The following is a 55,031-nucleotide window of genomic DNA, read 5'->3' on the forward strand; positions in this document are numbered from 1 at the left end:
ATGATGTTGTCGGCCAAAAAGTCACTGGAAAAATCGACTGGGACAGAAGAATAACCCTTGCGCGCCACCACACAGGAACACACCTGGTGATTGCAGCGGCAAGAAAAGTTCTCGGCCAGCACATCTGGCAGGCAGGTTCACAGAACGGACTTACAAGGGCACGTATTGACTTATCACATTACAAGCGTATCACACAGGAAGAGCTCAACGAAATTGAAAAGCTGGCCAACGAATACGTGATGGCAAACATCGATTTGGACATCCAGTTCCACACAAGGGACGAGGCACAGGAATTATACGGTTTCGTGCTCTACCAGGGAGGTATTGTACCTGGAAAAATGATCCGTGTCGTTAAGGTACCGGGAGTCGACGTACAGGCATGTGCAGGTACACATGTCTTAAGGACAGGTGTCGTCGGACCTATCAAGATCAACAAGACCGAAAGGGTCCAGGACGGTGTCGAGAGGATTGACTTTTCAGCAGGTCTTGCTGCAATCGATTCAATGCAGCACGACGGCGAGCTCCTTCGTGAAAGTTCAGGAATCTTCAAGGTCGAAAACGACCAGCTTCCGAAAACCTGTGACAGGTTCTTCAGCGAGTGGAAGGCTCAGAAAAATGAGATTGACCGTCTGAAATCCGAAATCGCCAGCTTGAAAATGAACTCACTTGCCGATGAATATGATGAAATCAATGGTCTCAAAGTGGTTCACCAATTGATTGAAGCTGACTTCAAGGAGCTTCAGAAGATGGCAACCGACTTTACCGACAACGGAAAGGCCGATGTCGTGGTCATGGGGAACGGCGACGGCAAGATTGTCGGTGCGGCTTCACAGGCTGCTATCGACAGCGGAATAAAAATAAATGAGATAATAAAAACTGCAGCAGGCGTTTTAGGCGGTGGCGGCGGTGGCCGTTTGACCCTTGCGCAGGGTGCAGGTAAGAATGCAGACAAGATGGATGAAGCCATCCAGACTGCAGTCGACTTAATCAAAGGATAATCATTATCCTTTTTCTATTTTTTATATTTTCTGATAAATATTATTGTTATGACAGCGGTAGCTATGACTGAAATCACGTTTGCAGTCACTGAAGGCAGGCCCAGCCCTTCCGGAGCCTGTAAAATATATCCGAATGTAATCAGGGTACACACAATAGCCGGAAGCAGCGTGACGATGTAGTGCCTTTTGTTTTGAATCAGGTATACTGTTGCCGCAAAGAGAACCGCTGTGGCAATTATCAGCTGCGCCCATGCGAAATATCTCCATATGAGGCTGAAGTCAACGAATGTCACTAAAAATGATACAATGAACAGCGGCAATGCCAGCTTGACCCTTGAAAGGAGCTTTTCCTGATTGATCTTGAGCTCGTCAGCCAATGTTATCCTTGAACTTCTAAGCGCTGTGTCTCCTGTTGTGACCGGACAGACAACGACTCCGATGATGGTCAGAATCAGACCGACAGGTCCGAGAAGCGCGGTAGCCATTTGGTTCACGCCGACGGAAGGTGTCGCTCCGTAGATTACCGCAAGCTGAGGCTGGCCGTGGAAGAACGCCATTGCGATTGCCGCCCAGATGAGTGCGGTTATTCCTTCAAGAACCATTGCTCCGAAAAACACAGGCCTTGCGTCCTTTTCTGTGGTCATGCATCTTGCAACGATAGGTGACTGTGATGCGTGGAATCCTGAAATCGCTCCGCATGCTATTGTTACAAACAGATATGGGAAGATTGATTTATCGCTGAAGTAGAGCCCTTGTGTTGTGAATTCAGGAATTGTGTATGCAGGGTTCATTAAAAGCGCACCTATCATCAGTATTGCCATGAGAAGGAACAGTGCACCAAATATTGGGTAGACCCTTCCGATGATTTTGTCGACCGGGAAGAGTGTGGCTATTAGGAAGTAAATGAATATCGCCACAAGCCAGATGAATGTAGGGACGCCTGTGAGGTTTGCAAGCAGATCGGCGGAACCTGTTGCGAATGTGGCCGCAACGAGAATACCTGTAATCACGATGATGAATGCAACCATCTTCTGGACTGTTGTTCCCAGATACTTTGAGATGATTTCAGGCATTGTTAACCCGTCGCCCCTGAGGGACAGGAATCCTGAAAAAAAGTCATGGACCGCTCCGATGAAGATTGTACCCAACACAATCCATAAAAATGCCGCAGGACCGAAGAGGGCTCCCTGTATGGCGCCGAAGATTGGCCCCAAACCTGCAATGTTCAGGAAATGAACCAGATAGAGTTTCCATCTCGGCATCGGGATGTAGTCCACTCCGTCCTCAAGCCTGTGGACTGGTGTCTCGACGCTTTCGTCGACACCGGATATCCTCTCGATGGCCTTTCCGTAGATGAAGTATGATGCGATAAGTGCACAAGCGCAAATCAGAAAACTATACATGTGAATAAATTTTATCTTTAAAACTATTTAAATTATTAAATCAAATGTATATCTGTAATTGGGATTTAAAGAATTGAGGTATCAAAATTAATTGGGATGTTTAAATGAATCATGACGTAATTATTGCAAGATACGGAGAAATAGGACTCAAGAGTCCAAAGATAAGGTCACGCTTTGAAAGGAAACTGGTAAAAAACATTAAGGCCACATTCGAATGTGAAGTCGAAAGGAACCAGGGAAGGATTTACATCTTCCCGGAGGATTTCGATGAGGGAATCGAGAAGCTGAACAGGGTGTTCGGCGTCGTCTCATACTCCCCGGCCACATCAACAAGCTCAAGCTATGAAGACATCGACGAGGTCCTCGCACGCTACACCAGGGACCTGATTGGCGAAGGCGTGCTTGACGAGAACACAAAGTTCGCAATCAAGTGCCGCCGCGTCGGAACACATGACTTCACCTCACAGGAGATGGCCGCCCACTGCGGAGGCGTCGTAAGGGATGTCATTCCCGCCCCGGTCGACCTGTCAAATCCGGACCTGACAATCTTCGTTGAAATCAGGGAAGACAAGGCCTTCTTTTTCCATGAGAAAATCAGGGGTCCGGGAGGACTGCCGTTGGGAACACAGGGAAAGGTTGTCGTTCTTCTGTCAAGCGGAATAGACTCTCCAGTAGCGGCATATCTCATGATGAAGAGGGGATGCGAAGTCATTGCTCTTCACTGCAACAACGATCCGTTTTCAGGACCTAAGGTGACTGAAAACTTCAACCTGCTTGTGGACCAGCTCAACATCTACGCCTCAGGATCTCCAATAAGGAGGAGGGTCATGGACTACGGCGAGTACCTGCAGGCGGCCAAGGAAAGGGCTCCTGAAAAGATGACCTGCGTTCTGTGCAAATCAGGAATGTACCGCATAGCCGAAAAGCTTGCGCAGAAGCTTGGAGCGGACGCAATCGTCGACGGAAGCAGCGTCGGGCAGGTGGCGTCACAGACCATGTCAAACATTCTCGCCACTAGATACGGCGTGGACATGCCTATCCTGTCCCCATTAATCGGGCTCGACAAGGAGGAGATCACTGCCATCGCAAAGGAAATAGGAACATTCGAAATATCCAAAATCGATGACGGAGGATGCAGTGCGGTTCCGAGATATCCTGAAACACGTGCCGATTTGGAGCGCGTAAAAGAGGCATGCGAAGCCATGAACCAGGATGCCGAAATCGAAAAGGCGTTCGAAAAAATCAGAAAGCTTGATTAAGTTTTCTCTTAACTTTTTTTTTAAGTTTAAATATGATGAACAATTTAAATTATTGTATAGTCCCGTAGGGTAGCGGCAATCCTTTTGGGCCCTGGACCCAAAGACAGCGGTTCGACCCCGCTCGGGACTACTCTATTATCTTATTTTTTAAAGGAAATTAATTGTCCTGCTGAAAATTGAAATGAAAAATTAACTTCCTAGCCGGCTCATGATAACAATAATTAAATACTATCCAAATCAAAAATAATAAATGTCTAGTAAATAACAATTTACTAATCGAGGTATTTAAAATGAAAACTACAGTTAGTGTAATTAAAGCTGATATTGGAAGTGTGTCCGGACACTGTGTCGCACACCCAGAATTAATGGATATTTGTGACGAAGTTTTAAACGAAGCTTTAGAAACAGGTATCATAAAAGATTACTATATCTCTCGTTGTGGTGACGACATTGACTTAATCATGACCCACGACAAAGGAGAAGAAAACGAAGAAGTGCACAAAACTGCATATACCGCATTCATGAAAGCTACCGAAAGGGCACGTGAATTGAAATTATACGGTGCAGGTCAAGACTTGTTATCCGATACTTTCTCCGGAAACATCAAAGGTATGGGTCCTGGTGTTGCAGAAATCGAATTTGAAGAAAGGCCATCCGATCCTGTTCTCATCTTCTGCTGTGACAAAACCGAACCTGGTGCATTCAACTTGCCAGTATTCAGAATCTTTGCAGACCCATTCAACACTGCAGGATTAGTTATCGACCCATCATTACACGATGGATTCAAATTTGAAGTATTCGACGTAATCGAACACAGAAAAGTTATCTTAAACTGTCCTGAAGAAATGTACGACTTGCTCGCATTAATCGGTTCCACCGGAAGATACGTAATCAAAAGAGTATGGAAGAAAAACGGTGAAATCGCAGCTGCAATAAGTACCGAAAGATTAAACTTAATGGCTGGAGAATACGTCGGTAAAGACGACCCAGTATGTATCGTAAGAGCACAATCTGGTTTCCCTGCTAACGGTGAATGTGTCGATCCATTTGCATTCCCACACATGGTAAGCGGATGGATGAGAGGATCACACAACGGTCCAATGATGCCAGTTTCAGAAGCTGAAGCAAACCCAATCAGATTCGACGGACCACCTAGAGTAGTAGGATTAGGTTTCCAAGTAGCTAACGGTGAATTAATCGGTCCTGTAGACTTATTCGATGACCCTGCATTCGACCCAACCCGTGAACAGGCTGCTAAAATCGCAACTTACATCAGAAGACACGGTCCATTCGAACCTCACAGATTGCCGTCTGAAGAAATGGAATACACTTCACTTCCTGGTGTAATGGAAAAATTAGAATCCAGATTCGAAGACATGGATTAAACAAGAGATTTCTTATCTCTTCTTTTTTTTATTTTATATATCTTTCCAGATATTCGTCAATTTCTTTTTTCATTTTCACATTAAGGCATACATCAAAACCGTGTATGTTGGCTTAATGATGATTATCTGTTCTTTTTTTAGTTCTGTTATTGCTTTTTTAATCTTTTTACAAGGGGTTGTTGGATTTCGTTTGCAAACAAATGAGATAGGGGTATGCCGGGAATTATAATATCTTTTTTTGTGTAATGTGTAGATTATCCTGAGTTTTGTTTCGAACATCTCTTCATTTTTCGCCATAATATATTATAAGTATTACTATCATATATATTTTTATTACTAATTGTACATATAATTTACAAATAATAAAATTTATAAACTATAAAATGTACATATATTGTGTAGGTGAAACATAATGTTCGAAGAATTATTTGGAAACTGCCCACAATCAAAAGTATTGGATTTCTTCTTTAGCGCTCCGGTGGATGAATATACCAAACAGCAAATCGCCGTCGGTTCAGGGATTTCAAGGGTTACGCTGGACAAATTCATCAGCAAGTTCATTGAAAATGAAATAATTCTGTATCAAAATTCAAGATATATTTTAAATACAAAATCCGAGTTTATCAGAAAATTGCACATAGCGCAAGAGGAATTCATCAAGTTTCACTTCAATAAACAATTGGAAGAAGGAATTGAGGAATCTGAAGATGTGTCTGATGAAGAACTTCAAGAGTTTCTTGACACAATTCCGGACGAGTTGGATTTTGATGGATTAGAAAGGGAAATAGGATTCAAGGAGAAAATTCTTGTCAACAAAAGGGAATATGAAAACTTAAAAGACTATTTTTTATCATTTTCAAATAAGGAGATGGGCCCTGCCGATTTTTCAGCTACGGATAATAAAAAATGGTACATGATGGAGATGATGGAATGACTGATAAAAACGTAGATATCAAATCAAAAATCAACATTGGTGATAATTCCAAAGTTGTTTATGCCTCCTCCTTTGGGGTTGGAGGAAATAACGAAGAGCTCAGACTGCTTGTAATAAACAATAAGCTAGTAAACAATGGAGATGAAGTGGAATTAATCAATGAATCTGATCTGCAGATTGTTATGAATTACAGCACTGCCGTAAAATTGAACAAGCTTCTGAATAAATACATTAGCCTGAATAAATAATTCTGCAATTACAGTTTGTGTGCGGTTATTAGTGTGAAACTGCTGGAATTAATCGTAATTATGCATCCGTCAGCTTCAACGTAATAGTTCTTGCCTTCTTTTCTAACTGAGGAGCTGTCCTGCTTAAGCTTTGAAATGCAATAGCTGACTGGTTCCTCATCGATTCCCAAATTTCTCACAATTCTTTCAGCGCCCATTTCGGTCGTATGGATCTTTTCAACGTTTTCCAAAAGAGTTTTCCTGTGCATCTTGACACCTGTTTTTCGCATCTTGACCAAGTCTACAATTAGTTATTTATATGCCGCAAACCTATTAAAGTATATGTCATTTTTAAAATTCATTCTTAAAAACCCATTCAGGAGAAAGAACAGTGCGATACTGGCCATTGTAGGGATTGCAATAGGCATTGTAGTCATTGTCGCTCTTGGTGGAATTACCGAAGGCTTGATAAATAGCTTTGAGGATACCATACATGCGGGAGGTGCCGATTTTTCAATTTCAGGCAAGGAAACAGGGGACTCTGCATACGGGACAAATACGATTGACGCATCATGGACGGACAGGATTGCCAATGTAAGCGGAGTGGACCAGGCATATCCAATTTATGTTGTGCTGACATCGGTCGGAGACGATTATCTCAATACCCTGATAGGAATCGACCCCAACGGAGCAAGCCTGGCGGACATATCAATGAAGGAAGGAAGAATATTCCGGGACGATGCCGACGAGGTCATACTCGGGGAAATCTATGCCGAAGAGTACAACTACACTGTAGGGGATGCAATCGAGGTCGACCATGAGGAATTCGAGGTTGTCGGAATCTATCAGACAGGCGACCAGAACATGGCCGGAGGAGTCTTCACATCAATTTCCAAAGTGGGGGAGCTGATGGACGATGAGGATTCCATTTCAAATATTTATGTCAAGGTGGACAAGGGCGCCGACGCCCAGGAAGTGGCGGACAGAATCGACGCCAAATACGGCGACAACATCACAACAGTCACATCAGTCATGGAACTGGACCAGATGGCAAGCATGCTGGACATGCTTCAGGCATCCACATGGGCAATTTCCCTTCTGGCCATTGTAGTCGGAGGATTGGGAATCATCAACACCATGCTCATGTCAGTGTTTGAAAGGACACGCGAAATCGGAGTGCTTAAGGCAGTCGGATGGTCAAACGCCAGAATCCTTCTGATGATTGTCGGAGAGTCATTGGTCATTACCATCGTATCAGCAATCATCGGTTCGGTCATCGGCGTTGCCGGATGCATGGCTCTTGCATCCAATATAGGATTTGACCCTCTCTTCACTCCGAAGATATTCATTCAGGCATTTGTCATAGCGATCATAGTGGGTATTGTAGGAGGAATATATCCTGCAATCAAGGCGATAAGGCTGCCTCCGACAGAGGCATTGAGGTATGAGTGAGGTGATTTGATGATTGTTGAGATAAAAGACCTATACAAAAGCTATGAGAATGGAAAAATCAAGGCGTTGAACGGGATAAACCTCACTATTGAAGAGGGGGAATTCGTGTCAATCATCGGACCGTCAGGTTCCGGAAAGTCAACACTTTTAAACATGCTCGGCGCATTGGACGTGCCGGATTCAGGTTCAATAACAGTTGCAGGTGAGGATTTGGCCTCAAGCAAAAGGCTCAATGAATTCAGGGCCACAAGTATCGGATTCGTTTTCCAGCTGCACAATCTCATTCCAAACATTTCCGTGCGTGAAAACATTGAAATTCCGATGTACACTCAGGGAATGTCTTCCGGTGAGATGAAAGCCAAGGCATTGAAGCTTCTGGATGATGTGGGACTCAGGGACAAGGCTGACATCATGCCCAATAAGCTGTCCGGCGGTGAGCGCCAGAGGGTTGCAATCGCACGCGCCCTTGCAAACGACCCGTCAATAATATTGGCTGATGAGCCGACAGGATCACTGGATTCGAAGACAAGTACCAGAATACTTCGCCAGCTAATCGATTTGCACGAACATAAAAATGTAACATTGATAATTGTTACTCATGATATGGATGTGGCCAAACTCGCAGACAGAACTATTGAAGTTTTGGACGGTGAAATCATATCTGCAGGTGACGAGTCATTGATAAATAGTAAAATTGATCTCTGATTTCAATTTTACTTCTATTTTTTTTTTAGAATATGTTATGTTTCCAATAGCATTTGAATTATTGTTTACTTATTATCTATTTTAAAACGGTTTTTGTAATTTATGATTGTATTGTTATTTTGAAATTTGATATGTAGTAATTTTATTTTTTTCAGATAACTTTATATTATCTGAAAATATAATATTAATTAAATAAAATTAAAGAGGTCTGAATATTATGGATAATATAATTGCAACAACAACATTGTATAAAAATTATCAGTTAGCTATCCCTAAAGCTATACGTAATAAACTCACAGATTTAACTATAGAAGACACAATCATTGATTGGTCTATTAATGAAAATAATGAAATCGTAATCAAACCAAGAAAAAAAGTAAGTCTGGATGATGTATTGGGCATTATTGAAGATGATGATCCAAGAGATGCCGTTGAACTAAAAAGGAGTTTATACAAATGAAAAAAATTTTATTGGACTCATCATTCATCATTGCAATATTTAGAAAAAATGACCCTCTACATCAAAGAGCAATAGAAAACAAAGAAGTTCTAGATAATGATTGTTACATATCAAATGGAATTATATCTGAAGTAATGACAATACTTGGTCAAAAAACAAAGGATATTTCATTAGTTAGGCTGGCATATAACTATATGAAAGATAATTTCACAATCATCAACGAATCAGATATTAACATGTACAATGATAATGTATTTGCAATCTTTGAAAAATACAATAAAAACAAATTCAAATTAGGATTTATAGACTGTTCAGAAGTTGTAATATATGAATATTATAACTTAGATTATGTTGCAAGCTTTGATGGTGAATTCAAACTATTTGATGAAATTAACTTACTTGACTTAAAATAAGAAAAAATTTAATTTTTTGTTCAAAAATTTTATAATGTTCTCTTTTTAAAACATTAATTAATTGAGTATGAATCTTTCGATGATTTTTCTCTAAAGTTAGGATGGAGAGATTATGAAAAAAACAAAAGTAATATGCAGCATAGGTCCGGCATCCGACTCTGTTGATGTTATGGCCGAAATGGTCAACGGAGGAATGGACTGTGCACGTATCAATCTCAGCCATGCAACAAGGGAAGACATTTTTAAAACAATCGATGTCGTTCGTGAAGTTAGAAGAATCTGCAACAAGCCTGTAGCCATTCTCTATGATACCAAGGGACCGGAATTCAGAACACTGGAATTCAAGGATGGTGGAGTAACCCTTGATGAGGGAGAAAGCATCCGCATGAGCAAGACCTGCACTGTAGGCAATGAAAAGGAATTCGGAGTCAACCACAGCGAAGCAATTAACTTCATTAATGTGGGGGACAGGGTTCTATTGGACAATGCATTATATGAACTTGAAGTCATCGCGAAAAGTGATGATGCCGTTGAGCTGAAGGCATTGGGCAGGGTCAAGATCCAGGACCACAAGACAGTCAATGTTCCGGGGGTTGACTTGAAACTGGATTTCATTAGTGATGCGGATAAAAGCGACATTGCATTTGCAGCACGTCATTCATGCGATTATCTTGCATTGTCATTTGTCAATACAAAAGAGGATGTCCTTGCAGCCCGCAAAATCATTGAAGATGCAGAGGGTGATGCATGCATCATTTCAAAGATAGAAAGCCGCATGGGCATTGAAAACATCGATGAAATAATTGAAGTGTCCGATGGAATCATGGTTGCCCGTGGGGATTTGGGGGTTGAAGTTCCACTTGAAGAGCTGCCGATGCTTCAAAAGGACATCATCAGAAAATGCCGTGAAAAGGGCAAGTTTGCAATTGTTGCAACAGAAATGCTGGCTTCAATGTATGAAAATCCAAGACCGTCAAGGGCGGAGGTTTCAGATGTTGCAAATGCCGTGCTTGACGGAACCGACTGCGTGATGCTTTCCGGTGAAACCACCGTCGGCAAATATCCGGTAGCCGCTACTGAAATCATGAGCAGAATCTGCAAATATGTCGAATCGACAATAGACTATACAAAGCATGTCGCATACAAGGGGACAATTGAAAACAGCGACACTATCGCCAAACTTGTTGTCGATGCGGTTGAATACTCTGATATCAAACTGATTGTCACACCAACCATGACAGGTTTTACCGCAAGTAAAATCAGCAATCTAAGGCCTAATTCCATAATTCTGGCATGCTGTCCGTCCAGCCACATTGCAGAAAAGGTAGTCCTGAACTTCGGTGTCAAGCCCGTGATAACTGAAATATTCAAAGACACAGATGAGATGGTTGAAAGCGCAAGGAAAATAGCCAAGAAGGAATTCAATCTCGATGAGGGGGATTTGATATTAATCACGGGAGGATTTCCGTTGGGCGAATCAAGAACAACCAATTATTTGAGGATTCTGGAAGTGTAATGCAACGTTTACTTCAGGGGCCGTTCCTGTGGATGTAATGGTTTGGATTGTAAGTTCAAAATCTCATCATGCGGTGTAAATTTCATATTTTTCAACGTATCTTTGAAGAAATAAGATACGTTAAAAACCTTATTTTTCTTTAAAAATTATTTTCTCTTTGCAATATTGCTTTTACTTTGAAAAATTTACTTTATTTGCAACAAAAACTTTTTAAAAGTTGTAATATAAACTAATATTTGATAATATTTTATCAAATTTAAAATGAGGTGTATTATGACTGAAGAAATTCAACTACCACGACCTAATAGAGGTCGTGGATTGTGAGTTTATTCTCGCAATCCACTGGTTGAATAGCCTAAGATATTAAATTATCTACGTTATCGGAAAATATTTTATAGGTACCTATGGATGTTTAAGCCTAGTCTGTAGCTCTACGGTGGGTGATTAAACAGGTTCTGAGATGGTAGGAACAGTGTTGCCCATATATAAACTTTCGAATAACATTGGCGAAGGCTTCGAATTTAACCTAGGAATAGGGGGTAAACTAAATTACATTAGTTTATGTACTAAACAAAGATAAGAAACCGTTAATGCCTTGTAAACCTGCAAAGGCAAGAAAATTGCTAAAGAGTAAAAAAGCAAAAGTGATAAGTAGAAAACCTTTTACAATTCAGTTGTTATACTGGTCCACTGGTTATAAACAGGATATTAGTTTAGGTGTTGATGCTGGAAGCAAATTTGTGGGGTTATCTGCAACAACAGCCAACAGAGAATTATACGCTTCAACAGTTGAACTTAGAAACGATGTGTCTAAAAACATAGCTTCCAGAACTCAAAATAGGAAAGGTAGGAGGTCTAGAAAGACAAGATATAGGCCTGCACGTTTCAACAACCGCAGAAAAGGAGAAGGTTGGATTGCACCATCCGTAAGGCATAAAATCGATTCCCACATACAAGTAATCGAGAATGTTTATAAAATACTGCCTGTTAGCAAACTGGTGGTTGAGGTTGCTAGTTTTGATATTCAAAAAATTAAAAATCCAGACATCTCTGGTAAGCAGTATCAGGAAGGTGAACAGGCTGGCTTTTGGAATACTCGTGAATATGTCCTGCATCGTGATGAACATACCTGTCAGCACTGCAAAGGCAAAACAGGTGATCGAGTTTTAAATGTTCATCATATTGAATCCAGGAAAACTGGCGGAGATAACCCAGACAACCTAATAACACTATGCAAAACCTGTCACGATAATCTTCATAAAAACGAAATAAAATTAAACCATAAAAGAAAAAGATCATATAAAAATGAGACTTTCATGGGAATCATGAGATGGAAATTATATGACATATTAAAAGAAAGATATGATAATCTTAGTTTGACTTTTGGATACATTACTAAGAGCACTCGCATTAAATATGGACTTAGTAAGGAGCATTATATTGATGCTCGATGCATTAGTGGTAATCCCCAGGCCAAACCATTAGGATATTATTTTTATCAAAAGAAAGTGAGGCGCCATAACCGTCAAATTCACAAATCCAAACCCTCAAAAGGAGGTATTCGCAAACTAAACCAAGCGCCATATCGTGTCAAAGGATTTCGACTATTTGACAATGTATCATTTGAAAAACAAGAATGCTTCATCTTTGGAAGAAGAACAAGTGGTTATTTTGATTTACGAACACTTGACGGCACAAAAATCCATGCCTCAGCAAATTACAAGAAATTAAAATTATTAGAACCAAGAAAAGGTTACTTAACAGAAAGGAGGATGGCAATTCCATCCTCGACCTAAAGAGGTCGAGGTATCCTTGCCAAATTAAAGATGAAATACAAAGAACTCTGCTGTATATTGGTGATGAAGGTGAAGTGTCAATGGATGTAATTGTCGATCCTGAACGGGAAACATTTTGGACAACTCAAAAAACCATGGCTGAAGTGTTTAATGTTTCCAAATCTACAATCAGTGAACATCTTAAACATATTTTTGATGAAGGGGAATTGGTGAAAAATTCAACTGTTCGGAAAATCCGAACACTTCAAATTGAAGGAAATCGTGAAGTAAAAAGGAACACCACATTCTATAATTTGGATGCTGTTATCTCAGTGGGTTACCGAGTAAACTCTAAAAATGCAACACACTTTAGAATATGGGCTACAAAACAATTAAAAGAATTGATAATCAAGGGATTCGTATTGGATGATGAATTGTTGAAAAACGGTTCAAGATTTGGAGTTGACTATTTCAGTCAATTGCTTGAAAGGGTCCGGGACATCAGGTCATCTGAGCGAAGATTCAATCAAAAGATTACGGATATCTATGCAACAAGCTTTGATTACAACAAAGATGCTCAAGTGACTCAAGAATTCTTTGCAACAGTTCAAAACAAATTACTGTATGCAGTCAGTGGCCATACTGCGGCCGAAATTATCGCGGAGAGAAGTGACAGCGAGAAAATCATATGGGTTTGACAAACTGGAGCAATCCCAACGGCAAAATCATTTTAAGTGATGTTGTAATCTCTAAGAATTATCTTAATGAAAAAGAGCTGAAACGCTTGAATTCATTGGTTGACGGTTTTTTAACCCTTGCTGAGTCAAGAGCTTTAAATGAAGTTCCAATGTCTATGAATGACTGGAAAGAGGTTTTGGATGATTATATCAATTTGAATCTATTGCCAATTTTGGAGGGTAAAGGTAAAATCTCATCTGAGGATGCTCAAAAAATCGTAAAAGAGGAATATGAGAAATTCAAAGTCATTCAAGATAGGGATTATCAGTCCGATTTTGATAAGCTAATCATTGACATTAAACGGATTGAGGGTGTTAATTAGATGATTCCATGAATCATCCTCAATGCATCAAGCAGGCCATGACTGTATTCGATACAGCCGAACGCAGTCCTCATGTCTCCTTTTTCAAGATAATATTTTGAATCGTTCCAGTAGTCAACGGCACGGTCATAAACCTCCTTTTCCTTGCCGACAAACTCTATATGGGCTACCTGATTCAGGTTTCTTTCAAGTTTTGCAATGTCCTTCGCTATCTTTTCGGGACTTTCCAAATCACTCATTTCAACTGCCTCCAAACGTATACGACTCTTTGGGCAACGGTAAAGTAGGACAAGACCACTAAAATGTAAATGATATATGTGAAGTAGACGTCACCTGCATAGTGTCCGATGATCGCTCCAACCATCAATATGATCATGCGCACGGCCCTCTCGGCTATTCCTATATTGCATTCGGCACCCTGGGACTCCGCCCTTGCACGGACATAGCTGACGGTAATCGCCGAGTGGATTGCCAGGATACCGACAAACCAGTCGCAGTACCCTCCGAATATTATTCCGATGTAGATGATGGCATCGGCGAACCTGTCCATTGTCGAATCGAGAAATGCGCCGAATTTGGATGCCCTGTTGTGGTATCTTGCCACGGCACCGTCGACAACATCAAGAAATCCTGAAAACAATATGGCAAAACAGCCCAAAAGCAGGTAATGATTTGCAAATCCGTAGGCTGCAAGCACCGCAACGAATGGTGAGATTACTGTCACTATATTAGGATTTATGTTCAGATTTCGCGCAATAGGGTTCAATATTTTTGTTAAAAGTGGTCTTAGACTTTGAAGCATAATTATATATAAAGATTTCATCTAATATAAAGGTAAATGAAAGAATATAAAACAAGCATTGACAAGGTTGATGATGACATCGTTTCAGAGGCGATAAGAGTCATGGCGGACGGTGGAGTGATACTCTACCCTACAGATACGGTCTACGGTTTGGGAGCCAACATCTTCGATAGCAAGGCCGTTCGCAGAGTCTTTGAAATAAAAAACAGAAGCTATCTGAAACCCCTTTCAATACTTGTCAGCGATGTCGCGTCAGTCGATTTGGTTGCAAAGCTGACATCTTCCCAAAGGGAAATAATCAACAATTGCCTTCCGGGTCCCTACACATTCATCCTCAACAAAAGGGACATTGTCCTGAGGGACATCACAGGAGGCCTTCGAAATGTCGGCGTCAGAGTGCCTGACTGCGAATTGGCTTGCAGATTGGCAAGCATATTCCCGATAACGACAACCAGCGCCAACCTGTCCGATGATGAGGTATTGTCAAACCCGAAGGAGATATTGGAACAGCTTGGATGTGAAGTGGACCTGGTAATAGACGCGGGGGATTTGAAATCATCGAAATCATCATCAGTAATCGACCTCACAGGCCTTGAACCGAAAGTATTGAGAAGGTAATTGAAAATTTTTATAACATATAAAAATCAATATTCTATCATGAAAGTATTGGCTAATTTTGAAGACAATCATAAGATTGCATCACACTCCTCGCTCGATGTCCTGCTGGAGGGGGGATTTGAGAAGGGCTGCGTAACCCAGATATTCGGCTCTCCAAGTTCCGGCAAAAGCAACGTCGCGTTAACGTTGGCGGTCAATGTCGCAAGGAACAACAGGAAAGTGATCTATATAGACACTGAGGGAGGAATATCAATCGACCGAATCAAGCAGATTTCAGGAGCTGACTTTTCAGATGTGGCCAATAACATAATGGTTTTGGAACCGACTGATTTTTTACAGCAAAGCGAAAACTTAAGGTCAATTGAAGTCTGGCTGAGAAAGCGCCATGAGGATGTGGATTTGATAGTTCTCGATTCCGCCGTCGCATTATACAGGGTGGATGAGATGAAGTCATACAAACTGAGCAAGGAGCTGAGAAAACAGATTCAGTTATTGTCCAATCTAGCCCGCAAATATGACATTGCAGTAATCATCACAAACCAGATTTACGCCGCTTTTGACGACGATGAAGGAAATGAGGTCCGAGCGGTGGGCGGAGACATTCTGGAATACATAAGCAAGGTGATTATCAAGCTTGAGCGCGGCGAAGAGACTGACCAGAGGATAGCCACCCTAAAACGCCACAGGAGTTTGCCTGAAGGAAGGCAAGTCACATTTTCAATAACTTCAAATGGCATAGTTTAAGATAATTTTATTAACAATTAAGAATAAATAATTAAGTTGGAATTGTTTGAGTGATTATTATGAGGGAAAAGGATTTCGATATTAAAAACCCTAGAAAAAAGTTTCAAAAAACCGAAAGAGTACCTCCTGAAGGATATGAATGTGCTAACGACTTTTTTGAAGATATGTATATGGACAAGGACATGATCTGGATGGGTCAGAACACCAACCACCTGCATGACGATACAATAGCCAACGCTATGATTGAAGCCGTTAAGCAAAAGACCTTCTGCAGATATCCTGCGCCTGAAGGATTCAGCGAACTTAAACAATTGATTCTGGACGATTTGGGATTAGAAAACCTTGAAGTATTGCTTACATCCGGAGCTACAGAATCATTATATCTGGTAATGCAGGCACTTCTCGAGCCTGAAGACAATGTGATTCTATCAGATCCGGGTTATTTCATCATCGGGGACTTTGCAAACCGTTTCGCCGGTGAAGTGAGATATGTTCCAATCTACTTTGAGGAAAACAACTACAAACTCACTCCGGACCTTTTAAGGAAAAACATGGATGAAAACACACGTATGGTAATATTGATTGACCCGTTAAACCCGTTAGGCTCATCATACACTGAAGATGAACTTAAGGAATTTGCCCAAATTGCCAAGGAAAACGACTTATACTTATTGCATGACATAACCTACAAAGATTTCGCACGCGAACATTTCCTTGTAGAAAACTATGCTCCAGGCCAAACATTGACAATCTACAGCTTTTCCAAAATATTCGGAATGGCCGGTTTGAGGATTGGAGGTGTGATTTCATCAAAACCTATAATTGACTCCATCAAAAATGCCGTAGTCAATGACCTGGGAGTAAACATCATCTCACAGTACGGTGCAATCGCAGGACTCAAATCAAAACCTGAATGGTTTGACCAAATGAGGAAAACCTGTTTTGAAAACCAGAGATTAATCAGTGAAATGATCGAACCGATTGAAGGGGTGTTCCTGCCGGTCTATCCGTCAGACGCCAACATGATGGTAATCGACTTGTCAGGTGCTGGAATCAATCCGAAAACAATGTCAAACTATCTCATTGACAAAAAATTATTCACAAGAGAAGGGGAATACACTTCCGAGGAATTCGGAGACAGATACCTGCGTATCAGCTTTTCAATTCCAACAGAGGAAATCAAGGTATTCTGCGAAGAATTCCCTAAAGCCGTAGAGGCCTTAAGGACAAAATAAGGTTAATGGTATGAGATTCATATATCATCAACCTGTTCCTAATTTTTATAGTATAGAAAACCCTCAAAAACCTAAAAACCTCATCTCAGACGATTTTTTAAATGAATTTGAAGATATTGCAGTCGCTTCAAGATTCGCCGGCGTCAGCTATTCGAAACTCGGCGAAGAGTTTAAAAAGGACTGGAATATCGACTGGGACAATATCATAATACTGAAATATGCAATGTCCGATGAAATCCTGAAAATGGAGCCGTCCAAAGAGAAATGCAGATTAATGGATGTCGAATTTCAGGAATTCGGTCAAAAGACATTTGCGCTTGCAGATGTCCTAAGACGTGAAGGCTTTGAAGCGGATTTGATTAATCCTCTGGATGACAGGGTAAGCTTAAGGGCAATTGCCCTGCAGTCGAATGAGGCAATCATCACAAGAAGCAACATGTGCATGTTCAAGGAAGGGCTGAACCTCGGTTTTTTCATGATTAAGACTTCAATCGAGAATCTGCCTTTCAAAACGGAAAACGACATGGAATGGGTAAAGGATCACTGTTCAACTTGCGGAGTCTGCATAGACAGATGTCCGGAAAAGGTATTTGATGAGGAGGGCAAATTTCTAAGAAAACAGTGCACTGCACATCGCGAAGGCTGCAGCAAATGCATCAATTCCTGCCCATTTTACAAAAATGGCTATGAAAAGGTTAAAAAAAGATACTGGAGAATGAAAAAATGAATGATAAAATCGCATTGGTTTCATGCAGCGGATTAAGTCCATTGGGACTTGTCGTAAGGGCGGCCAGCGTAGAGCTGGCACTTGAAAACGAAAACATCGTTGCGGCATGCATAACGGAATATTCAGCCCAGCCGAATAACTGCTCACCGATATTGGACGATGCCAAAATCATCACAATCACAGGTTGCGGGGACGACTGCGCAGGAGTAATCCTAAAAGAAAAAGAAGTGGAATCGGTTAAAAACATTTCCGCGGATGCCGTTGTAAAGGCATATGACTTGAATCCATTGGATGCTGTCCGTCTTGATGAAGACGGTGAAAAGGCAGTGACAGTGCTTAAAAAATATATCCTGAAAGAAATGGAAAATATTTAATCGGAAAGATAATAATATTCTCCTTTTTCCTTCTGCTCACGATCCTTGAAACTGTCAAGCTTGTTGACTCTAGGCCTTTTTGTTTCCTTGTCTCTTCTGAATGTGATGTTGAGGTTTCCTAAAAACTCGTTCATCGCATTTCTAAGGTCAGTAGGCTTTGACGCATGACCGTTCAAACCAGGAGTTCCGTCAAACACCATCGCCCTGTCGGAGATATAATCGATAAAGACAATGTCGTGGTCAACGATAAGTGAAGCGGCGTTTCTGCTTTCAATTATTTTTCGGATAACCCTTGCTGCTATCAGTCTCTGTTCAACATCCAAGAATGCGGTCGGTTCGTCAAATAGATATATTTCAGCATCCTTTGACAGTGTTGCAGCAATAGCCAGCCTCTGAAGTTCCCCACCACTCAGGCCTTTGACAGGCTTGTCCAGCATGTCGTCCAATGTCAGCGGTTTCATGATTTCGCTTTCAAAAATCTTGCTGCCGTAGCTTGGAGCGTTCATAAACAAAAAGTCGCTGACGGTTCCTTCGAAGTTTGAAACGATGTATTGCGGCTTATAGGCAATTGTCACTTCCTCGTCGACTTCACCGGTTGTCGGCTCCTCAACTCCCGCCAGCATCTTGGCGAATGTGGTTTTTCCGATACCGTTTGAACCGAAAGCGGTCACGATTTCATCATAGAATATCTCACCCTCATCGGCAGTTAAGCTGAATCCGTCATACTCTTTTGACAGGTCACTGTATGAGGCCAGCGCATCACCCTCGTCTTCGGGGGTCGGCGGCCTTATTGTAAATTCAATAGGATTTCTTCTGATTCTGACGTTTTCCTCAGCCAAAAATCCGTTGATGTATGCATTGATTCCTAATCGAACTCCTTTTCTTCCGGATACGACACCGTATCCGCCGGGTGAACCGTACAATATGTGGATGTTGTCGGATAATGCGTCCAGGGTTGCAAGGTCGTGCTCGATGACAAGCACGCTTTTACCCTCTTCGGCAAGTGAACGGATAACCTTTACGGCGTTCAGCCTTTGGGACACGTCCAGCCAGGAGGTAGGCTCGTCGAAGTAGTAGAAGTCACCTTCCCTCAGGACTGTTGCGGCTATCGCAACCCTCTGGAGTTCCCCGCCGCTCAGGTTTTCCATTTTCCTGTCAAGAACGTTTTCAAGCTGAAGTTCCTGTGTCACATAATCGAGCTTGTCCCTTTCGTTGACGTTGGTGAGTAGGTCTTTGACTTTGCCCTTAACGACTTTCGGAAGCTTGTCCACCATCTGAGGTTTGAGGATGGTTTTGATGTTGCCTTCAGAGAGGTCCTGGAAATATTTCTGCAGGGATGAGCCCCTGTAGAAATCGATTACGGCATCCCAGTTTTCAGGCTTGTTTTCATAGTCCCCGAAGTTAGGGATTAAAGTTCCGGACAATATGTTCATGATTGTGGATTTTCCGATACCGTTCGGACCCAAAAGTCCCAGTACGGTTCCCTCTTCAAGGGTAGGCAGTCCGAACAGTTCGAACTGGTTCTGGCCGAACCTGTGAATCGGATTGTCTGCCGCTTCGGGTAAGTTGATAATTGTAATTGCATCAAATGGGCAGCGGTTGGTACATATGCCGCACCCTTCACATAATTCTTCGGATATCAGCGGTTTTTTTGAATCCTCGTCGATTACTATGGTGTCCTCGTCCATTCTCACACCCGGACAGTAATGGATACAAAGGTAATCGCACTTTTTAGGCTGACATCTGTCTTTGTCTAAAATTGAAATACGACTCATTATAATCTTCCTTAAATAATAATGTAAATATTTTTGTCAATTCTATTTAATTAAATTAATTGTAAATCAGAAAAAGATATGATAAAAGTTTTAAATAATGAGTTAAAGATTATCTATATATAACTCAATTTTATATTGAAAGTATAAGGTGGTTAAATGGATATTAATAAAATTCTTAGTGTGATTTTGGCATTGGTTATAATAATGTCTGCATCAGGAATGGTATTTGCAGAAGACTCATCTCAGGATGGAAGCTCTGATTCTGGAGATGATGTAACTCCTGATTCCGGTGGGGACGATGTAACTCCCGATTCAGGTTCTGATTCATCAGATTCCGGATCTTCTGATTCAGATTCCAGTTCTGATTCCAGTTCGGATTCCGGCAGCCAGGGCGGCTCAAGCAGCTACACTCCTAGTTCAAGCAGCAGTCAAAGTTATTCATACTCCCAACCTACCTACAGTGCGGTAGACAATCAGGATGTGGATACAAACAACGTGACAAATGTGACAAACAACACAAACAATACTAATCATACAAATCTAACTGAACTTCCTCAGGATGAAGGACCTAGCTTCAATTTCTGGTTATTGCTACAGATTATTGCAGTAATTATAGTTATTCTTGCTATCGTTTTCGTATATTTCAAATTATAGATTAGTTGGGAATCCCAACGCTTCGTCTTTTTGGGAAGTCGGATTAACGGAGTTTTTAAAACTCTGTTAAATACTTTTTTTATTTTTTCTATTCAATGAAAAAGTTTTTTTATTCAGAATTAAATATCTAATATTGATAAGATGAAACAGGTAATGGTCGTCAGAACAGATTTAAAAATGCGGAAGGGAAAAATCGCCGCGCAATGCTGCCACGGAGCTATTGGAGCATATAAGAAATCCCCTGCTGAAAAAATCAGAAAATGGGAAAATGAGGCTTATGCTAAGGTCATTTTGAAAGTTCAGACTTTGGAGGAGCTCACAGAACTTAAAAAGATTGCCGATGAGAAGGGCATCGTCAACTATTTGGTGGTTGATGCAGGAAGGACCCAGATACCTACATCAAGCGTTACGGTTTTGGCGCTCGGCCCTGATGAGGATGAAATTCTTGACGAGCTGACCGGGGATTTGAAGCTGTTATAGGCAAAGTGCCAATTTAATGAATCATTTTTTTAATTAAACAAGGTCGTGATTATCATCATAAAACAGGTTGTGAAAATAGGGGGCAGCCTCTTTCCGGATCATGCAATAGAACTTGCAGAAAAACTCAAGGGCACAGGTTCTGTCGTTGTTCTTGGAGGAGGGGAGTTTGCAAATCTTATTCGCAGATATGATGAGGAAATCAAGTTCTCTGAAGAGACAAACCACTGGACAGCCATCGATTGCATGGACATAATTGCAAAACTTGTCAACGACAAGGTCGAATCTGCAGAACTGGCCTATACAATAGAGGATGTTAATCGATTGTCCGAGGAAGGATTCACCCCAATATTCGTTGTTTCCGAGTTTTTGAGAAAGGAGGATCCATTTGAATGCAGCTGGGATGTGACCTCAGATTCGATTGCGGCCTATGTGGCCCACCTTCTAAATGCAAAACTTTTAATAGTAACAAATGTAAATGGTATATATACCCAGGAACCGAAAGAGTCAGGTTCGACATTCATAAGTAAAATCGATGCAACAACATTACTAACTTTTCAAGAGTCGTCGATTGATGTAATGCTGCCTTCTCTTTTATTAAAGTTCGGGTCTGATTGTTATGTTGTGAATGGGAAGTTCCCAGAAAGGGTAATGTCTTTAATAGACGATAATGTAAATGAGTATAACTTCGATTACACACAAATAATAGGTGAATAGAATGAAAAAAGTTGAATGTATTTCATGTAAACAAGAAATTCCATTAACCGGCACATTCGTCGAATTCGAATGTCCTGAATGTGGAGCAAAAATTGCAAGATGTGAAAAATGCCGTACTTTCGGTCACGGTTACAAATGTGAATGTGGTTTTGAAGGACCATAAACTTGAATGGAGGAATTAAGATGGGTGAAGTATTAACTACAATGAAAATCATGCCGGACAGTCCGGATGTAGATTTGGAAGCAATCAAATCCACTATCGAAAGCTCAATGCCTGAAGGCGCAAAACTTCATGAGATGAGTGAAGAACCAATCGCTTTTGGTTTGGTGGCTGTAATCTTACAGTTCATCACCGAAGATGGTGAAGGCGGATCAGAATCAGTTGAAGAAATGGTCCAGGCTATCGACGGCGTTGCAAGCTTTGAAATCACTGGCGTTGGAAGATTGATGTAAATTTTCCAACTTTTTTATCTTTTTTTCTAATTTTTTTCAAAACATTTATATACTATTTTTTCAATATGTAAATATAACTATTGTTATAGTAAGGAGGTTCCAAAATTTAGGTTTACCTAAAAATTACCGAAACCTTTATATAATATGATGACCTACTTTTATACAAGTGAGACATAAATTTAGGCATACCTAAATTTTCACTTAACAAAACATATTATTAGTCAATAATAATACAATCTCCAAAATATAAATATTTGTATTGAATTGGTTTTTCACAATTTTCTAATTCGATACAGGAAAATTATCTGCCAAAAATTTTCCGAAAAACACGATTGGTGTTACTCTCCTCAGCTTAAAACACCAATTAATTAAAAACACATATAACTACTCTCAGAAATTAAATATGTTTTTACATATTTAATTTCACCTATCCTTGTTTTTTTCTGATTACTGTCAAAATGAAATGCCTAAGTATATTTATAATGAAACTAAAATTATAATATTGTTTTAAAGTTAACTAGACTAAACGTTGGTAATCTTATGACTAGAACAAAACGACTTATAATTGTCATATTGATTGTTGTCTTCATCGGGCTTTTGGCAGTAATTGCCAATGCACTGTTTTTAGGAAACAGCAGCGAACTCACCCAAGGAGAAAAAAACATATTGGTATGTGCAATTGATGAAGGTGAAGAAAGGCCGGGAATGGGTGCCTGCGACATGGCGTTCATTATTTATCTGGAAAACGGAACCATTAAAAATTATTCCGCGGTCTACCCTGGAGGAATGACTCATCCAACGGCTATTGAACCACAGGAAGCACAGGAACAAGGTGCAGGATCAGCGTTATTACTTCACGATGCATTCTGGGATGCGGACAACGAGAAAGGAATGCAATATGCAAAGGAGATTGTTGAATATCAAACCAACACAACAATAGACTCTGTCGTAGCAATAAACAGCCAGGCATTAGATGCAATACTGTCCGCTGCAGGACCATTGGAAGTCAATGGTGAAATAACCAATGCAAGCGGTATTGACATCATCCGTGAAGAGGATTGGGGTAATGGCGTATCCAGAGGTGATGCGGTCATAGACATAGTTAAAGCCGTAGCGAATGCAGCTTCAAAAGATGATTCCGTCAAATCCGCTATGGTAAATGCCGCACTCGACCAATATTCCAAAGGAAACATTGTAATGGATGAGAAAGGAGCCTTTGCAGGATTGCTCGCATCCAAAGGGTTTAGTTCAATATTCTAACCCTTTTTCTTAAATTTTAGGTTCTAATTTTTTTATAAACAATCCCATAAACATCACAATCATAGGGAAAAATATCGTATAGATTACAAGAAGCAATTCTGAAGAGATCACATCTCCCATAACGGTTGAACCCGCCATCAGCATAATTAAACAAATCACAGGTGCCAGAATGGCAATGAACGTGTAGATTAAAATAAACGAATTGAGTTTTTGCGAATATTCCTTCAGTTTAATCTGCATGTCAAAGGAAATGTCGCCGGCAATTATTTCCAGACTTCCGGCAAGATTGCCTCCAACTCTTAAAGTGCCTATAATCTGATGAATGGCACGGGACAGGCCGTCTGATTTTACTCTGTGGCTCATTTCAAGCAAAGAGTCCTCTGTTGATTTGCCGAATTTTATCTCTTCCAAGACACGGGCAAATTCCCTTGAAAGGGATCCGTAATCCCCGTCTCTGATTGTGATTAGCGCATCATGCAGTCCTCTTCCGGCTTTCAGTTCAATACCCATATGCCTTAATGCGTAGGGAAGCTCCTGATTTAAATCGCCGTAACTTCTCTGTTCTTTCATCTGAGGATAATATAATATGAATAGATAAAACATTACAATGCACACCAGATAAATTCCACTAATCTCCAAACTTGCAAGCAATGCCAATAAAACCAGAATGGAGAAAAGCAGGACTATAACCGGCTTTTTTAACATGTATTTCAGCAGCCCGTCCCTCATCTCATCAGCTTTCGTTTCGCTCTTTTTGACGGGTTGTGCGCTTAACTCCAGTTTCGAAAATATCTCCAAATTAAGTTCATCGGATTTCGATTTGTCTATTTCGATATCCTTAATTGATAAATCTCTAAAAAAACTGGCAATGGACAGCACAATCTCCCCGATTATGATAAAAAATCCGTTAAACATTCAATCACCTGTTCAGGATAATCTTATTCAAAACGCTTTGGGGCTTTTTGTAGTAAAGCTCAATGACATCGTTCACCTCGTCAACGGAGCGGATGTTATTGTTTATCATATGCTTTAAAACAAGTTTCCGGTTCTCGATTTCATGATATAACTCATTGATTGTCCTTCCGCTTAAATTGGCAATTTGCGTTAATGCATTGCTTGTCACGCCGACATTATCAATTGTGTCTTTCTCAGGATTCCATTTGAATATTCTGTTCAACTGAATGGTTCCCTCCTCCATTCCGACAACTTCGGCAACTTCACTGATTCTTCTGAATGAAACTCCTGAAGGAGTGTAGATTCTATTCTGCATAATGATGAAATCAATTGCCTGAATCATAATTTCCGGAACAGACATTGGGGGATTGGTAAGCCGGGTAATTGTTTCTCTTGCATCGTTTGAGTGCAGTGTTCCAAATCCTGAATGACCGGTATTCAAAGCAGTAAAAAGGGTTATTGCCTCGTCTGCCCTAACCTCTCCAACAATTATCTTGTCGGGACGTTGCCTTAGGGAATTTTTAACCAAATCGTTCATGGTCAGTTCGCCCTTGTCTTCGACATTTGCAGGACGGGTTTCCATACGTATTACATGTTCATGAGGGATTTGGAGTTCAAGAGTGTCCTCGATTGTGATTATCCTCTCATTTGGATTGATGAATGCTGAAAGCGCATTCAATGTTGTTGTTTTGCCGGAGCTGGTTCCTCCGGAAATTATTGCATTTGCCGATTTCACTCCAAGCCCGTCAATGCACAGCCAGAAAAATCCCGCAAGATCAAGGGATATTGTTCTTGAATTGATCAGGTCAATAATGGTCAGGGGGTCCCTTCTGAATTTGCGAATTGTGAGTGAAGGCCCGTCAGGCGAAACCGGCGGGATTGTGGCGTTTATTCTGGAACCGTCAACCAGCCGTCCATCGAGAATCGGAGACTCCTGGTCTATTCTTCTGTTGATCTGTCTTGCAATTGAATCAATCAGGTTTCTTATCTCTCCCTCATCTTCAAATTCGAGATTGGTTTTCATCATTCCGTATTCTCTATGGTAGACAAAAATAGGTTTTCCTGTTCCTATTATCATGATTTCTTCCAGTTCGTCATCCTGAATCAGGCTGTCAATCTCTCCGTAGCCTATAATGTCCCTAATGAATTTTTGGGATAAATCGTTCACGTATTTCTCTGAAATGTTATTCTGCTCAGATTCATTTAATCTTAAAAATAAAAAGTTCTTGATGTCATTGAATAGCTTTCCTTCGCTTGCCTGGTAGCTTTCACCGGAGGAAATGGCCAAATCTACCAGATTTTCTCGTATTTCTCCTAACAGAATTCTTTCCCTTTGGGTGTAATTCTGCCTTGCTACATCATATTGTGGTATAATTTCGTCTTTCATAATATCACCAATGGCGGGTCGGGTTATAATTAGAAATTAGTAATACTGATTAATATACTTTTTATTACTTTTGAAAGCATTATTACATCTAAATGACAATATTAAAACAAGAGGTGGTTTTATCTTAAACATTGACGATAAAATTAAAGCGCTTGAACCGTGTGAAAAATGTCAGGACATCCAAATCAAGAAGTTTTCCCCATTGAGGGAACTGATTGATTTTGAAATTCTGAACGGAGAATACATGAAATGCGAATGCGGAAAAAGGCCTTTGGATATTGTAATGAGCCATATCCTGAAAATCATGATTGAAGGAGGCATAGTTCCTGAAAAGGCCACATTGAGGCGCAACTCTCCGGTGCCGTTGTCAGGATTTTATTACAGCAGTCTGAATCCGCAGTTCATAGGTGAAGAAACTCTGATCCTGCTCCATCCGGATTTCACCGCTGATGTCGCATCAAGGCTGATTGGTGATGTTCCGGAAGTAAAGTGCGTCCTAAAGGGAAGTCCGCAAAGTACAGCAGGCCAGTTGGATAAAACCTCCGATATCAATCACTTCGAGATTCTCGAAGGTGATGACACGCAAATCAATGTCATGAGAACATTGCTTGGAGAAAAAATCGTTTTGATTAAGAATCAATCCAAACACCACATAGAAGTGGCAATGACCACAGAAGAGAAGCTTGTTAGACTTCATAATTATCTGAACAATAATGATGTAAAAAAAGGGATAGCCATTGACGGGATGTGCGGCCTTGGGGCACTTGGGATCTATCTGTTAAAATCCGGATTTGAAAAGGTAATCTTCAATGACATAAACCCTGAAATGATTGAAGCGTTAAAAGACAATATTGAAATGAATGGTATTTGCGAAGGCTATGAAATATCCAATCAGGCATTTGAAGATTTGGAAATCGATAATGTTGATTTATGCGTAATTGATGCGTTTCCAGGAGTGGATGTAGAAGAAATTGTTAAAAAAGCAGAGGAAATGGCAGGTAATGTTGTGATAATATAATAACTATCTTAAGCATGTTTCAATTCTTTTTTTCATATAATCGCCTACACAAACATCTGAAAATAAATCACAATTGCCGGAATAATCAAAACTCCCATCAAATGGGACTTTCCAATCCCGATATAATGGGGAAGCATCCCCATTGCTGTTGAAGTGATTAATGCCAGAGTCATATACAAAACAGGTGCCTTATAGTAGAAAATGAAGATGTATAAAATAGCAATCTGAAGCAGAATCACGCCGATTGACAATTTCCGGTAATTTACGTGACTCATCAGTCTGGAAAAGGAATCCCCCAATTTCAGAGAAAGCACCATAGAAACGGAAACTGCAATCATGGATGCAAAAATGAAAATCGCCAGATGATTAAGGCCCATTTCAAAAACCAGATAGGACATGTAAACCGCTATTCCGCTTCTTGGGTTTCCGATGATGTATATTGCAATCAGCGAAAACAGACAGTCCGAAATGTTCAGGCCTGAAGTGGCCAGTAGGAAGTTTACAGTATCGTCATCGTCATTGTCGTTTGTGCCGCTTACTGCCTGGGCTATCACTGTTCCCTGGGCAGGTCCGAAGCCTGGAAGAAAGCCGAGTATAGCACCGGTAATTCCTCCGGCGAATATGCTTTTGAATTTGTTATAGTCTATGTCGAGCTCATAAAACGGATTCTGATGGGGAAGTATTGACGATTCGTTCAGGCTGTAGAGGATTGTGCTGATTCCGAAAAGTCCGGAAAATGTGCACATCATTGTAGTTCCCGATGAAATCGGCGTTTGGAAAATTACCCATCCGAGAATTCCAGAAAGCACAAATAACAGGATTGCCCATAGAAAGTCTCTGGAATTTGCGGTTAGGCTATGGGTTAAATAAATTGATGCGACAAGCAATATCGCCCATGTAAAGGGTTTGGATATGTCATGCAAGATTGGCAGGGCGATTGCAAAGAGTGGAAGCATCAAAATGGTTACCATAATCGCGCCAAAGCCTCCGACGGATACGATTCGAATCACTTCCTTCGACCGTCCCTGCAATACCATCCGGTGTCCTGGAAGTATTGATGTGGCTGTGCCTTCCTGAGGCACTCCCAAAAGCATTGAAGGGACAAATTCTATCAGTGCATGTGCAATGGACATCGACACCATAAGCACGCATAGGAATTCGGGTGAAACGGCTGTCAATAAAACTGAGGAGGATGCAAACAGTATCGCTCCGGCAGTATTTACATGTATGCCTGGAATCATTCCTGTTGTGGTTCCTATTGCTATTCCTATAAAACAGGCTATAACTAATTCTATCATAGCCATTAATTGAACTGCAAGCAATTTAAAGTTTGTTGAAGCTAATTCGTAAAATTTACTTGATTTAATAATATTTCATTCGTTTAATTAATTGATTCCTATCAATAAGTGAATATGTTCAATGATAAACTGATAATTCGCTATCCTCGACAGAATGAATGACAATTGTGATATGGATGATTATCTTGATATGGGATGGCTAGAATTCTTCTCTGTTGAATTTCAGGGATTTCATTGAGATTTTGGATAATAATTCAAGAAGCTCTTCACGGGTGATGTTCAACTTTTCACAAATCATATCATCCCATTCCTTTTCCTTCTGGATTAAAAATTCGGCGGTTTCAGTTCCCTTTTCGGTTAATGTGATTTTATAGGCCCTTTTATTTGACTCATCAACTTCCCTGGTGATCAGTCCTTTTTCTTCAAATTCTTTAAATGCCCTTGAAACTCCGCTCCTGTCCATCAGACAGGCTTTTGCAATGTCTGACTGATTTGTACCCATCTCATAGTATAAAAATAGAAGCATGTAATACTGGCCGGGCAAAATCTCAGTTCCGCTTTTGATGTGTTTGTTGATGTAGAAATCATGAGTTTTGCTTAATGTAATCAGATGATTTACAATAAAGGGGGAGCCTCTAATTATATCGTCATATTCAATCATAAAATCACTAATTAATATATTAAGTCTTAATGTTTAAATACTATTTGTAACAAGTTAATAACATGAACAGAAAAATCATCATCATTTTAGCAATCCTCGCTGTTTGCATTTTAGTTGCAAGCCCTGTTTTTGCAAAGGAAAAGGTCAAAATCAAAATCACCGACGGCGATTTCGTATTGAACAATAGAGGATACATTGTTATCAAGCTTGTTGACAAGGAAGGTAGGGAAATCAAATCCAATGGAATGATTAACTACACAATCACTGACAAGAACGGAAACTACAAATGGGTCTATAAATCATATAAAAGCGGAATCCGGGTAAAATATGATGTCGGCAAATATAATGTGAAGGTCAAATTCTATGGGGATTCCAAATACAAAAAGGCAGTGAAAAGCAGGAATGTTGTCATAAAAAGCAATTTCAATTCGAAAAGCGGTTTCGATCCGTATACATATTATGATGACCATCATTGGGGATTGAACCGGCAAATCGATGATTATATCGGTGACAGTTACTGGAATGAGGAAATCTACGACGATGTGGATGACCCCGAAAATGAGGCCTGGAACATTTAGCCGTATCCAAGGTATCTCAAAACCGCATATAAAATCAGTATTATAACCAGTATGACTATTGAAGTTCTGGTTGAGAAAAATCTGGTTTGTCTGAATTCCTCGTCCTTAACTTCGCCTTTTTTCAGGATTCTTTCCTTTTCAAAGGAGCATTTCTGATAAATGGCTTCGATTTCCTTTGGGAGCCTGCCATGTTCGTTGAGCATGTTGATTGTTTTGTTCAGGTATTTTACGGCATCTGAATCGTCGCCCATGTTTACGCAGCAGAATGCAGCCTTATAGTTGAAATTGGTAACCAGTTCAAGGTCATCAACAACCTTGCTTTCGTATTGCAGGCAGTTTTTGTATGCTTTAATGGCTTCCTTGTATCTTTTAAGGTCGTATAATGCATCCCCTTTGGCGTTGAATCCCACCAATGTGTCTTCGTTTAGAAGGGATTTTTCCAGATATTGCAGCGCCTCTTCGTTTCTTCCTGTCTTTTGAAGCATCTGGCCCTTGTACAGGTCGGACTTTTCATCCATGCCGTAGTTCTTTTCATAGGCGTCAAGGCTTTTCAATGCATCTTCATGTCTTTTTGACTTAATCAGCAGTTCAATCTTTCCCATCAAAACCTCTTTTTTGCTTATGCGGGGTTTTTCGATTGGGGAATATGACTTATATTTGTCATATGCCTTATCCATGTATTCTATTGCTTCTGTGATGTTGCCTTTGTTGAATTGTGATAATGCCTTGTCACAGAGTACGTTTACGGAACGTGGCTGCTTTTTCAGATATTCATCGAAATATCTTTCTCCGTAATCTCCGTTGTCATGTGTTTCATCATAATATTGATAATATAGTCCTTTCTCTTCAATTGCAAGAAGATATTCTTCATCGATTAGAAGGTCGAGAATTGCCAGATAATTTTCGGTATCGTCTTTTCCATGTCTTTTTCGGGCTAGTCTGAGTGCTTCTTCAGGATTTCCTTGTGCAATGTATTGCTTTGCGGTTTCAATGATTTCGCTCATAAAATCTCCCTTTTTTATAATAATATATCTCTTGTTCGATGAATATTTATTTGTTTTCATATTTTAATATTTTTAGGATTACCTAAACATTTAAATATTATGGGATACAATAGTTATATAAGTTTTGGTATACCTAAATCTGGGCGGAGGTATTTGAAACTAATTTTTTTTAGTCATGGGAGATGTTTTTCGAAAGGATATCCTTCATGATATTAATGGAAGATGGGAGAAAAAGTAATGACAGAACTAATTATTGGATTAGCAGGAAACCCCAATGTTGGAAAAACCACTGTTTTCAATCGATTGACTGGTATGCGCCAACATGTTGGTAACTGGCCCGGAAAGACAGTTGAAAGAGCTGAAGGCCATTTCAAACATGGAAGCTATGAATATGAAGTCATCGATTTGCCGGGGAATTATGCATTGAGTGCTCATTCTATGGAAGAGATCGTTTCAAGAGATTTCATTGTGGATGATGACTCTGATGTAATAGTTAACATTGTTGATGCGGCTAATCTTGAACGTAATTTATATTTAACAGTACAGATGATGGAATTGGGCGCTAATTTAGTAATGGCGCTGAATATGAACGATTTTGCGAAGAAAAAGGATCATATAATTGACATAAAATTGATGAGTGAACTTTTAGGGTTCCCTGTTGTTGAAATAAACGCTAAAACAGGGGACGGTTTTGAAGAATTGCTGACAACAGTCGAAAAACAATCAGCAAATCCAATTGATTCCAGTGCAAAATTGGCTTATGGCAACGACATAAAAGGGCATCTGTCCGAAATTCAGGAGTACATAGAAAAAGATAAAAACTTATTGGATGTTCCTTCAGTCTGGACCGCTGTAAAATTATTAGAAAGAGATACAATTGTAATAGATAAGGTTCAACACTCTTCCGAAGGTTCAAAAATCATGGTCGAGGTTGACAGGGTAAGCAAACATTTGCATGATGTTTACCATGAAGGTCCCGAAGAGGTAATTGCAAATGCAAGATACGCATTCATCGACGGTTTGATGGCGGAATCCGTTAAAAAACCTGCCGTTGAAAAGGAATCCACTACTGATAAAATCGATAAGATTGTAACAAATAGGATATTAGCACCTATCATATTTATTGTTATAATGTGGGTAATGTTCCAATTAACATTCACAATAGGCGCTCCTTTCCAGGATATGATTGACGAAGCATTCGGAGCGTTAGGAGGATTTGTTGCAGGATTCATATCAAATGAATATCTGGCATCATTCATCTGCGACGGTATCATCGGAGGAGTAGGTGGAGTTCTCACTTTCCTGCCGATCATTATTCTGATGTTTTTATTCTTGAGCATATTGGAAGACTGCGGTTATCTGGCAAGGGCTGCATTTACCTTAGATAAGATTATGCATAAACTTGTAGGTCTTCACGGTAAGGCATTCATTCCGATGATTTTAGGATTCGGTTGTGGGGTGCCGGCTATTATGGCAACAAGAACCATGGAAAACGAAGGGGACCGTATGCTTGCCATGATGCTTGTTCCGTTCATGTCCTGTACCGCCAGATTGCCTATTTATGCGATATTCATAGGAGCATTTTTCGCAGAAAATCAAGGTAATGTATTGCTGGCCATTTATTTATTAGGTATTGTCGTGGCACTCATTGTTGCAGCAATCCTTAAAAGAACAATGTTTAAAGGTTTATCAACTCCATTCGTTATGGAATTGCCAACATATAAAATACCTTCCGTAAAAGGGGTATTGTTGCACACCTGGGAAAAAGTTAAAGGATTCCTAAGAAAAGCAGGTACCATCATTCTTGCTTGTTCCATCGTGTTGTGGGCATTAAGCATATTCCCATTGGGAGTAGAATACGGATCTGCAGACAGTTTATTAGGAATGATCGGAAGCGTCATTGCCCCAATTTTCGCACCGCTAGGATTCGGAACATGGCAGGCTGCCGTAGCAATCATTGCAGGTTTAGCAGCTAAAGAGGTTGTTGTTGCAACATTCGGTACTTTAGCAGGTATGGAAGAAGATGATGAAGAAGGAATTACAAGTCTGGTCCATGATACCTTCACTCCATTATCAGCATTCTCTTTCATGGCATTCACATTGCTGTACACTCCATGTTTTGCGGCTATCGGTGCAATCAAACAGGAAACCAACAGTTATAAATGGGCATTGACCATGTGTGCAATTACATTGGTAACCGCATATGTTGTTTCATTCTTGATTTTCCAAATTGGAGGATTAGCAGGATTTGGATAAGTGAAAATTAGTATCTTAACTAATTTTCATTTTTAAATTTTTAGTCATGACTAAATATATTTATATACTTTGAAAAACAATATAGTAATACTAAATTTTTAGTATGCCTAAAAATTAATTTTATTATAATTGGGTGATAAAATGAAAACATTAAAAGATGCAAAACCTGGTGAAACTGTTACTTTGGTCAAATATCACGACACAGGTGATGTGGATTTAAAAAGACATTTATTAGGTATGGGTTTTGTTAAAGGAGCAAAAATCACTGTTAAAAAAGTAGCTACCTTAGGAGATCCTATCGAAATGTCTGTAAAAGGATATGACGTTTGTCTTCGTAAAGAAGAAGCTGAAAACATTGAAGTGGAATAGCTTCAATTTTTCATTTATTTTTTTTTTAAATAATTTTTTTAGAGGCATATTATGAAATGCAGAATGTGCGGTTTCGAATTCGATGAAACCAAACTGGAAAACCGAGGATGTTCCAGTTGCGGAAAACATGGTTGCAACAGTTTCCATTGTCCCAACTGCGGATTTGCCAACTCCCCTGAACTTGACGAGGAATTCGAATTTATCTCAAAATTAAAGGATAAGTTAAGAAAAAGAAATTCAACAAATTAATCTTTTTTTATTTTCAATATCTCTTCAACCGTTTCTTCAATGCTGATTTTTTCTGTATCAACATCCAATCCGTTTTCTTTTAATTTATATAATATTTCGGTTGTAACAGGCGCTTTTAAATGAGCCTTTTTCAGCAGTTCCTTATCTGAAAATATCTGGTGCCTGTCCCCTTCAGCGATAATCTCTCCGGAATATAATACAAAAATCTTGTCTGCAAACTGGTTCACCATCTCAATATCGTGTGATGAGATGACGATGCTTATTCCTTCCTTATTCAGGTTATTCAAGATATCCAATACTTTATCAACGCCCTCAGGGTCAAGTCCTGCGGTCGGCTCATCAAGGATCATTATTTCCGGCCTCATTGCAACAATGCCTGCAATGGCCACTCTCTTTTGTTGGCCTCCGCTTAAATGGTGAGGTGTTTTATCTTCAAAACCGGCCATGCCCACCATTTCAAGGGATTCCTTGATTCTTCTGTTGACCTCATCATAATCAAGGCCCAGATTCATAGGCCCAAAGGCGACATCCTCCTTAACTGTCGGTGCAAATAGCTGGTCATTTGGATCCTGGAACACGATTCCTACTTTCTGCCTTACCTTAAGCAGTTCTTCCCGTTCGAAAATTATCTTTTCACCGTCAATTTCGACATGTCCTGAGGTAGGTTCTGTAAGGCCATTGAAATGGGAGAACAATGTTGATTTGCCCGCACCGTTCGGCCCCATGATTGCAATCTTTTCCCCTTTCCTAATCTTAATGTTGACGTTTTTCAAAGCCTGTGTCCCGTCGGGATATGTGAAAGATAAATCTTTTGTCTCTAAATGAATATGTTCCATATTTGCCACCTAATTAATCGCTAAGTTTTGACTAAAGTAACCTAATTGTCCGGAATACTTAAATAAAACAATTTCCAGCACAATAACAACTATTATGATTATAAGTAAATAAATGTAATCGCTCTTTTCCGGAGATTTTTTCTCATCAAACATTTCGGAAGCGTCTGAAAATCCGCGGCTCACCATACTTTTGTGAACGCGCTCCCCCTGTTCGTATGCCTTCAAAAACATCATTCCAATAGTGTATCCGACCTGTTTCACTCTCCATTTATAGGGGGTTTTTTCACTGTGTATATCGAAGTTCCTTGCCTTCTGGCTTTTTCTGATTGCCGCGAGCTCATCAACAAACAGGAATAGGAACCTGACCATAATGGACAGAATCATTGCAAGGTCTCTTGGCATCTTCAGTTTTCTAAAGGAACTGGCCATCTCCTGCAGAGGGGTTGTTGATGAATATATGATGATTGCAGTCAGACATACAATCATACGAACCAGAAGCAGAATCGCCCAGTTCAGGCCGACATCAGTAACGTGCAACCAGGAATAACTCCAGATAATAGTTCCCGGCTGAATGAAAGGTTGAAATATTATGACCGCTCCACCGAATGGAAGCAGCATCAGTAATCGTTTTGCCGAATCCCAATAGGATAATCTGGCTATCTTCAGTATTACCAATAGCATTATTTCCAATATCACCGGTATGAAGATTTCTTTTGAGATAACACAAACGAGAATTATAAAAATAGTTGAGATTAGCTTGATTCGCCCCTCAAGATTATGGATAGGGCTGTCCTTTGATGCCAAGTCGTCAAATCTCATTAGTTGTGTTATGTCAGCCATATTTATTTCCCAATTTAGTATTTCAAATCTAACATATATATAATTTTAAAAAAAGAAAAAAAGAGAAATTAAAAATTAATTTCTACTTTTTCACTACGTATGCAACACCGTATCCTATAACCAATGTCAGGATTACGCCGATTATCAGCGCAACTATTTGTAACGGTTGGTTGTCAGGATTGTCTGCAAATGCGTAGTCTGGGAACGGAGCATCAGGAATTCCGTTGATTTCTTCAACAGAGAAATCTTCAGCGAGTCCGGAATCTTCCGCTGATTTTTCTAATCCGTCTGGATCACCAGATGCAATGTATGGTGAAAGAACACAGATTACGACACATATAATAACTGCAACTGCAATTAAAGCCATATTTTTATCCATATTATGCATCTCCTTCGTTCCATGCGAGTAAGTCTGGTCTAAATTTATCTAATGCTACAAGAACAATTACAGTTAATACTGCTTCGATTATTCCAATAAAGAAGTGGTATAGTACCATGGATGGGATACCAATGTTCATTGGGAATGTTCCTGCAATACCCATTTCGATAGCACATGCAAGTGCTGCAATAACGGTTGCTAACCATGCTGCAACTCCTGCTGCAGGGTATTTTCCTATAGTTCCGTTCAATCCTTTGAAGGTGTATAATCCTACGAAACCTCCAATGATTGCCATATTCAATACGTTTGCTCCTAAAGCAGTAATTCCTCCGTCACCAAATATTAATGCTTGGATAAGGAGTACAACAGTAAATACAAGTACGGCAGCTTCCGGTGCTAAGAATACGATAGCAACCAATGCTCCCCCAACCATGTGTCCACTAGTACCAAATGGAATTGGCATGTTCATAGACATGATTGCAAAAATACCTGCTGCAAGGACTGCTAAAAGAGGTATGTGTTTTTCATCTAAGTTGGATTTTGCCCATTTTACAGAGAAATACAATGCAACAATTAAGATTACATAGTATATTAGACATTGTACAATAGGTATAAATCCGTCAGGTATATGCAAATTTATTCCTCCATTTATTAATCGTAATACTTTTTTTTATTTTATTTAAATAGGAAGTATTACTAAAACCATTATTTTAAATTAATTCAAATAATGCCAAAGTATTTTTAAATTTTATTTGATATAATCAAATAAAAATTAATTTCTCCCCTTGACATTAATAGTTTAATAAAAAGGCGATATATAAAGATTATTAAAGTAATACTAATTGGTATTATTTCTACTTTTTAGTAATACTCTAAGGTAAAAAATCAGTTTAATTTCCGCATTTTTTGATGTTAATCAAATAAATGAAAATGGCTATTGCGAAATATAATAAAACTTGAATGTCTAAAATTCCGGTTTCAACGCCTAAAATGGAGTATGTTAAAATCAAGGAGTAAATACCAATGTAAAAGTAATTTTTAGTGATTTGAACTAATTTAAATCCGATGCCTAATATAAAACCTAAAAGAAGCATTCCAATAAACACTCCCGCTTTACCGAAATCAACGACCATCTGCCCGATCAGGGTTGGGGTTATGGTTACTTCACTCCTCCATGCAATAATTTTTCCAACCATCATTCTAGGTCCCAGGTCGCTTCCGGGAATTGAACTGGCCAGCATGTGGCCGTGTGTAAGGCCGAAATTTCCGCCAATGAAATCAAGCAGGTTCAGTACATGCAGCGTAAAGTCCGCTCTTGACTGGAGGGTGTATAGCGGGCTGGTTGATGAGGTGATTGTCATCTCTCCTAATGAACGAAAATAACCAATTCCAATGATTGCACCTATACCAATCAGTGCACCGACAATAACTTCCCAAAGGGAAATAATATTTCCATAGAAACCTATGATTATTATGATGAGAAATGCTGCAAGTAGTGGTGTCCTATACCCTAGAAGCAATAAAAATACACAGTCAATCGCAAGCAAAAATAGGAATCTGAACCTTGCCTGGGAACGGGTGATTTTTTCATCATCATAGTCCTTAAGATAGGCACTTGCAATGAGGCAAGTTGCAGGAATTATTAAAAACACCGGCATGGTAAATGCAGGTTTAAGCAAATATCTTATGGACGGTTTTAAGAGGGGTATGCCTCCAACAGATGCTATGCTGATAAAGAAAAATATGATGCTTATTAAAATCAGGCAAAAGCCAATCGAGTACATGTCTTTTCTTTCAAATTGAATAATATTGTCCGAATTGTCATTTAAAAAATATCTTGGAAAAATCGAAGATCCCAAAAAGAATGCAGCAAATCCGATAATCAATGTAATAACCAGACTGTCCGAAATCTTATTCAGGGACAGCAATAAAAAACAGGCAAACAAGAAAAGTATAATTAATGGATTAAAAATATGCTTTTTCAGAATGGTGCTTTTATTTAGAAAACTTAAAAAGTTTTCATCAGGATATAAACCTTTAAAGTAGCTGCAGACCCATTGATTTTCAATAAACTCCAAAATGGAAAAAATAGATGTAAATAAAAAGGATTTGTGAAACTCATCACTTATCCTGTTTATCGCCGAAGTCAAACTAGCGTATATAATGCTCATAATGCACACAACTTAAAAATTCCGGATATTTTTAACTTCAAAGTTTTCGCCGATTTCATTCAGCTGGTCATCGCTGCAGCCATATATTCTGATAGTGATATCATCAGTTATTGCATTGATATTGCCCAAGATTGAGTCAATGTCATTCAAATCCTGTTTTGTTGCTTTTGTGATGATTATCTGATTGTCCATATCGCTGTTCGCTGTCTTGATAGATATTCGTTTATCATTGTCTATTAATTTATTTGTGATTTTCTGCACATCTTTTGAGTTAAGCGAATCAACAGCAAGTGTAGTTGAAAGTTCATAATCGGCGTCTTCAGGTATCTTGTCGGTCAAATCTTTCAATGAGGCAATCTCTTGGGGTTTGATATCAACTTCGCATAGATTTTCATATTTTTCCCCATTGCTCTCTAAGCTGATTTGGTCAATATAAATGTCGGCATTCGGCACGTTTTTGTATAATCCCGCCAGATAAGTCTGGTCATCTGATTTAATAAGCAGCTTAACGTCATTTCCGCTGTTGTCATCTTCCCAAATAACAGTGCCGTTTATTGTTACTTTTTCGCCTGTTGATGAGTTATATCCTTCAACAGTGGACTTTACAACATATCCATCTTTATAATACTTGAGATAGGTTTCTGGAATCTTGCCGATGGTTGATTCATCAAAAGCAGTTTTTTGCAAGTCTGATGAATCGTCAGTACTGATATGAATAAACGCAAATGCAATTGCACATATGACTAATATAATTATTATATAATCAATTAATGTGAATTTGATTTTCATAATTAAACCTATTCTTCGTATAATGCACCTACAGGGCAAACATCAACACATTCGCCGCAATTGTTGCATTTACTTTCGTCGATGACGATTGTATACGCTTTTCTTTGAATGGCTTCCTCAAGGCACACGTCAATACAATCTTCGCAAACTCCGCATTCTTCCATATCTACTTTCAATTAATCACCATTAAAAATTTTAGAATATTATAATTTAATTTAACTATCTCAATGTTTATATATTTTGTTGAATGGAAATGTTAGGTTTGCCTAAAGTTTTAATATCATGATAAACAAATGTTATAATAGGTGCAAAGATGATTTTCAACAAATGGATTTCAATAATTCTGTCAGGATTATTTTTATTATTCTTAATGCTATTGTTCTCAATAGTCTCCATCATGTTTTTAAATGGTGGTTTGCTTCCGGTTATTGGAATAGTGATGTTTGTGATGTTCTATTTTATAACAAGAGTATTCTATAACTATTTGAGAAACGATGAGAAATATAAGAATAACCGCCAGGTATCAAGTGATATGCCTGGTGAAAAATATCTTACAAAGGGGGATTCTGATTTAAAGAAACTATTTGTTGTTATTTGGCTATTGGTCATTTTAGTCTTAACTTCAGCTTCGTTGTGGCTGTATTCATTTAACAACGCATTGGTTTGAATTTGTTATGAAAATTCAGTATTGCCATAACATTTATATACTATGGTTGCACATATTATTACTATATGCATGGGTGCCCGAGCGGCCAAAGGGGAAGGACTTAAGATCCTTTGGCATAGGCCTTCGAGGGTTCGAATCCCTTCCCATGCACTCTTTATATTTTTAACTCTGATTTTTCGCCTTAGTGGCTCAGGTGGTAGAGCGCTACCTTGGTAAGGTAGAAGTCGGGGGTTCGAATCCCCCCTAAGGCTTCATAGATTTTTTCTATTTCTTTTTAGCTTTTTCAATGGTTTTTTGTTGAAATTACATTCGTGCTGATTATTTTTCTTTAGGATTAGGATAAATTATTTAAACTATAAAAACTTTAAAATAAATAATATTCATGTCATTATTTTTTGAATTAATTTGTAAGGTGAAAATATGAATTATAAAAAGATTATACTTGTTGGATTTATTTCAGCATTCGTTGCAATTTTAACTTCTGTTTTAGGAGTTGCGGGTACTGTTATAGGTTCAGTAATTTCATCAATGCTTTATAATATGCTTTCAGAAGCTTTGGAGAAGCCTGTTTCATCTGCAACATTCAGCACTGATTTTGAATGGGAAATTGCATATATATTTCCACTTATAGTCATTGCATTAATTCAGTTACTGTTAATTTTCGCTTTATTATCAGGATGGGGATTGCTGCCTCAAACATTCCTTACAGCATTTCTGTCATTGCAGCAATTTGCAAACTATAACCTATATAGGATTTTAGGAATTGCAATGCTTGTTATAAGTGTCTATCCTCTAATACTGAAACCGGACATTATCAAAAAGTCTCATGGAGCAATTATTGCATTTGTTGGGTTAATATTTTTAGCAAGAGGTTTTGTGGATTTGCATAATGCTATAACAAATGTTTATGATGTCATATTCACATATTTCGACTTTCCGATTGCAGTCATTGCATTAGTGCTGATTTTATTCGTCATATTCCAGATTTTAATATCAGCTAGGCAATATCAAAACGAATTTTCAAGACTGAAACGTGAAAATAGCAATGATAATGCCACTAAAAAGATAAATGTTCGCAATTCAAGAAAAGGCAACGGTTTCGATTATGATGAAAAAATGAAAAACATTAAAAATCATAAAAAAAGATCCAATAAGTCAAAACCAAAGGCGGAAGTTAATTTTAAAGAAAAGACAGGTGAAAAAACCAAATCCGGCATTAATGAATCCACCAGCAAAATTCATTTCGAATCTAATGATTTATTGGACGATTATAAAAAGCAGTGATTTAAATGAGTAAACGCAATCAGACATTAAAGGACATATTGGACATAATTCTTTATGAAAATCCGTCAACTCAAGATGAAATAGCCGAAAAGTTAGGAATCACCCGCAGGTATGTTACTCAGCTTTTGCAGCCCCTTGTAAAAAATGGAACCATCAAAAGGGCATATATGATTGATTTAAAAAGCTATGAAAAAGTGATGGAATCCATCGGAGATTATGTAAAGACTCCCAATACATCGGGCAATGTCCTGATTAATGACATGTTGGCAAACATGGCAAGGCATGTTCATTCACAACTTGAAATGTCTTTTGAAGCTGTTTTGGATTATGATGAGGATAAGGCAAACAAGGCCCTGGAAATGGACTATGCAACCAACAATATGGTTGAAAAAATAAGGACCTCAGTTGAAACAATCGTCAGCATCAATAAACATTCTGAAATTTCAAAATCAATGCTGTACAATGAAATAGCTTACGATCTGGAGCGTATTGGAGATTACTGCGGACATATCGCAAAATTCGTTATTAACGATGTTTATGAAGTTGATGATAATGTCTTAAAGAAACTGAGAAAAATGTATAAGACTGCTCAATCAATGATCAGGATGTCCATGACTGCTTTCATTGAAGGAAAAACAGACCTGAAAGACGATTTAAGTGAATTGGAAGAAACAATCCATATCATGCAGTCAAAGGCCATTAATCTGATTGCAACCCAAATGGCTGAAAGTTCATTCGATGAAAAAGAGCGTTCAAACTATTTTATTTACTTATTCAGACTTATTAAGGCATTTAAAAGAATTGGAGATATTTCAGTTGAAATGATGGATGTGGCAGTCGAGTTTCACGACAATATTCCAAGACCAACCACTCCAAGATCTTTCAGATAAAAAAAGGATTATTAGGAGCAATAACTCCTATTCATCATATATTCTTGTTGTTGCATGCCTGTCTGCCCAGCATTGGATGCAAACGCCAATCGGAAGACCTGCGGTATGTGTGTGCGCTTTAAGTATTTTTACATCCAGGGTGGTTGTTTTGCCGCCGAGTCCCATTGGCCCGATTCCTGAAGCATTGATTTCCTCAAGTATTTCTTCTTCTAATCTGGCCAATACAGGGTCGGGATTTCTTTCGCCGACTTTTCCAAGCAGTGCCTTTTTACCCAATTTCAGGCATAAATCGGATGTTCCTCCAATTCCAACACCAACCACTGTTGGAGGGCATGGCTTTCCTTTTGCTTTCAGGACGGATTCTACAACGAATTCCTTCACGCCTTCAATTCCTTCGGCGGGAAGAGCCATTTTCAGCGCATTATTGTTTTCGGAACCGAATCCTTTTGGCAGAATTGTTATTTCAAGGTAATCTTCATCAATCAGTTCAATGTCAATCGGAGGAATGCAATCCCCAACATTGATGTTGGTGTTCTCACGTGTAATTGGATCCACTATATTCGGCCTTATTGGAACGTTAGTGGTTGCCTTTTTGATTCCCTCTTCGATTCCTTCGCGCAGATTTTCAACTTCAACATTGCCTAACTTAACAAAAACAACAGGCAAACCGGTATCCTGACACATTGGGATTCCCTTTTCCTCTGCAAGTTCGATATTTTTAAGAATGGCTTCAATATTCAGCTTTGCAAGGTCATGCTCTTCGATTTTTAGAGCGTCTTCGAGTGATTTTTTCACATCATCTCCAAGAACGATGACTGCCTGTTTGTAAAGTTCATAAACGGTATCTTTAATAACATCTTTAGTAATCAAAATAAAACCCTTATAAAATTAATTAATCTTATTTTTGGTTTTTGAAATATTTAAATCTTAATTACATTGATGGGGCAAACTGCAACGCAGTCCCTGCACTGATTGCATTTATCCGAATTGATTGTGATGGCTCCGCCCAATATTTCAACGGCATCTTCACTGCAGACTAATAAGCATGGGGCTTGTGATGGGGGTTGGCAGTGCATACAAAATAAAGTTGGAGTGTCAACATTTGGTGTTTGTTGACAACTTCCGCAGGTTGTACATGTTGTACAATTTCCTGATTTAAACATAATTTTTCTATTCGTCTAAAACAAGTCTTGCTCTTGCTTGACTTGTAATCACATGGACAAAGCCGCCCTTTCCGCTATCAGGCTCGTATAATCCTGCCATCTTAGCCAAATATTTTTCCTGATTTTTGGCTTTGATTTTCTCAGGATCAGCAATATTAATAGCTCTTTTGGTACATGCTTTGATACATGCAGGTCCTTCTTCTCTGTCAGCACAGAGGTCACATTTTTCAGCAACTTTTGATTGGAAAGTCATTGCCCCGAACGGGCAAACCATCACACACAATCCGCAGCCGATACATTTTTCGGTATTTACCCTGTCATCGGTAATCGCATCGGTCGGACAGATTTTTATGCATGGCGCACTTTCACAATGTTGGCATACAATGGAATAAAAGGAAGAATCATATTCTATTATTTTTATTCTGCTAGCATTATGGATTGATGCGCACATATTTGAACAGTTGAGGCATCCATCACATAGATTACTATTTACAACAATACTTTCCATTGTATCACCTTATAAGCCTAGTTCTTTACACTCTGCGTCAACGTATTTTTGGATTTTTTCAATGATTTCCTCATTTAAATGTCTGAATCTTTTTTGTGGAGCCAAATATTCTTTTACAGGTTTTCTTTCTTCAGGTCTGTAAGTGATTTCGAATTTGCCGTCCACAATTTCATATAAAATCCAGGATCCGGTTTCTACAGCCAATCTGCCCATTTCGATTGTTTTTTCGGAAGGGTATCCCCAACCGGTTGTACATGGTTGCTGTAAGTGGATATATGCAGGACCTTTGGTTTCTGCAGCCTTTTTGACTTTGTTAACATAATCTTCAGGATATGCTATTGAAGCGGTTGCAACATAAGGTATTCCATGTGCCGCCATAATCATAGGCATGTTTTTCTTAGGTTTGTCTTCTCCGAAACTTGCAGTACCGTTTGGTGAAGTTGTGGTGCTTGCACCGTATGGGGTAGCCCCACTTCTTTGGATACCTGTGTTCATGTATGCTTCGTTATCATAACAGATGTAGGTCATGTTGTGGCCTCTTTCCATGGCTCCGGATAAGGATTGCAAACCGATATCTACAGTTCCTCCGTCACCACCGAAAGCAACTACATTAACATCATCTTTTCCTTGAATTCTAAGTGCACTTTCCACACCGGATGCAACTGCACCTGAGTTTTCAAATGCTACGTGAATGAATGGAATTTCCCATGCAGTCTCTGGGTATGGTGTAGTCATAACTTCTAGACAACCTGTAGCTGAAATGGCTACGGTATTTTCACCTAATGCATTTAAAGCTAATTTAACTGCGATAGATGCTCCACAACCAGCACAGCCTCTGTGTCCTGGTGCTAATAAATTTTTATCAGGAATGTCCACCATTTTTATTCCTCCTTAAGTCCAATCCATGTGACGTCATCTTCAGGACCGTTTTTGGTTATTTCATAGATTTCAATCAATGATTCAGGAGTGATGTCTCTACCGCCTAAACCAGTAATGAATCCGTACATTTCTTTGTCGATTTTAAGTTTCATGTCAGCGTATAGTGCTCCGCTCATTCCGATTGCGAAGTTCTTGTCGACAACAGCCAGTTTGGCGCAGTCTTTTACAACCTCTTTGATTGCATCGACTGGGAATGGCCTGTATGTTCTGATTTTAAGTAAACCGACTTTTTCGCCTTTGGCTCTTAATTCATCTACGATAACTCTTATGCTGCTGCAAAGTGATCCCATAGCAACATATATGATTTCAGCGTCGTCTGTTTTGTATCCTTCAACAAGACCGTATTGCCTTCCAAATATTTCTGCAAATTCATCACAGGTCTTTTGGATTACATCAATTGATTTGTTCATTGCAACATGCATGTCATGTCTTGCTTCCATGTAATAATTCGGATCTGCAAAGTTACCTATGGACATTGGGTCTTTCGGATCAAGATAAGCATGTTCTGGAACATATGGAGGTAAAAACTTGTCTACACTTTCTTCATCTGGGATTTCAACAGGTTCTACTGTGTGAGTTAGGATAAATCCGTCCAAACATACCATTGATGGGAGCAATATTTCAGGATTTTCTGAAACTTTGTAAGCCATTAATGTTGTATCCAATGCTTCCTGTGCATTTTCAACGTAAACTTGTATCCATCCAGCATCTTTTTGTGCAATGGAATCTTGTTGGTCGTTCCATATGTTTAATGGAGCTGAAATCGCTCTGTTTGCATCAGCTAAAACGAATGGTGTTCTCATACCTGCTGCTGCATATAAAATTTCGTGCATCAACATTAAACCTTGTGAAGATGTTGCTGTAAATACTCTTACTCCGGCGCCGCTTGCTCCGACTGCAGCACTTATTGCACTGTGTTCTGATTCCACTTTGACATATTTTGCATCGATTTTTTCGTCAGCAACATATTGTGCCAAGTATTCTGAGATTGTAGTCTGCGGAGTAATCGGGTAAACAGGAATAACTTGCGGTTTAGCTAATCTTACAGCTTCTGCAACTGCTTTATTTGAGGTCATTACTTCTTTTACCATTTCTCATCCTCTCCTTATTCTTTCACCATTTCGATTGAATCTGAAGGACATTCGTATGCACAAATTCCGCATCCTTTACAGTAATCGTAATCAATATCATGTTGTTTGTTTATACAGGAATCTGGACAGAATAAAATACAATTATCACAATCAATACATGACTCTTTATCTAAGATAGGTTTGAAAGTTCTCCAGCTTCCAGTTTTATTATTTTTAGTATTTCCCGGTGTTTTAATTACACATCCTATACTTACCATTATTCTCACCATCTATCCTATATCGTAAGCTTTTTTAGTAGCTTCAGCGTTTAACTCTCCGATTTTTCCTGGGAAAGTTTCCTTAATAACTTCAAGAAGTGAATCAATACTTACCACATTGGTCTTTTTAGCGAAGTATCCTAAGATAATTGTGTTGACAATGTTGCGTCCTAACATGTCGAGTGCAATACCTGTTGCATCAATCTTGTGGACTACGTGTTCTCCACTGCCTTCAAAGGTTTCAGTGTTTATGATTACTTCAGTATTGTCCTTAATTCCTGAAAACACATCTACTACATTCAACAATCCTTCATCTAAAACTAGAACATAGTCCGGATTATAGATTTGGTATCTCATTTCAATTGGCTTATCATCAATTCTGGTGAAAGCCATAACTGGAGCTCCTCTACGTTCAACTCCAAAGAATGGGAAAGCCTGGACATATTTTCCATCTTTGAAAGCTGCTTTAGCCAAAATTTCAGCAGCGGTTACGGAACCTTGTCCACCTCTTCCATGAAAACGAATTTCAATCATTAATTCTCCTCCATATATTTATCATGTATAATCATTATAAATTCTAAAATATATAAATTTTATGATGAAATTTTATTTTTGAATAATTTTGTTTTAATTTTTTTGTTCAAATCTTTTATTTTTTCCCTATTTATTTAAAATTCTCTTTATATTTTTTGTTTTTTCATTATACAACTTCAACACCTTTTTTGAAAAAAATACATTTTTAAAAAATATTAAATTTAATATATTTAAAAATATAATTATTAATATAAGAAAATCGGTTGGGAAGTTTATGAAAGTTTTAATAATTACGGGAGAGTTAGCATATCCTCTGATAAAGGAGGTTGTTTCCGGTTCAAAAGAAGATATAATAGTGCATATTGCAGATAATACTCAGGTGGCTGCATTTCTAACTCCAAGACAGATTATTAAAGAAGTAAAAACATGTTTCAATGACCAGCTGGATGACATCGACATGATTCTGGTTCCTGGCCTTATCAAAAAAGGAACAAAGGAAATCACAAAGGAACTTGGAATCCCAACATTTAAAGGCTCAACCGATGGCGCTGACCTTGCAATGGTACTGAACCTGGTCGGAAGCATTGATTTGTCTGAAGACACCCCTGCCGATAAACTGATTGAAGAGGAAAAGCGAAAGGAAGCCTTCAAATTCATCGATGAGTTTGAAAAGGATGAAGAGAAAATCACAGAACTTCTCAAAAAACCGAATAACATCATGATTAAGAACCTTCCGGTCGGCGAAGACTTCCCGATGAGGGTATTGTCGGAAATAGCCAACGCACCATTTTTATCAAAAGAGGCATTAATCAACAAGTGCCAATATTTTGTTGATTCCGGTGCCGACATGATCGATATCGGAATGGCTGCCGGTGAGGATTTCTCCGATAAGATTCCCGAGCTGATTGAAACTTTAAGGCCGATTGTAGGAGACAGGCCCTTAAGCATAGACACGCTCAATCCAAAGGAAATAAAGGTCGCCGCCGAAAACGGAATAGATTTTGTTTTAAGTCTGGATTTGGGAAACAATGTCGAAGTTCTTGAAATCCTAAAGGAAAAGGATATTCCTGCAGTATTGCTTCCTACCAATTTCTCGCAAGGCAAATCCCCTAAATCTCCTGCAGAACGCGTTGAGGCAATGCATCAATTAATAAAGGACACGGAAGGTTTGCGTTATGTTGCAGATTTGATATTGGACCCTGTAAACAGCGCCAGTATTGTCGAGTCAATCATCGCATGCTACGAATTCCACAAGACAAATCCCGCACCAATGTTTTTCGGTGTTGGAAATGTCACGGAATTGATGGATGCCGATTCCGGAGGCGTCAATGTGCTGCTTGCAGGAATAGGTATGGAACTGGGAGTGAGCATATTGTTCACTCCAGAAGAAAGCGGAAAGACAAGAGGCAGCGTATATGAACTCGCAACCGCTTCAAAAATGATGTTTCTTGCAAAGCACAGAAAATCAATTCCAAAAGACCTGGGAATAAATCTCGTCGCATTTAAGGACAAGCATAAAAGAAATGACATTATCATAAACGAATTGGACGGCGTTGAGCAAACCCGTCAGGACAAACCCTTAAAGTTCGTCAGAGACAAGGCGGGCAGTTTCAAAATCAACGTCGATTACGGCACAACCGTAGAAAACAGTAAGATCACTGCAACTCATTTTAAGAAAAACAAGGCTGACCTTGTAATTGTCGGCCATTCGGCAAAAGAGATATATGAGGAAATCATCACAAAAAATCTTGTAACAAGAATGGAGCATGCCGCTTATTTGGGCGCTGAGCTTAAAAAAGCGGAAATTGCAATGATTACCGGAAAAGAATATGTTCAGGATTTTGATTTATTCAAAAATCCCGACGAATTCAAAAAATAATTCTAGTCAAAATCTGCCGGATCATAAGTCCCCTCGGCCTGTCCCGCCTGCGGGGTTGAACTGTCAGCACTGCTTGATGATGATGCATCCTCGACTGCAGCACTATCAGAAGCGGAATCATCGCCAGATGAGGTGTCGGATTCGGAGCTTGAAGCGCCGGATGATGACTGGGTCGCTGTATTAATAGTATCGGTATTCGGATCGATGTTCGCGATTGGTTGCTGTGCGGATTCATCATTAACTGTTGCAGTTCCAGTTCCGTTCATGATGATATAGGCTCCTATAACCGCAAATATAAGAACTATCAGTGCAATAATCAGCACATTTTCGAATTTCATATTTTAACCTCCCATTCTAAATCAATTACTTATATTATGGTATTGTTACATATATATACATAAAATTTATATTAATTCACATTTAAATTTATTTTAACAACAAAATTTAGGAAGGTCAGAATTTGCAGGTTGAAGATATAAGTATAAAGGACATCGATAAATTACTTTTAGATGCAAGTTATGTTTCAAACAATGAGATTTCAACTACTCTTTACCTATCATTTCTGCTTGGAAAACCTATGCTTATTGAAGGTCCGCCAGGCGTTGGAAAAACAGAGCTAGCTAAAGTAATCGCAAAATCATTCAATAGGGACTTTTTCAGGATTCAATGTTATGAGGGAATCACATTCGAACAGATTGTCGGAGAATGGAACTACCAAAAACAGTTATTGCACCTTGAAGCCGCCAAAAACGATTCAAGCAATGTGGATGAAATCTTCGATGACGAATATTTCATAAGAAGGCCATTGCTCAATGCGTTTTTAAATGACAACGATTCAGTATTGCTCATTGATGAGATAGACAAGGCAGATGAGGAAGTTGAAAGTTTTCTGCTTCAGGCATTGGGCGAACAGGAAATTACAATCAACGATTTGGGAACATTCCAGCTTATGAATGATTTGATTGTCATACTGACATCAAACTCACAAAGGTCACTTCTCGACGAGACAAAGGACAGATGCCTGTTCCTATACATCCCATACCCTACCATAGAAAGGGAAATTGAAATAGTCAAATCAAAAATTCCCGAAGCGGATGATGAGACAGTATCATATGTCGTCAAAATCGTTCATCAAATACGCAATCTCAATTTGATGAAAAAACCGTCCGTAAGAGGTACAGTGGACTGGGTAAAGTCAGTTACCAACCTGGGAACTAAGGACATCGATCAGTCCCTTGAAGATAGCGTTGGCGTAGCCATCAAAACGGAAAGCGACAAAAAACGTGTTATAAAAGATATTTTCAACAAAAACTGATAAGATGATTAATAGAATCGCAAAACTCTCAGCCGATTTAAGAAAGGAAGGTTTGCCGGTAAGTATAAGAAGCACACAATCGGCTTCAGAGGTTTATATGAATTTAGGGGATTCGGACAGGAATCTCTTAAAGACAGCGCTGATGGCAATCTATGTCAAGGACAGATATGACATCCCTAAATTCTTGAAGGTTTTTGATGAGGTATTCGCACTTCCAAACCCCGAAAAGGAAATCCAGGATAATCTGAATCGCAGTAAGGCATACCGGGGTACCGGACCGAAATCCAATAAATACGTCATCAAAAAACAGAATACCATCGGACAGAAAGTCCGAAAGGAAAAAATCAACAATGAAAAACTGAAGATGCTTTCAGGCCAGCCTCTGCTTGATGAAGCCAAAAAACTCGAACGCGATGGGGAGCTGATGAATAAGGATCTTACTAAATTGAACAGATTCGACCCTAGAATGCTGGAGATATGTCAAAGATTAGGTAAAAGAATCGCCAACAAACGTTCAAGACGTAAAATTCAGGCCACTACTCATAAAATTGATATGAGACGAACAATGAGGGCAAATCTGAAATATGGCGGAGTACCCATAGAGCTTGTAAAGGCAAAGCCAAGGCCTCACAAGAACGAGCATCTCTTCCTTAATGACATCAGCGGATCCTGCGAATGGATAAGCAGCTGGTTTTTCATGTTAATGTTTTCAGCCCAAACTGCATTCAAGAGGTCAAGAACCTTCGAGTTTGACAATAAGGTTATTGAAACAACCAAAGCATTGAAGGAAGAATATCTCATAGACTCATTCATAAAAGTAAAGGACATGCGAATCAAACATATGATGGTGCATGGAACTTCAGACATGTATTCGGCATTCAAGCAGTTCCAGGAAAAGGCAAATATCAACAATAAGTCTTATGTAATTATTTTATCAGACTGCAGAGACTGGGCGGGACCAAAAGTGAACGGGGTTCCGGCCAGTGTGGAGCTGGTTGAAGAGATGGTAAGGGATGCTAAAAAGGTGGTTATCCTCAACCCTGAAGAAAAACTCAAATGGGATATTGTGGACAGCTGCGTTTCACTATATCAGGAAGCAGGAGCGCAGGTATTTGAAGTGAACACATTAAATCAGCTAGCCCACTTCGTAGAGCAAATGTAGGTAATGAAAATGCAATGTAGTAAATGCGGTAATCCTAAAGTTATTTATAAAAGAGAACAGTCAGGCCAGCTGCTGTGCAAAGACTGTTTCATAGACTCCATTGAAAAGAAGGTAATAAGGACAGTCAGAAAAGAGAAGCTATTGGATAAGGGCGATAAAGTCCTTGTAGCTTTATCCGGAGGAAAGGACAGCGTCACAACATTGGAAATCCTGAACTCTTTTCGTGAAATGAATATAATCGACATCTGCGCCGTAACTGTTGATGAAGGAATAGCCAATTACCGTCAGGAAGGTGTGGACATTGCCAGAAGGCATGCCAAAAGGCTCGGAATCGAACATAAGGTGGTTTCTCTAAAAGAGGATTATGGAATCACCCTTGATGAGATAATGCAAACTCCAAACCACAGGGGGTCATGCACTTACTGCGGAGTCTTTAGAAGAACCATAATCAACAAGGCGGCCCGCGAAATGGGAGCCACAAAAATAGCGACAGGCCACAACCTTGACGATGAGGTCCAGGCCATAATGATGAATTATCTGGAAGGAAACACGGATAACCTGGGCAAACTGGGAGCAAAAACAGAATCCAAAGCAGAAGAATTTACAGTTAAAATAAAACCGTTAAGGGAAATTCCCGAACGCGAAATAGGATTGTATGTGGTTGCAAAAGAACTTGAAGTGCACTTCGACAGCTGCCCATATGCGATGCAATCATTCAGGGGAGAAGTTTCAGAACTCATCAATCAGCTGGCTGAAAAGCACCCCACAATAAAATACTCCACATTAAGGGGTTACGATAAAATCAAGAATGTATTAAAAAACGAAATGCAGAAGGAATATGCGCATGGAAGATGCAGGAGATGCGGCGAACCTTCTGCAAATGAATTGTGCAAAGCCTGCTCATTTTTAGAAGAATTGGGAGTTTAATAAATGTCATTCAAACTAATATATAAAAAACAAAATGAAGAACGTGAATTGCCGAATGAAAACTACACCATAAGGGATTTGCTAAATGACTTGGAGTTGTCCCCTCAGACAATCGTTTCAAAACAGAACGGCGAACTGGTTATTGAAGATACAGTAATACAGGAAGATGACGAAATCCAATTGGTTCAAATAATATACGGTGGTTAGGTTTGAAGATAAGTTATGAATGCGGGCCATGCTTTTTAAGACAGGCAAAGGAGGCCTTGGATTTATCCACAGATGATGAAGCGCTTAAAATGGAAATCATGGAAGACATATTCAAATTCTTAAGCCATAATTTCAAACAGAATACCAATTCCAACAGCACGGGCTCAAAGATGCACAACATGATCAAGCAAAAAACCGGCTGCACAGACCCGTATCGCAATGAAAAAATTGAAGGAAACGAAATCGCCATGAGGTATTTGCCTGATGTGAAAAGGATACTGGAAAAGGACGACAGTCTTGAAAATCATGTCAAGATAGCCATCATCGGAAATATTCTGGATTTCGGAGCATTTACCCTGGATGATGATATAGAAAGCGTCATAAGAAATTCGCTTGAAAAGGATTTGACCATCAAGGACATTGAAGAATTCGAAAAGGCACTGAGAGAGCACGATAAAGTATTGTATCTTGTGGACAATACCGGAGAAATAGTATTCGATAAGCTGCTTCTGGAAAAAATCAGGGAATATGATTTGGACATCACGATTGCAGTCAAATCCGAACCCATCCTGAATGACGCCTGCATGAAAGAGGCGCTTGATGCGGGATTGGATGAATTCGGAAATATTGTGGAGATAGGCTGCGGAACAGTGGGATATGTGGACAGTGAAATTTCAGACGAATTCAGGGAAATATTTGAAAATCACAAATTCGTAATATCAAAGGGAATGGGCAATTACGAGGGCCTAACAGAAATAGATTTGTCAGATAAAGATGTTTTTTTCCTACTATGCGCCAAATGCAACACAATATCCAGAGACATCGGTGTCAATCTGCATGATATGCTATTATTTAAAAAATAACCGGTGAGAATTATGATAATGGGTTTTATAGGTTTCGGAAAGGTTTCAAAAAATCTTGTTGAAATGATCAAATCTGAGGAAATAATGTTCGTCACTTCAGCCGAAAACAGGTCATCTGAAACAGTTGAAAATATCCGCAAATCCGATGTTCGGATTTTAGACACCTTTAAGGACGTAGCCATTCAATCAGATATTCTGATTTCAGCAAATTCACCAAAAAACGCCCTAAACATTGCCCGGGAATACGGCAAATATGCAAAGGGAATCTACTTGGATTTGAACAATATCTCTCCAGACACAGCACATGAAATCAACGAACATGCTGATAATCTAGTCGATGGGGCAATCATCGGGAAAATCGATTCGCCAAATCCGACACTATTAATTTCAGGTGAAAATGCCGACGACCTGTTATTCCTGAGCGATTTCATCAAAACAGTCAAAATCAGTGACAGGATAGGTGATGCAAGCATTCTGAAAATGCTTAGGAGCACATATACAAAAACATTGTCCGCGCTGCTGATAGAATCCCATGAAATTGCAAAAATCCATAATCTTGAAGAGGAATTCTTTGATGTGCTGTCATTAACCGAAGGAAAGGACTTCAGGGAAAAATCCCTGTCCAGAATAAACAATACCTTAAAAAGTTCCAAAAGAAAGAGTGAAGAGTTAGAAGAAATCATCAGTTATTTCAATGAAAATGAACTGATAATGGTAAAGGCGGCTCTCAAAAAACTCAACCAATAACCACTTTTACCTTGAATCCCTTTTTGGCTTTTTTTATGCTTCCGCTAACAGGAATGAAATGAGAATCCATAATGTATCTCAGATAGGTCACGTCGCGAGCGGGCAGCCTCAAATTTGTTTTGATCTTTTTGCCTTCACTTTTAAACTGAACTGAAATCCTGCCGTTTTTATCAACGTACAAGTCGGTATCCAATCCTTCTTTTGTGATTTTCGTTTCGAATCTGGTCAGATTCAATCCAGCCTCAATGCTTAATGGAGGATTGTCGACAATGATTTTTTCGCTTCGGAATCTGTTGTTCGCATCACGGGCGCTGATTCCCTTTTCGCCTTCGCATGCAACATACCATGCCCTGTCAATAACCCTCTGGACCTTTTGGTTATCAGGAATCACTCCCTGGGCTTCATAACCTTTCATCAAGTCCATCACTTCCCTTTTGCTGACATCCATTTCAATGGCGCTGATTGCCAAACGGGTCATTACCGGACCGTAATCGGACCTTCTGAAAACTGCCCAAATTGATTCGGGGTCTCTGTAAACCCTTCTTTTAATGATTTCATTTATGGTGTTCCCGTTAAGGTAAGCTATCTTTTCAAGGTTTCCGCGGGAATAGGTATTCATTCTTTTATAAATATTCGCCCAATCACGTTCACCAGGAGTCCTGCCGGCATCAATTTCACGCTGTAAAATTTCAATTGTGCTTTTGGGAAGCAATTTCTTAACGTCATTGGAGATTACCATATCATTGTCAATGATGGATTGCCTGATTAATCTTCCGGAATATTTGTCCTTATTGAATTCATTTACAACATGATAATCAAGTTTAGAGCCTAAAAATTCATTTATCGCATACCAGCGTATTTCATTTCTGTTGGTGTAGCTTTTAGGCATGCCGACGAAATTCCCCTCATCAATGAATTTCTGAGCTTTTGATTTAATCTCATCCAAAGAAATGCTTGCGGAGGTGATGTAGTCGGTTACGCCGTCATCAATCATCTGTTTGAGCCTGATGGGAACACTATATGATAAGACTAGTCTGTGATGAAGCCCTTCAAATGATCTGACCTCGTCAGCACCCAATGCCAATGCCATCTCACGGCGGGCATCAAAATCAACAAAAAAGGGGGCATGGTTTGCACTGAAACCCTTATTCAGATAAACTACAACTTTCTTGTTTTTCTCATCGGCTAATTCGCGAGCCGCTTTCAGTAAATGTTCATGTCCCTTGTGGACGGGGTCAAAGTCTGCACTGATTCCTATCAAGTCAAACACCAAAAAAAAAAGAAATTTTAGGATAGTTTAACTATCCATTAATTTTAAAACTCCGCTTATTACTAGCCATAATCCGATTAATGTTCCAAGGATTATTGGATTTGCAACAAAAGATCCAATGATGATATACAATAAACCGAGGACTACTCCAGCTATTCCAATATAGAATCCATATTTTGATGTTCTGTTATTGATTAATGAAACAAGTCCAACGATTATCAGAAGTATTCCTGCAAGATATAATGTGATTTCGGCTAAAAATCCAAGCATTGTAGGATTAAATATTAAAAAGATACTTAAGAATAATAATATCATTCCTAATGCCAAATCCAGTATCGCTCCGGTCTTATTGTAATCTATTGTTGCTATTCCGACAACGAGTAGATATACGGATATCAATAACACTGATAAAGCAATCAAATCGGCCACTCCAACGATTCCCATTATGGGGAATATGATAATCAATAATCCAAGAATTATAGCCAGTAAACTAATAAACTTACTTTTCATTTTTTCCTCCTATTAATAATTAATAATCTAAGTTATATTAATATAGCGGGACATGTTTGATTTCCACTGTTGATGCATTCATGTCTGAATTGTTAATTTCAGCCCGCCACTCATTTTTACATTCACAGTCATATTCGATTTTTGTCTGTGTCAGGTTGTTGGCTATTATCATTTGCTTCAAATCTTTATTACATTTCTTACAGTTATAGGGCCCGCGTCTTGAACCGAAACCGGAAGTATCCAATAATGCAGGCAGTTCTAACTCATCCCTTACAGTATTGATTATTTCAACGCATGACCAGATCCATGGCGGCTGATATGCTCCTTTTCTCCAGAACCTTTCAATTACAGTTCCGCTATGAATTGTTGCAGGGCAGAACGAAAGCCTGTCAACACCAATTGAATCACAATAGTGTGCAGTTTTTATTGCTTCAGCTATTGCCTGGCTTTCAGAAACCAAAATAGGTTTTACAAAGATGTATGCTTTTGACTTCAGATTATATCCCTTGTCTTCCTTTAGGTTTTGCATCAAATTTACAGCATCTTCGAAATCCCTGCAGGTAAACCCCTTATTAATCTTATTTAATCGGGTGTAATCGTCAGATG

General features: G+C 39.2%; 66 protein-coding genes, 3 tRNA genes and 1 pseudogene (1 of these 70 running past the window's edge). 41 read left to right on the forward strand and 29 right to left on the reverse strand.

The genetic code is table 11. From position 1 onward, the window contains the following. Nucleotides 1-998 (forward strand): DHHA1 domain-containing protein (locus tag IJF99_RS03760; protein WP_292792238.1); only part of this gene is annotated, 998 nt, incomplete at its 5' end. Between the two features lie 14 nt (nucleotides 999-1,012). Here the strand turns inward: IJF99_RS03760 and IJF99_RS03765 are convergent. After that, a complete protein-coding gene (locus IJF99_RS03765) occupies nucleotides 1,013-2,401 on the reverse strand; it encodes a carbon starvation CstA family protein (protein WP_292792240.1) in 1,389 nt (462 codons plus the stop codon). A gap of 104 nt (nucleotides 2,402-2,505) precedes the next feature. Here IJF99_RS03765 and thiI point away from each other — a divergent pair, with 104 nt between their 5' ends. The 3 genes from thiI (at nucleotide 2,506) to fbp (ending at nucleotide 5,045) form a co-directional block, all read left to right on the forward strand. After that, nucleotides 2,506-3,660 (forward strand): tRNA uracil 4-sulfurtransferase ThiI, encoded by a 1,155-nt coding sequence (gene thiI / locus IJF99_RS03770; RefSeq protein WP_292792242.1) that lies wholly within the window; start codon nucleotides 2,506-2,508, stop codon nucleotides 3,658-3,660. A 58-nt stretch (nucleotides 3,661-3,718) separates the two neighbouring features. Then, nucleotides 3,719-3,790 (forward strand) — tRNA-Gln (locus IJF99_RS03775). Between the two features lie 160 nt (nucleotides 3,791-3,950). Next, on the forward strand, nucleotides 3,951-5,045 hold the full coding sequence (gene fbp, locus IJF99_RS03780) for a fructose-1,6-bisphosphate aldolase/phosphatase (RefSeq protein ID WP_292792244.1): 1,095 nt from the start codon (nucleotides 3,951-3,953) through the stop codon (nucleotides 5,043-5,045). 75 nt (nucleotides 5,046-5,120) lie between these two features. On the opposite strand, the gene IJF99_RS03785 is transcribed toward fbp, so the two are convergent. Continuing rightward, nucleotides 5,121-5,342, reverse strand: coding sequence for a hypothetical protein (locus tag IJF99_RS03785; protein ID WP_292792246.1), 222 nt, complete (start codon nucleotides 5,340-5,342; stop codon nucleotides 5,121-5,123). Nucleotides 5,343-5,457: 115 nt separating this feature from the next. Between IJF99_RS03785 and IJF99_RS03790 the strand changes: the two genes are divergently transcribed. After that, complete coding sequence (locus IJF99_RS03790) at nucleotides 5,458-5,979, forward strand: hypothetical protein (protein ID WP_292792248.1); 522 nt, start codon at nucleotides 5,458-5,460, stop codon at nucleotides 5,977-5,979. Beyond that, the gene (locus IJF99_RS03795; RefSeq protein WP_292792250.1) at nucleotides 5,976-6,227 is read left to right on the forward strand and encodes a hypothetical protein; all 252 of its coding nucleotides are present in this window, start codon (nucleotides 5,976-5,978) and stop codon (nucleotides 6,225-6,227) included. The genes IJF99_RS03790 and IJF99_RS03795 overlap by 4 nt, the downstream gene beginning before the upstream one ends. An 8-nt stretch (nucleotides 6,228-6,235) precedes the next feature. Here the strand turns inward: IJF99_RS03795 and IJF99_RS03800 are convergent, their stop codons facing one another. Next, nucleotides 6,236-6,475, reverse strand: a complete 240-nt coding sequence (locus IJF99_RS03800) for a DUF3781 domain-containing protein (RefSeq protein ID WP_292792252.1) — start codon at nucleotides 6,473-6,475, stop codon at nucleotides 6,236-6,238. Between the two features lie 73 nt (nucleotides 6,476-6,548). On the opposite strand from IJF99_RS03800, the gene IJF99_RS03805 reads away from it, so the two are divergent. From IJF99_RS03805 to IJF99_RS03835, 7 genes and pseudogenes are all read left to right on the forward strand, one after another. Next, nucleotides 6,549-7,658, forward strand: coding sequence for an ABC transporter permease (locus tag IJF99_RS03805; RefSeq protein ID WP_292792254.1), 1,110 nt, complete (start codon nucleotides 6,549-6,551; stop codon nucleotides 7,656-7,658). A gap of 9 nt (nucleotides 7,659-7,667) precedes the next feature. Next, a complete protein-coding gene (locus IJF99_RS03810) occupies nucleotides 7,668-8,363 on the forward strand; it encodes an ABC transporter ATP-binding protein (RefSeq protein WP_292792256.1) in 696 nt (231 codons plus the stop codon). Nucleotides 8,364-8,580: 217 nt separating this feature from the next. Beyond that, on the forward strand, nucleotides 8,581-8,823 hold the full coding sequence (locus tag IJF99_RS03815) for a hypothetical protein (protein WP_292792258.1): 243 nt from the start codon (nucleotides 8,581-8,583) through the stop codon (nucleotides 8,821-8,823). Then, nucleotides 8,820-9,236 carry a PIN domain-containing protein gene (locus IJF99_RS03820; RefSeq protein ID WP_292792261.1) on the forward strand — a complete coding sequence of 139 codons (417 nt, stop codon included), beginning with the start codon at nucleotides 8,820-8,822 and terminating at the stop codon, nucleotides 9,234-9,236. The genes IJF99_RS03815 and IJF99_RS03820 overlap by 4 nt, the downstream gene beginning before the upstream one ends. Before the next feature lie 112 nt (nucleotides 9,237-9,348). Beyond that, on the forward strand, nucleotides 9,349-10,752 hold the full coding sequence (gene pyk / locus IJF99_RS03825; RefSeq protein ID WP_292792263.1) for a pyruvate kinase: 1,404 nt from the start codon (nucleotides 9,349-9,351) through the stop codon (nucleotides 10,750-10,752). 548 nt (nucleotides 10,753-11,300) lie between these two features. Continuing rightward, nucleotides 11,301-12,548 carry an RNA-guided endonuclease IscB gene (gene iscB / locus IJF99_RS03830; protein ID WP_292792365.1) on the forward strand — a complete coding sequence of 416 codons (1,248 nt, stop codon included), beginning with the start codon at nucleotides 11,301-11,303 and terminating at the stop codon, nucleotides 12,546-12,548. A gap of 134 nt (nucleotides 12,549-12,682) precedes the next feature. Next, nucleotides 12,683-13,587 (forward strand): annotated as a pseudogene (locus IJF99_RS03835) (virulence RhuM family protein). Here the strand turns inward: IJF99_RS03835 and IJF99_RS03840 are convergent. Both IJF99_RS03840 and pgsA read right to left on the reverse strand, forming a co-directional pair. Then, a complete protein-coding gene (locus IJF99_RS03840; RefSeq protein ID WP_292792265.1) occupies nucleotides 13,584-13,826 on the reverse strand; it encodes a DUF357 domain-containing protein in 243 nt (80 codons plus the stop codon). The pseudogene IJF99_RS03835 and the gene IJF99_RS03840 sit on opposite strands and share 4 nt — an antisense overlap. After that, nucleotides 13,823-14,389, reverse strand: coding sequence for an archaetidylinositol phosphate synthase (gene pgsA, locus IJF99_RS03845; RefSeq protein ID WP_292792267.1), 567 nt, complete (start codon nucleotides 14,387-14,389; stop codon nucleotides 13,823-13,825). Before pgsA ends, IJF99_RS03840 begins: the two co-directional genes overlap by 4 nt. A gap of 36 nt (nucleotides 14,390-14,425) precedes the next feature. On the opposite strand from pgsA, the gene IJF99_RS03850 reads away from it, so the two are divergent. The 5 genes from IJF99_RS03850 to IJF99_RS03870 are packed head-to-tail and all read left to right on the forward strand — an operon-like array spanning nucleotide 14,426 to nucleotide 18,087. Then, on the forward strand, nucleotides 14,426-15,007 hold the full coding sequence (locus tag IJF99_RS03850; protein ID WP_292792269.1) for an L-threonylcarbamoyladenylate synthase: 582 nt from the start codon (nucleotides 14,426-14,428) through the stop codon (nucleotides 15,005-15,007). A gap of 39 nt (nucleotides 15,008-15,046) precedes the next feature. Then, a complete protein-coding gene (radB, locus tag IJF99_RS03855) occupies nucleotides 15,047-15,751 on the forward strand; it encodes a DNA repair and recombination protein RadB (protein WP_292792271.1) in 705 nt (234 codons plus the stop codon). A 59-nt stretch (nucleotides 15,752-15,810) separates the two neighbouring features. Next, the gene (locus tag IJF99_RS03860) at nucleotides 15,811-16,986 is read left to right on the forward strand and encodes a pyridoxal phosphate-dependent aminotransferase (RefSeq protein ID WP_292792272.1); all 1,176 of its coding nucleotides are present in this window, start codon (nucleotides 15,811-15,813) and stop codon (nucleotides 16,984-16,986) included. A gap of 10 nt (nucleotides 16,987-16,996) precedes the next feature. Then, entirely contained in the window at nucleotides 16,997-17,713 is a 717-nt protein-coding gene (locus IJF99_RS03865; protein ID WP_292792274.1) for a ferredoxin, read from the forward strand. Next, nucleotides 17,710-18,087, forward strand: coding sequence for a putative zinc-binding protein (locus IJF99_RS03870; RefSeq protein ID WP_292792276.1), 378 nt, complete (start codon nucleotides 17,710-17,712; stop codon nucleotides 18,085-18,087). Before IJF99_RS03865 ends, IJF99_RS03870 begins: the two co-directional genes overlap by 4 nt. Here IJF99_RS03870 and IJF99_RS03875 read toward each other — a convergent pair. Continuing rightward, complete coding sequence (locus tag IJF99_RS03875; RefSeq protein WP_292792278.1) at nucleotides 18,084-19,862, reverse strand: ribosome biogenesis/translation initiation ATPase RLI; 1,779 nt, start codon at nucleotides 19,860-19,862, stop codon at nucleotides 18,084-18,086. The two genes, IJF99_RS03870 and IJF99_RS03875, sit on opposite strands and share 4 nt — an antisense overlap. 156 nt (nucleotides 19,863-20,018) lie before the next feature. On the opposite strand from IJF99_RS03875, the gene IJF99_RS03880 reads away from it, so the two are divergent. The 6 genes from IJF99_RS03880 (at nucleotide 20,019) to IJF99_RS03905 (ending at nucleotide 23,423) form a co-directional block, all read left to right on the forward strand. Next, the gene (locus tag IJF99_RS03880; RefSeq protein ID WP_292792280.1) at nucleotides 20,019-20,516 is read left to right on the forward strand and encodes a hypothetical protein; all 498 of its coding nucleotides are present in this window, start codon (nucleotides 20,019-20,021) and stop codon (nucleotides 20,514-20,516) included. A 141-nt stretch (nucleotides 20,517-20,657) separates the two neighbouring features. Continuing rightward, nucleotides 20,658-20,996 (forward strand): aminoacyl-tRNA hydrolase, encoded by a 339-nt coding sequence (pth2, locus tag IJF99_RS03885; RefSeq protein ID WP_292792282.1) that lies wholly within the window; start codon nucleotides 20,658-20,660, stop codon nucleotides 20,994-20,996. A 45-nt stretch (nucleotides 20,997-21,041) separates the two neighbouring features. Continuing rightward, entirely contained in the window at nucleotides 21,042-21,710 is a 669-nt protein-coding gene (locus IJF99_RS03890) for a delta 1-pyrroline-5-carboxylate synthetase (RefSeq protein WP_292792284.1), read from the forward strand. A 1-nt stretch (nucleotide 21,711) separates the two neighbouring features. Then, the gene (locus IJF99_RS03895; RefSeq protein WP_292602964.1) at nucleotides 21,712-21,873 is read left to right on the forward strand and encodes a zinc finger domain-containing protein; all 162 of its coding nucleotides are present in this window, start codon (nucleotides 21,712-21,714) and stop codon (nucleotides 21,871-21,873) included. 20 nt (nucleotides 21,874-21,893) lie between these two features. Then, on the forward strand, nucleotides 21,894-22,163 hold the full coding sequence (locus IJF99_RS03900; RefSeq protein WP_292792286.1) for an elongation factor 1-beta: 270 nt from the start codon (nucleotides 21,894-21,896) through the stop codon (nucleotides 22,161-22,163). 540 nt (nucleotides 22,164-22,703) lie between these two features. Continuing rightward, on the forward strand, nucleotides 22,704-23,423 hold the full coding sequence (locus tag IJF99_RS03905) for a DUF4012 domain-containing protein (protein ID WP_292792288.1): 720 nt from the start codon (nucleotides 22,704-22,706) through the stop codon (nucleotides 23,421-23,423). Nucleotides 23,424-23,432: 9 nt separating this feature from the next. Here the strand turns inward: IJF99_RS03905 and IJF99_RS03910 are convergent, their stop codons facing one another. Both IJF99_RS03910 and IJF99_RS03915 read right to left on the reverse strand, forming a co-directional pair. After that, on the reverse strand, nucleotides 23,433-24,338 hold the full coding sequence (locus IJF99_RS03910; protein ID WP_292792290.1) for a type II secretion system F family protein: 906 nt from the start codon (nucleotides 24,336-24,338) through the stop codon (nucleotides 23,433-23,435). A 4-nt stretch (nucleotides 24,339-24,342) separates the two neighbouring features. Further along, nucleotides 24,343-25,764, reverse strand: a complete 1,422-nt coding sequence (locus IJF99_RS03915) for a CpaF family protein (RefSeq protein ID WP_292792292.1) — start codon at nucleotides 25,762-25,764, stop codon at nucleotides 24,343-24,345. Nucleotides 25,765-25,834: 70 nt separating this feature from the next. On the opposite strand from IJF99_RS03915, the gene IJF99_RS03920 reads away from it, so the two are divergent. Next, nucleotides 25,835-26,782: an SAM-dependent methyltransferase gene (locus tag IJF99_RS03920; RefSeq protein WP_292792294.1), complete on the forward strand. Its 948-nt coding sequence runs from the start codon at nucleotides 25,835-25,837 to the stop codon at nucleotides 26,780-26,782. Between the two features lie 44 nt (nucleotides 26,783-26,826). Here IJF99_RS03920 and IJF99_RS03925 read toward each other — a convergent pair whose 3' ends face one another. Both IJF99_RS03925 and IJF99_RS03930 read right to left on the reverse strand, forming a co-directional pair. Continuing rightward, nucleotides 26,827-28,080, reverse strand: coding sequence for a tripartite tricarboxylate transporter permease (locus tag IJF99_RS03925; protein WP_292792296.1), 1,254 nt, complete (start codon nucleotides 28,078-28,080; stop codon nucleotides 26,827-26,829). A 199-nt stretch (nucleotides 28,081-28,279) separates the two neighbouring features. Further along, a complete protein-coding gene (locus tag IJF99_RS03930) occupies nucleotides 28,280-28,741 on the reverse strand; it encodes a MarR family transcriptional regulator (RefSeq protein ID WP_292792298.1) in 462 nt (153 codons plus the stop codon). 62 nt (nucleotides 28,742-28,803) lie between these two features. Here IJF99_RS03930 and IJF99_RS03935 point away from each other — a divergent pair, with 62 nt between their 5' ends. Beyond that, nucleotides 28,804-29,319 (forward strand): hypothetical protein, encoded by a 516-nt coding sequence (locus tag IJF99_RS03935; RefSeq protein WP_292792300.1) that lies wholly within the window; start codon nucleotides 28,804-28,806, stop codon nucleotides 29,317-29,319. Here IJF99_RS03935 and IJF99_RS03940 read toward each other — a convergent pair. Then, the gene (locus IJF99_RS03940) at nucleotides 29,316-30,323 is read right to left on the reverse strand and encodes a tetratricopeptide repeat protein (RefSeq protein ID WP_292792302.1); all 1,008 of its coding nucleotides are present in this window, start codon (nucleotides 30,321-30,323) and stop codon (nucleotides 29,316-29,318) included. The two genes, IJF99_RS03935 and IJF99_RS03940, sit on opposite strands and share 4 nt — an antisense overlap. A 237-nt stretch (nucleotides 30,324-30,560) precedes the next feature. Here IJF99_RS03940 and feoB point away from each other — a divergent pair, with 237 nt between their 5' ends. The 3 genes from feoB to IJF99_RS03955 all read left to right on the forward strand — a co-directional run bounded on the left by feoB (nucleotide 30,561) and on the right by IJF99_RS03955 (nucleotide 33,197). Continuing rightward, on the forward strand, nucleotides 30,561-32,579 hold the full coding sequence (gene feoB, locus IJF99_RS03945) for a ferrous iron transport protein B (RefSeq protein WP_292792304.1): 2,019 nt from the start codon (nucleotides 30,561-30,563) through the stop codon (nucleotides 32,577-32,579). 141 nt (nucleotides 32,580-32,720) lie between these two features. Next, a complete protein-coding gene (locus IJF99_RS03950; protein WP_292792306.1) occupies nucleotides 32,721-32,948 on the forward strand; it encodes a FeoA family protein in 228 nt (75 codons plus the stop codon). Nucleotides 32,949-32,999: 51 nt separating this feature from the next. Beyond that, on the forward strand, nucleotides 33,000-33,197 hold the full coding sequence (locus IJF99_RS03955; protein WP_292792308.1) for a hypothetical protein: 198 nt from the start codon (nucleotides 33,000-33,002) through the stop codon (nucleotides 33,195-33,197). Here the strand turns inward: IJF99_RS03955 and IJF99_RS03960 are convergent. The 7 genes from IJF99_RS03960 to IJF99_RS03990 form a co-directional block, all read right to left on the reverse strand. Next, complete coding sequence (locus IJF99_RS03960) at nucleotides 33,194-34,033, reverse strand: ATP-binding cassette domain-containing protein (protein ID WP_292792310.1); 840 nt, start codon at nucleotides 34,031-34,033, stop codon at nucleotides 33,194-33,196. The two genes, IJF99_RS03955 and IJF99_RS03960, sit on opposite strands and share 4 nt — an antisense overlap. 9 nt (nucleotides 34,034-34,042) lie before the next feature. Further along, the gene (gene cbiQ, locus IJF99_RS03965) at nucleotides 34,043-34,873 is read right to left on the reverse strand and encodes a cobalt ECF transporter T component CbiQ (RefSeq protein ID WP_292792312.1); all 831 of its coding nucleotides are present in this window, start codon (nucleotides 34,871-34,873) and stop codon (nucleotides 34,043-34,045) included. A gap of 82 nt (nucleotides 34,874-34,955) precedes the next feature. Continuing rightward, the gene (locus IJF99_RS03970) at nucleotides 34,956-35,252 is read right to left on the reverse strand and encodes a PDGLE domain-containing protein (RefSeq protein WP_292792314.1); all 297 of its coding nucleotides are present in this window, start codon (nucleotides 35,250-35,252) and stop codon (nucleotides 34,956-34,958) included. A 1-nt stretch (nucleotide 35,253) separates the two neighbouring features. After that, nucleotides 35,254-35,886 (reverse strand): cobalt transporter CbiM, encoded by a 633-nt coding sequence (gene cbiM / locus IJF99_RS03975; protein WP_292792316.1) that lies wholly within the window; start codon nucleotides 35,884-35,886, stop codon nucleotides 35,254-35,256. Between the two features lie 256 nt (nucleotides 35,887-36,142). Further along, on the reverse strand, nucleotides 36,143-37,423 hold the full coding sequence (locus IJF99_RS03980; RefSeq protein WP_292792318.1) for an oligosaccharide repeat unit polymerase family protein: 1,281 nt from the start codon (nucleotides 37,421-37,423) through the stop codon (nucleotides 36,143-36,145). 12 nt (nucleotides 37,424-37,435) lie between these two features. Continuing rightward, a complete protein-coding gene (locus tag IJF99_RS03985; protein ID WP_292792320.1) occupies nucleotides 37,436-38,212 on the reverse strand; it encodes an adhesin in 777 nt (258 codons plus the stop codon). 8 nt (nucleotides 38,213-38,220) lie between these two features. Further along, entirely contained in the window at nucleotides 38,221-38,388 is a 168-nt protein-coding gene (locus IJF99_RS03990) for a 4Fe-4S binding protein (RefSeq protein WP_292792322.1), read from the reverse strand. A gap of 137 nt (nucleotides 38,389-38,525) precedes the next feature. On the opposite strand from IJF99_RS03990, the gene IJF99_RS03995 reads away from it, so the two are divergent. The 5 genes from IJF99_RS03995 (at nucleotide 38,526) to IJF99_RS04015 (ending at nucleotide 41,053) form a co-directional block, all read left to right on the forward strand. Then, entirely contained in the window at nucleotides 38,526-38,879 is a 354-nt protein-coding gene (locus tag IJF99_RS03995) for a hypothetical protein (protein WP_292792324.1), read from the forward strand. Nucleotides 38,880-38,946: 67 nt separating this feature from the next. Continuing rightward, nucleotides 38,947-39,029, forward strand: a tRNA-Leu gene (locus IJF99_RS04000). A gap of 28 nt (nucleotides 39,030-39,057) precedes the next feature. Continuing rightward, nucleotides 39,058-39,130 (forward strand) — tRNA-Thr (locus IJF99_RS04005). 169 nt (nucleotides 39,131-39,299) lie between these two features. Further along, nucleotides 39,300-40,163, forward strand: a complete 864-nt coding sequence (locus IJF99_RS04010) for a hypothetical protein (protein WP_292792326.1) — start codon at nucleotides 39,300-39,302, stop codon at nucleotides 40,161-40,163. A 5-nt stretch (nucleotides 40,164-40,168) separates the two neighbouring features. Next, the gene (locus IJF99_RS04015; RefSeq protein WP_292792328.1) at nucleotides 40,169-41,053 is read left to right on the forward strand and encodes a PhoU domain-containing protein; all 885 of its coding nucleotides are present in this window, start codon (nucleotides 40,169-40,171) and stop codon (nucleotides 41,051-41,053) included. 27 nt (nucleotides 41,054-41,080) lie between these two features. Here IJF99_RS04015 and IJF99_RS04020 read toward each other — a convergent pair whose 3' ends face one another. The 7 genes from IJF99_RS04020 to IJF99_RS04050 are packed head-to-tail and all read right to left on the reverse strand — an operon-like array spanning nucleotide 41,081 to nucleotide 45,545. Beyond that, complete coding sequence (locus IJF99_RS04020; protein ID WP_292792330.1) at nucleotides 41,081-41,923, reverse strand: fumarate hydratase; 843 nt, start codon at nucleotides 41,921-41,923, stop codon at nucleotides 41,081-41,083. Nucleotides 41,924-41,973: 50 nt separating this feature from the next. Then, nucleotides 41,974-42,216 (reverse strand): 4Fe-4S binding protein, encoded by a 243-nt coding sequence (locus IJF99_RS04025; RefSeq protein WP_292792332.1) that lies wholly within the window; start codon nucleotides 42,214-42,216, stop codon nucleotides 41,974-41,976. A 7-nt stretch (nucleotides 42,217-42,223) separates the two neighbouring features. Next, nucleotides 42,224-42,724: a 4Fe-4S dicluster domain-containing protein gene (locus IJF99_RS04030; protein ID WP_292792334.1), complete on the reverse strand. Its 501-nt coding sequence runs from the start codon at nucleotides 42,722-42,724 to the stop codon at nucleotides 42,224-42,226. A 9-nt stretch (nucleotides 42,725-42,733) separates the two neighbouring features. Further along, nucleotides 42,734-43,600 (reverse strand): pyruvate synthase subunit PorB, encoded by an 867-nt coding sequence (porB, locus tag IJF99_RS04035; RefSeq protein ID WP_292792368.1) that lies wholly within the window; start codon nucleotides 43,598-43,600, stop codon nucleotides 42,734-42,736. Between the two features lie 5 nt (nucleotides 43,601-43,605). Next, nucleotides 43,606-44,754 (reverse strand): pyruvate synthase subunit PorA, encoded by a 1,149-nt coding sequence (porA, locus tag IJF99_RS04040; RefSeq protein ID WP_292792336.1) that lies wholly within the window; start codon nucleotides 44,752-44,754, stop codon nucleotides 43,606-43,608. Between the two features lie 14 nt (nucleotides 44,755-44,768). Then, nucleotides 44,769-45,011, reverse strand: a complete 243-nt coding sequence (porD, locus tag IJF99_RS04045) for a pyruvate synthase subunit PorD (RefSeq protein WP_292792338.1) — start codon at nucleotides 45,009-45,011, stop codon at nucleotides 44,769-44,771. 12 nt (nucleotides 45,012-45,023) lie between these two features. Beyond that, nucleotides 45,024-45,545: a pyruvate ferredoxin oxidoreductase subunit gamma gene (locus tag IJF99_RS04050; protein ID WP_292792340.1), complete on the reverse strand. Its 522-nt coding sequence runs from the start codon at nucleotides 45,543-45,545 to the stop codon at nucleotides 45,024-45,026. A 274-nt stretch (nucleotides 45,546-45,819) separates the two neighbouring features. On the opposite strand from IJF99_RS04050, the gene IJF99_RS04055 reads away from it, so the two are divergent. Continuing rightward, nucleotides 45,820-47,424, forward strand: coding sequence for a dihydropteroate synthase-like protein (locus tag IJF99_RS04055; protein ID WP_292792342.1), 1,605 nt, complete (start codon nucleotides 45,820-45,822; stop codon nucleotides 47,422-47,424). A 2-nt stretch (nucleotides 47,425-47,426) separates the two neighbouring features. Here IJF99_RS04055 and IJF99_RS04060 read toward each other — a convergent pair whose 3' ends face one another. Next, nucleotides 47,427-47,762: a hypothetical protein gene (locus IJF99_RS04060; RefSeq protein ID WP_292792344.1), complete on the reverse strand. Its 336-nt coding sequence runs from the start codon at nucleotides 47,760-47,762 to the stop codon at nucleotides 47,427-47,429. 122 nt (nucleotides 47,763-47,884) lie between these two features. On the opposite strand from IJF99_RS04060, the gene IJF99_RS04065 reads away from it, so the two are divergent. The 6 genes from IJF99_RS04065 to IJF99_RS04090 are packed head-to-tail and all read left to right on the forward strand — an operon-like array spanning nucleotide 47,885 to nucleotide 52,645. Beyond that, on the forward strand, nucleotides 47,885-48,739 hold the full coding sequence (locus IJF99_RS04065) for a MoxR family ATPase (RefSeq protein ID WP_292792346.1): 855 nt from the start codon (nucleotides 47,885-47,887) through the stop codon (nucleotides 48,737-48,739). A gap of 4 nt (nucleotides 48,740-48,743) precedes the next feature. After that, nucleotides 48,744-49,901, forward strand: coding sequence for a VWA domain-containing protein (locus tag IJF99_RS04070; protein ID WP_292792348.1), 1,158 nt, complete (start codon nucleotides 48,744-48,746; stop codon nucleotides 49,899-49,901). 9 nt (nucleotides 49,902-49,910) lie between these two features. After that, on the forward strand, nucleotides 49,911-50,828 hold the full coding sequence (locus IJF99_RS04075) for a TIGR00269 family protein (RefSeq protein ID WP_292792350.1): 918 nt from the start codon (nucleotides 49,911-49,913) through the stop codon (nucleotides 50,826-50,828). Between the two features lie 3 nt (nucleotides 50,829-50,831). Beyond that, on the forward strand, nucleotides 50,832-51,035 hold the full coding sequence (locus IJF99_RS04080; protein ID WP_292792352.1) for a MoaD/ThiS family protein: 204 nt from the start codon (nucleotides 50,832-50,834) through the stop codon (nucleotides 51,033-51,035). A gap of 2 nt (nucleotides 51,036-51,037) precedes the next feature. Then, a complete protein-coding gene (locus IJF99_RS04085) occupies nucleotides 51,038-51,898 on the forward strand; it encodes an ARMT1-like domain-containing protein (protein WP_292792353.1) in 861 nt (286 codons plus the stop codon). 12 nt (nucleotides 51,899-51,910) lie between these two features. Then, complete coding sequence (locus IJF99_RS04090; protein WP_292792355.1) at nucleotides 51,911-52,645, forward strand: NAD(P)-dependent oxidoreductase; 735 nt, start codon at nucleotides 51,911-51,913, stop codon at nucleotides 52,643-52,645. On the opposite strand, the gene IJF99_RS04095 is transcribed toward IJF99_RS04090, so the two are convergent. The 3 genes in view from IJF99_RS04095 to IJF99_RS04105 are tightly spaced (at most 37 nt apart) and all read right to left on the reverse strand, a layout consistent with a single transcriptional unit that may run on beyond the window. After that, the gene (locus IJF99_RS04095; RefSeq protein ID WP_292792357.1) at nucleotides 52,635-53,915 is read right to left on the reverse strand and encodes a nucleotidyltransferase family protein; all 1,281 of its coding nucleotides are present in this window, start codon (nucleotides 53,913-53,915) and stop codon (nucleotides 52,635-52,637) included. The two genes, IJF99_RS04090 and IJF99_RS04095, sit on opposite strands and share 11 nt — an antisense overlap. Before the next feature lie 27 nt (nucleotides 53,916-53,942). Next, nucleotides 53,943-54,425, reverse strand: a complete 483-nt coding sequence (locus IJF99_RS04100) for a DUF308 domain-containing protein (protein ID WP_292792359.1) — start codon at nucleotides 54,423-54,425, stop codon at nucleotides 53,943-53,945. Between the two features lie 37 nt (nucleotides 54,426-54,462). After that, nucleotides 54,463-55,031 carry the 3' portion of an archaeosine biosynthesis radical SAM protein RaSEA gene (locus IJF99_RS04105; protein ID WP_292792361.1) on the reverse strand. 514 nt of this gene lie beyond the right edge of the window, so the window shows 569 of its 1,083 coding nt (coding positions 515-1,083); its start codon lies beyond the right edge, outside the window; it ends in the stop codon at nucleotides 54,463-54,465.

It is taken from the genome of Methanobrevibacter sp. (assembly GCF_017406825.1).
In the GTDB taxonomy this organism is placed as follows: domain Archaea; phylum Methanobacteriota; class Methanobacteria; order Methanobacteriales; family Methanobacteriaceae; genus Methanocatella.

What these genes read in the sequence shown, in the direction of transcription:
- IJF99_RS03765 (WP_292792240.1), bottom strand. Translation starts at nt 2,401, where the DNA reads ATGTATAGTTTTCTGATTTGCGCTTGTGCACTTATCGCATCATACTTC.
- thiI (WP_292792242.1), top strand. Translation starts at nt 2,506, where the DNA reads ATGAATCATGACGTAATTATTGCAAGATACGGAGAAATAGGACTCAAG.
- fbp (WP_292792244.1), top strand. Translation starts at nt 3,951, where the DNA reads ATGAAAACTACAGTTAGTGTAATTAAAGCTGATATTGGAAGTGTGTCC.
- IJF99_RS03785 (WP_292792246.1), bottom strand. Translation starts at nt 5,342, where the DNA reads ATGGCGAAAAATGAAGAGATGTTCGAAACAAAACTCAGGATAATCTAC.
- IJF99_RS03790 (WP_292792248.1), top strand. Translation starts at nt 5,458, where the DNA reads ATGTTCGAAGAATTATTTGGAAACTGCCCACAATCAAAAGTATTGGAT.
- IJF99_RS03795 (WP_292792250.1), top strand. Translation starts at nt 5,976, where the DNA reads ATGACTGATAAAAACGTAGATATCAAATCAAAAATCAACATTGGTGAT.
- IJF99_RS03800 (WP_292792252.1), bottom strand. Translation starts at nt 6,475, where the DNA reads ATGCACAGGAAAACTCTTTTGGAAAACGTTGAAAAGATCCATACGACC.
- IJF99_RS03805 (WP_292792254.1), top strand. Translation starts at nt 6,549, where the DNA reads ATGTCATTTTTAAAATTCATTCTTAAAAACCCATTCAGGAGAAAGAAC.
- IJF99_RS03810 (WP_292792256.1), top strand. Translation starts at nt 7,668, where the DNA reads ATGATTGTTGAGATAAAAGACCTATACAAAAGCTATGAGAATGGAAAA.
- IJF99_RS03815 (WP_292792258.1), top strand. Translation starts at nt 8,581, where the DNA reads ATGGATAATATAATTGCAACAACAACATTGTATAAAAATTATCAGTTA.
- IJF99_RS03820 (WP_292792261.1), top strand. Translation starts at nt 8,820, where the DNA reads ATGAAAAAAATTTTATTGGACTCATCATTCATCATTGCAATATTTAGA.
- pyk (WP_292792263.1), top strand. Translation starts at nt 9,349, where the DNA reads ATGAAAAAAACAAAAGTAATATGCAGCATAGGTCCGGCATCCGACTCT.
- IJF99_RS03840 (WP_292792265.1), bottom strand. Translation starts at nt 13,826, where the DNA reads ATGAGTGATTTGGAAAGTCCCGAAAAGATAGCGAAGGACATTGCAAAA.
- pgsA (WP_292792267.1), bottom strand. Translation starts at nt 14,389, where the DNA reads ATGCTTCAAAGTCTAAGACCACTTTTAACAAAAATATTGAACCCTATT.
- IJF99_RS03850 (WP_292792269.1), top strand. Translation starts at nt 14,426, where the DNA reads ATGAAAGAATATAAAACAAGCATTGACAAGGTTGATGATGACATCGTT.
- radB (WP_292792271.1), top strand. Translation starts at nt 15,047, where the DNA reads ATGAAAGTATTGGCTAATTTTGAAGACAATCATAAGATTGCATCACAC.
- IJF99_RS03860 (WP_292792272.1), top strand. Translation starts at nt 15,811, where the DNA reads ATGAGGGAAAAGGATTTCGATATTAAAAACCCTAGAAAAAAGTTTCAA.
- IJF99_RS03865 (WP_292792274.1), top strand. Translation starts at nt 16,997, where the DNA reads ATGAGATTCATATATCATCAACCTGTTCCTAATTTTTATAGTATAGAA.
- IJF99_RS03870 (WP_292792276.1), top strand. Translation starts at nt 17,710, where the DNA reads ATGAATGATAAAATCGCATTGGTTTCATGCAGCGGATTAAGTCCATTG.
- IJF99_RS03875 (WP_292792278.1), bottom strand. Translation starts at nt 19,862, where the DNA reads ATGAGTCGTATTTCAATTTTAGACAAAGACAGATGTCAGCCTAAAAAG.
- IJF99_RS03880 (WP_292792280.1), top strand. Translation starts at nt 20,019, where the DNA reads ATGGATATTAATAAAATTCTTAGTGTGATTTTGGCATTGGTTATAATA.
- pth2 (WP_292792282.1), top strand. Translation starts at nt 20,658, where the DNA reads ATGAAACAGGTAATGGTCGTCAGAACAGATTTAAAAATGCGGAAGGGA.
- IJF99_RS03895 (WP_292602964.1), top strand. Translation starts at nt 21,712, where the DNA reads ATGAAAAAAGTTGAATGTATTTCATGTAAACAAGAAATTCCATTAACC.
- IJF99_RS03900 (WP_292792286.1), top strand. Translation starts at nt 21,894, where the DNA reads ATGGGTGAAGTATTAACTACAATGAAAATCATGCCGGACAGTCCGGAT.
- IJF99_RS03905 (WP_292792288.1), top strand. Translation starts at nt 22,704, where the DNA reads ATGACTAGAACAAAACGACTTATAATTGTCATATTGATTGTTGTCTTC.
- IJF99_RS03910 (WP_292792290.1), bottom strand. Translation starts at nt 24,338, where the DNA reads ATGTTTAACGGATTTTTTATCATAATCGGGGAGATTGTGCTGTCCATT.
- IJF99_RS03915 (WP_292792292.1), bottom strand. Translation starts at nt 25,764, where the DNA reads ATGAAAGACGAAATTATACCACAATATGATGTAGCAAGGCAGAATTAC.
- IJF99_RS03925 (WP_292792296.1), bottom strand. Translation starts at nt 28,080, where the DNA reads ATGATAGAATTAGTTATAGCCTGTTTTATAGGAATAGCAATAGGAACC.
- IJF99_RS03930 (WP_292792298.1), bottom strand. Translation starts at nt 28,741, where the DNA reads ATGATTGAATATGACGATATAATTAGAGGCTCCCCCTTTATTGTAAAT.
- IJF99_RS03935 (WP_292792300.1), top strand. Translation starts at nt 28,804, where the DNA reads ATGAACAGAAAAATCATCATCATTTTAGCAATCCTCGCTGTTTGCATT.
- IJF99_RS03940 (WP_292792302.1), bottom strand. Translation starts at nt 30,323, where the DNA reads ATGAGCGAAATCATTGAAACCGCAAAGCAATACATTGCACAAGGAAAT.
- feoB (WP_292792304.1), top strand. Translation starts at nt 30,561, where the DNA reads ATGACAGAACTAATTATTGGATTAGCAGGAAACCCCAATGTTGGAAAA.
- IJF99_RS03950 (WP_292792306.1), top strand. Translation starts at nt 32,721, where the DNA reads ATGAAAACATTAAAAGATGCAAAACCTGGTGAAACTGTTACTTTGGTC.
- IJF99_RS03955 (WP_292792308.1), top strand. Translation starts at nt 33,000, where the DNA reads ATGAAATGCAGAATGTGCGGTTTCGAATTCGATGAAACCAAACTGGAA.
- IJF99_RS03960 (WP_292792310.1), bottom strand. Translation starts at nt 34,033, where the DNA reads ATGGAACATATTCATTTAGAGACAAAAGATTTATCTTTCACATATCCC.
- cbiQ (WP_292792312.1), bottom strand. Translation starts at nt 34,873, where the DNA reads ATGGCTGACATAACACAACTAATGAGATTTGACGACTTGGCATCAAAG.
- IJF99_RS03970 (WP_292792314.1), bottom strand. Translation starts at nt 35,252, where the DNA reads ATGGATAAAAATATGGCTTTAATTGCAGTTGCAGTTATTATATGTGTC.
- IJF99_RS03980 (WP_292792318.1), bottom strand. Translation starts at nt 37,423, where the DNA reads ATGAGCATTATATACGCTAGTTTGACTTCGGCGATAAACAGGATAAGT.
- IJF99_RS03985 (WP_292792320.1), bottom strand. Translation starts at nt 38,212, where the DNA reads ATGAAAATCAAATTCACATTAATTGATTATATAATAATTATATTAGTC.
- IJF99_RS03995 (WP_292792324.1), top strand. Translation starts at nt 38,526, where the DNA reads ATGATTTTCAACAAATGGATTTCAATAATTCTGTCAGGATTATTTTTA.
- IJF99_RS04010 (WP_292792326.1), top strand. Translation starts at nt 39,300, where the DNA reads ATGAATTATAAAAAGATTATACTTGTTGGATTTATTTCAGCATTCGTT.
- IJF99_RS04015 (WP_292792328.1), top strand. Translation starts at nt 40,169, where the DNA reads ATGAGTAAACGCAATCAGACATTAAAGGACATATTGGACATAATTCTT.
- IJF99_RS04025 (WP_292792332.1), bottom strand. Translation starts at nt 42,216, where the DNA reads ATGTTTAAATCAGGAAATTGTACAACATGTACAACCTGCGGAAGTTGT.
- IJF99_RS04030 (WP_292792334.1), bottom strand. Translation starts at nt 42,724, where the DNA reads ATGGAAAGTATTGTTGTAAATAGTAATCTATGTGATGGATGCCTCAAC.
- porA (WP_292792336.1), bottom strand. Translation starts at nt 44,754, where the DNA reads ATGGTAAAAGAAGTAATGACCTCAAATAAAGCAGTTGCAGAAGCTGTA.
- porD (WP_292792338.1), bottom strand. Translation starts at nt 45,011, where the DNA reads ATGGTAAGTATAGGATGTGTAATTAAAACACCGGGAAATACTAAAAAT.
- IJF99_RS04050 (WP_292792340.1), bottom strand. Translation starts at nt 45,545, where the DNA reads ATGATTGAAATTCGTTTTCATGGAAGAGGTGGACAAGGTTCCGTAACC.
- IJF99_RS04055 (WP_292792342.1), top strand. Translation starts at nt 45,820, where the DNA reads ATGAAAGTTTTAATAATTACGGGAGAGTTAGCATATCCTCTGATAAAG.
- IJF99_RS04060 (WP_292792344.1), bottom strand. Translation starts at nt 47,762, where the DNA reads ATGAAATTCGAAAATGTGCTGATTATTGCACTGATAGTTCTTATATTT.
- IJF99_RS04070 (WP_292792348.1), top strand. Translation starts at nt 48,744, where the DNA reads ATGATTAATAGAATCGCAAAACTCTCAGCCGATTTAAGAAAGGAAGGT.
- IJF99_RS04075 (WP_292792350.1), top strand. Translation starts at nt 49,911, where the DNA reads ATGCAATGTAGTAAATGCGGTAATCCTAAAGTTATTTATAAAAGAGAA.
- IJF99_RS04080 (WP_292792352.1), top strand. Translation starts at nt 50,832, where the DNA reads ATGTCATTCAAACTAATATATAAAAAACAAAATGAAGAACGTGAATTG.
- IJF99_RS04090 (WP_292792355.1), top strand. Translation starts at nt 51,911, where the DNA reads ATGATAATGGGTTTTATAGGTTTCGGAAAGGTTTCAAAAAATCTTGTT.
- IJF99_RS04100 (WP_292792359.1), bottom strand. Translation starts at nt 54,425, where the DNA reads ATGAAAAGTAAGTTTATTAGTTTACTGGCTATAATTCTTGGATTATTG.